This is a genomic window from Parabacteroides sp. MSK.9.14 (genome assembly GCF_019041495.1).
In the GTDB taxonomy this organism is placed as follows: Bacteria; Bacteroidota; Bacteroidia; order Bacteroidales; family Tannerellaceae; genus Parabacteroides; species Parabacteroides merdae.
Window position 1 is genome coordinate 1 of sequence record NZ_JAHPXO010000032.1, and the last position, 56913, is coordinate 56913.

53 protein-coding genes and 2 pseudogenes are annotated in these 56913 nt (G+C 42.4%); 18 read left to right on the forward strand and 37 right to left on the reverse strand.

The genetic code is table 11. The annotated features are described in order from the left end of the window. A partial coding sequence (locus tag KTG12_RS15760) for a transposase (RefSeq protein ID WP_216945478.1) occupies positions 1–91 on the forward strand: 91 nt, incomplete at its 5' end. Positions 92–208: 117 nt separating this feature from the next. Here the strand turns inward: KTG12_RS15760 and KTG12_RS15765 are convergent. Continuing rightward, entirely contained in the window at positions 209–496 is a 288-nt protein-coding gene (locus KTG12_RS15765) for an HU family DNA-binding protein (RefSeq protein ID WP_075967698.1), read from the reverse strand. Positions 497–625: 129 nt separating this feature from the next. Here KTG12_RS15765 and KTG12_RS15770 point away from each other — a divergent pair, with 129 nt between their 5' ends. From KTG12_RS15770 to KTG12_RS15780, 3 genes are read left to right on the forward strand one after another with little or no spacing between them, the layout of a single operon-like run. After that, positions 626–1549: a DNA-protecting protein DprA gene (locus KTG12_RS15770; RefSeq protein ID WP_216945470.1), complete on the forward strand. Its 924-nt coding sequence runs from the start codon at positions 626–628 to the stop codon at positions 1547–1549. Next, positions 1531–2025 carry a hypothetical protein gene (locus KTG12_RS15775; protein ID WP_216945471.1) on the forward strand — a complete coding sequence of 165 codons (495 nt, stop codon included), beginning with the start codon at positions 1531–1533 and terminating at the stop codon, positions 2023–2025. Before KTG12_RS15770 ends, KTG12_RS15775 begins: the two co-directional genes overlap by 19 nt. Before the next feature lie 48 nt (positions 2026–2073). Further along, positions 2074–2355, forward strand: a complete 282-nt coding sequence (locus KTG12_RS15780; RefSeq protein WP_122334225.1) for a phosphoribosyltransferase — start codon at positions 2074–2076, stop codon at positions 2353–2355. A 58-nt stretch (positions 2356–2413) separates the two neighbouring features. On the opposite strand, the gene KTG12_RS15785 is transcribed toward KTG12_RS15780, so the two are convergent. The 3 genes and pseudogenes from KTG12_RS15785 to KTG12_RS15795 form a co-directional block, all read right to left on the reverse strand. Next, entirely contained in the window at positions 2414–3712 is a 1299-nt protein-coding gene (locus KTG12_RS15785) for a hypothetical protein (protein ID WP_139322632.1), read from the reverse strand. Positions 3713–3873: 161 nt separating this feature from the next. Continuing rightward, a complete protein-coding gene (locus KTG12_RS15790) occupies positions 3874–4140 on the reverse strand; it encodes an HU family DNA-binding protein (RefSeq protein WP_075967702.1) in 267 nt (88 codons plus the stop codon). A 147-nt stretch (positions 4141–4287) separates the two neighbouring features. Continuing rightward, positions 4288–4897: pseudogene (locus KTG12_RS15795) on the reverse strand (transposase); the annotation flags it as partial. A 205-nt stretch (positions 4898–5102) separates the two neighbouring features. Here KTG12_RS15795 and KTG12_RS15800 point away from each other — a divergent pair. Genes KTG12_RS15800 through KTG12_RS21810 form a run of 6 tightly spaced genes read left to right on the forward strand, consistent with a single transcriptional unit; the run spans position 5103 to position 13940 of the window. Beyond that, positions 5103–5255 carry a hypothetical protein gene (locus tag KTG12_RS15800; RefSeq protein WP_167369898.1) on the forward strand — a complete coding sequence of 51 codons (153 nt, stop codon included), beginning with the start codon at positions 5103–5105 and terminating at the stop codon, positions 5253–5255. A gap of 40 nt (positions 5256–5295) precedes the next feature. Beyond that, positions 5296–6459 carry a tail fiber domain-containing protein gene (locus KTG12_RS15805; protein ID WP_216945472.1) on the forward strand — a complete coding sequence of 388 codons (1164 nt, stop codon included), beginning with the start codon at positions 5296–5298 and terminating at the stop codon, positions 6457–6459. Positions 6460–6493: 34 nt separating this feature from the next. Further along, positions 6494–6874 carry a hypothetical protein gene (locus KTG12_RS15810; protein WP_075967703.1) on the forward strand — a complete coding sequence of 127 codons (381 nt, stop codon included), beginning with the start codon at positions 6494–6496 and terminating at the stop codon, positions 6872–6874. A 16-nt stretch (positions 6875–6890) separates the two neighbouring features. Continuing rightward, entirely contained in the window at positions 6891–12932 is a 6042-nt protein-coding gene (locus KTG12_RS15815) for an FG-GAP-like repeat-containing protein (protein WP_216945473.1), read from the forward strand. Between the two features lie 22 nt (positions 12933–12954). Beyond that, positions 12955–13644, forward strand: coding sequence for a hypothetical protein (locus tag KTG12_RS15820; protein WP_122298658.1), 690 nt, complete (start codon positions 12955–12957; stop codon positions 13642–13644). A 17-nt stretch (positions 13645–13661) separates the two neighbouring features. Continuing rightward, positions 13662–13940, forward strand: coding sequence for a hypothetical protein (locus KTG12_RS21810; protein WP_087880710.1), 279 nt, complete (start codon positions 13662–13664; stop codon positions 13938–13940). A 136-nt stretch (positions 13941–14076) separates the two neighbouring features. Here the strand turns inward: KTG12_RS21810 and KTG12_RS15830 are convergent, their stop codons facing one another. The 13 genes from KTG12_RS15830 to KTG12_RS15885 form a co-directional block, all read right to left on the reverse strand. Beyond that, positions 14077–15519, reverse strand: a complete 1443-nt coding sequence (locus tag KTG12_RS15830) for an IS1182 family transposase (RefSeq protein WP_075967705.1) — start codon at positions 15517–15519, stop codon at positions 14077–14079. 256 nt (positions 15520–15775) lie between these two features. Next, entirely contained in the window at positions 15776–16009 is a 234-nt protein-coding gene (locus tag KTG12_RS15835; RefSeq protein ID WP_075967719.1) for a hypothetical protein, read from the reverse strand. 130 nt (positions 16010–16139) lie between these two features. Further along, on the reverse strand, positions 16140–16394 hold the full coding sequence (locus tag KTG12_RS15840) for a hypothetical protein (protein ID WP_075967720.1): 255 nt from the start codon (positions 16392–16394) through the stop codon (positions 16140–16142). After that, positions 16378–17442, reverse strand: a complete 1065-nt coding sequence (locus KTG12_RS15845; protein WP_075967721.1) for a hypothetical protein — start codon at positions 17440–17442, stop codon at positions 16378–16380. The genes KTG12_RS15840 and KTG12_RS15845 overlap by 17 nt, the downstream gene beginning before the upstream one ends. A 259-nt stretch (positions 17443–17701) precedes the next feature. Next, the gene (locus tag KTG12_RS21815; protein WP_253048617.1) at positions 17702–17983 is read right to left on the reverse strand and encodes a DNA adenine methylase; all 282 of its coding nucleotides are present in this window, start codon (positions 17981–17983) and stop codon (positions 17702–17704) included. Then, positions 17922–18539 carry a Dam family site-specific DNA-(adenine-N6)-methyltransferase gene (locus KTG12_RS15850; protein WP_253048620.1) on the reverse strand — a complete coding sequence of 206 codons (618 nt, stop codon included), beginning with the start codon at positions 18537–18539 and terminating at the stop codon, positions 17922–17924. Before KTG12_RS15850 ends, KTG12_RS21815 begins: the two co-directional genes overlap by 62 nt. Positions 18540–18675: 136 nt before the next feature. After that, positions 18676–19758: a hypothetical protein gene (locus KTG12_RS15855; RefSeq protein ID WP_167369899.1), complete on the reverse strand. Its 1083-nt coding sequence runs from the start codon at positions 19756–19758 to the stop codon at positions 18676–18678. An 11-nt stretch (positions 19759–19769) separates the two neighbouring features. Then, complete coding sequence (locus tag KTG12_RS15860) at positions 19770–20960, reverse strand: clostripain-related cysteine peptidase (protein ID WP_075967723.1); 1191 nt, start codon at positions 20958–20960, stop codon at positions 19770–19772. Positions 20961–20995: 35 nt separating this feature from the next. Continuing rightward, complete coding sequence (locus KTG12_RS15865; protein WP_122298660.1) at positions 20996–21601, reverse strand: hypothetical protein; 606 nt, start codon at positions 21599–21601, stop codon at positions 20996–20998. A gap of 111 nt (positions 21602–21712) precedes the next feature. Further along, positions 21713–22111: a hypothetical protein gene (locus tag KTG12_RS15870; RefSeq protein ID WP_122298662.1), complete on the reverse strand. Its 399-nt coding sequence runs from the start codon at positions 22109–22111 to the stop codon at positions 21713–21715. 123 nt (positions 22112–22234) lie between these two features. After that, positions 22235–22474 carry a hypothetical protein gene (locus KTG12_RS15875; protein ID WP_075967726.1) on the reverse strand — a complete coding sequence of 80 codons (240 nt, stop codon included), beginning with the start codon at positions 22472–22474 and terminating at the stop codon, positions 22235–22237. Next, positions 22471–24309, reverse strand: a complete 1839-nt coding sequence (locus tag KTG12_RS15880; RefSeq protein WP_216945474.1) for an Eco57I restriction-modification methylase domain-containing protein — start codon at positions 24307–24309, stop codon at positions 22471–22473. The genes KTG12_RS15875 and KTG12_RS15880 overlap by 4 nt, the downstream gene beginning before the upstream one ends. After that, positions 24299–26071: a hypothetical protein gene (locus KTG12_RS15885; RefSeq protein WP_075967728.1), complete on the reverse strand. Its 1773-nt coding sequence runs from the start codon at positions 26069–26071 to the stop codon at positions 24299–24301. The genes KTG12_RS15880 and KTG12_RS15885 overlap by 11 nt, the downstream gene beginning before the upstream one ends. Before the next feature lie 910 nt (positions 26072–26981). Between KTG12_RS15885 and KTG12_RS15890 the strand changes: the two genes are divergently transcribed. Beyond that, positions 26982–27656, forward strand: a complete 675-nt coding sequence (locus KTG12_RS15890) for a porin family protein (protein WP_075967818.1) — start codon at positions 26982–26984, stop codon at positions 27654–27656. 61 nt (positions 27657–27717) lie between these two features. On the opposite strand, the gene KTG12_RS15895 is transcribed toward KTG12_RS15890, so the two are convergent. From KTG12_RS15895 to KTG12_RS15920, 6 genes and pseudogenes are all read right to left on the reverse strand, one after another. Continuing rightward, on the reverse strand, positions 27718–27867 hold the full coding sequence (locus KTG12_RS15895) for a zinc ribbon domain-containing protein (protein ID WP_216945475.1): 150 nt from the start codon (positions 27865–27867) through the stop codon (positions 27718–27720). Between the two features lie 285 nt (positions 27868–28152). Continuing rightward, positions 28153–29475, reverse strand: coding sequence for a sigma-54 dependent transcriptional regulator (locus tag KTG12_RS15900; RefSeq protein WP_005775887.1), 1323 nt, complete (start codon positions 29473–29475; stop codon positions 28153–28155). Next, a pseudogene (locus KTG12_RS15905) lies at positions 29468–30829 on the reverse strand (hybrid sensor histidine kinase/response regulator); the annotation flags it as partial. The pseudogene KTG12_RS15905 and the gene KTG12_RS15900, both read right to left, overlap by 8 nt. Beyond that, on the reverse strand, positions 30830–31705 hold the full coding sequence (locus KTG12_RS15910; RefSeq protein ID WP_004329298.1) for a radical SAM mobile pair protein B: 876 nt from the start codon (positions 31703–31705) through the stop codon (positions 30830–30832). Beyond that, positions 31702–32370 (reverse strand): radical SAM mobile pair protein A, encoded by a 669-nt coding sequence (locus tag KTG12_RS15915; protein WP_004329299.1) that lies wholly within the window; start codon positions 32368–32370, stop codon positions 31702–31704. The genes KTG12_RS15910 and KTG12_RS15915 overlap by 4 nt, the downstream gene beginning before the upstream one ends. Then, positions 32367–33143: an MBL fold metallo-hydrolase gene (locus KTG12_RS15920; RefSeq protein WP_004329300.1), complete on the reverse strand. Its 777-nt coding sequence runs from the start codon at positions 33141–33143 to the stop codon at positions 32367–32369. The genes KTG12_RS15915 and KTG12_RS15920 overlap by 4 nt, the downstream gene beginning before the upstream one ends. 130 nt (positions 33144–33273) lie before the next feature. On the opposite strand from KTG12_RS15920, the gene KTG12_RS15925 reads away from it, so the two are divergent. Then, a complete protein-coding gene (locus tag KTG12_RS15925) occupies positions 33274–34173 on the forward strand; it encodes an AraC family transcriptional regulator (protein ID WP_004329302.1) in 900 nt (299 codons plus the stop codon). 47 nt (positions 34174–34220) lie between these two features. Here KTG12_RS15925 and KTG12_RS15930 read toward each other — a convergent pair whose 3' ends face one another. Next, a complete protein-coding gene (locus KTG12_RS15930; protein ID WP_004329303.1) occupies positions 34221–34370 on the reverse strand; it encodes a hypothetical protein in 150 nt (49 codons plus the stop codon). Positions 34371–34432: 62 nt separating this feature from the next. Here KTG12_RS15930 and KTG12_RS15935 point away from each other — a divergent pair, with 62 nt between their 5' ends. Continuing rightward, the gene (locus KTG12_RS15935; protein WP_216945477.1) at positions 34433–35092 is read left to right on the forward strand and encodes an AraC family transcriptional regulator; all 660 of its coding nucleotides are present in this window, start codon (positions 34433–34435) and stop codon (positions 35090–35092) included. Between the two features lie 21 nt (positions 35093–35113). On the opposite strand, the gene KTG12_RS15940 is transcribed toward KTG12_RS15935, so the two are convergent. From KTG12_RS15940 to KTG12_RS15965, 6 genes are all read right to left on the reverse strand, one after another. Further along, the gene (locus KTG12_RS15940; protein WP_004329305.1) at positions 35114–36061 is read right to left on the reverse strand and encodes a relaxase/mobilization nuclease domain-containing protein; all 948 of its coding nucleotides are present in this window, start codon (positions 36059–36061) and stop codon (positions 35114–35116) included. After that, entirely contained in the window at positions 36058–36423 is a 366-nt protein-coding gene (locus tag KTG12_RS15945) for a MobC family plasmid mobilization relaxosome protein (protein WP_004329306.1), read from the reverse strand. Before KTG12_RS15945 ends, KTG12_RS15940 begins: the two co-directional genes overlap by 4 nt. 176 nt (positions 36424–36599) lie before the next feature. Further along, positions 36600–37538 carry a toprim domain-containing protein gene (locus KTG12_RS15950; protein WP_005775883.1) on the reverse strand — a complete coding sequence of 313 codons (939 nt, stop codon included), beginning with the start codon at positions 37536–37538 and terminating at the stop codon, positions 36600–36602. A gap of 257 nt (positions 37539–37795) precedes the next feature. Then, positions 37796–39001: a primase-helicase family protein gene (locus tag KTG12_RS15955; protein ID WP_004328112.1), complete on the reverse strand. Its 1206-nt coding sequence runs from the start codon at positions 38999–39001 to the stop codon at positions 37796–37798. Positions 39002–39423: 422 nt separating this feature from the next. Further along, positions 39424–39813: a hypothetical protein gene (locus KTG12_RS15960; protein ID WP_004328110.1), complete on the reverse strand. Its 390-nt coding sequence runs from the start codon at positions 39811–39813 to the stop codon at positions 39424–39426. Further along, positions 39810–41033, reverse strand: coding sequence for a site-specific integrase (locus KTG12_RS15965; protein ID WP_005775881.1), 1224 nt, complete (start codon positions 41031–41033; stop codon positions 39810–39812). Before KTG12_RS15965 ends, KTG12_RS15960 begins: the two co-directional genes overlap by 4 nt. A 463-nt stretch (positions 41034–41496) precedes the next feature. Between KTG12_RS15965 and KTG12_RS15970 the strand changes: the two genes are divergently transcribed. From KTG12_RS15970 to KTG12_RS15985, 4 genes are read left to right on the forward strand one after another with little or no spacing between them, the layout of a single operon-like run. Beyond that, the gene (locus tag KTG12_RS15970; RefSeq protein WP_100788631.1) at positions 41497–42795 is read left to right on the forward strand and encodes an ATP/GTP-binding protein; all 1299 of its coding nucleotides are present in this window, start codon (positions 41497–41499) and stop codon (positions 42793–42795) included. A gap of 4 nt (positions 42796–42799) precedes the next feature. Next, positions 42800–43408: an RloB family protein gene (locus KTG12_RS15975; protein WP_195353206.1), complete on the forward strand. Its 609-nt coding sequence runs from the start codon at positions 42800–42802 to the stop codon at positions 43406–43408. A 7-nt stretch (positions 43409–43415) separates the two neighbouring features. Beyond that, entirely contained in the window at positions 43416–45338 is a 1923-nt protein-coding gene (locus KTG12_RS15980) for an ATP-dependent endonuclease (protein WP_100788630.1), read from the forward strand. A 2-nt stretch (positions 45339–45340) separates the two neighbouring features. Continuing rightward, a complete protein-coding gene (locus KTG12_RS15985) occupies positions 45341–47158 on the forward strand; it encodes a UvrD-helicase domain-containing protein (protein WP_195353205.1) in 1818 nt (605 codons plus the stop codon). A 93-nt stretch (positions 47159–47251) separates the two neighbouring features. On the opposite strand, the gene KTG12_RS15990 is transcribed toward KTG12_RS15985, so the two are convergent. The 6 genes from KTG12_RS15990 to mobC all read right to left on the reverse strand — a co-directional run bounded on the left by KTG12_RS15990 (position 47252) and on the right by mobC (position 55943). Then, complete coding sequence (locus tag KTG12_RS15990; protein ID WP_100788628.1) at positions 47252–51256, reverse strand: Eco57I restriction-modification methylase domain-containing protein; 4005 nt, start codon at positions 51254–51256, stop codon at positions 47252–47254. Positions 51257–51262: 6 nt separating this feature from the next. After that, entirely contained in the window at positions 51263–52291 is a 1029-nt protein-coding gene (locus KTG12_RS15995) for a restriction endonuclease subunit M (protein ID WP_100788635.1), read from the reverse strand. A gap of 244 nt (positions 52292–52535) precedes the next feature. After that, complete coding sequence (locus tag KTG12_RS16000; RefSeq protein ID WP_100788627.1) at positions 52536–53738, reverse strand: site-specific integrase; 1203 nt, start codon at positions 53736–53738, stop codon at positions 52536–52538. A 4-nt stretch (positions 53739–53742) separates the two neighbouring features. Beyond that, the gene (locus tag KTG12_RS16005) at positions 53743–54576 is read right to left on the reverse strand and encodes a hypothetical protein (RefSeq protein ID WP_100788626.1); all 834 of its coding nucleotides are present in this window, start codon (positions 54574–54576) and stop codon (positions 53743–53745) included. 48 nt (positions 54577–54624) lie between these two features. Continuing rightward, the gene (locus KTG12_RS16010) at positions 54625–55572 is read right to left on the reverse strand and encodes a relaxase/mobilization nuclease domain-containing protein (RefSeq protein ID WP_100788625.1); all 948 of its coding nucleotides are present in this window, start codon (positions 55570–55572) and stop codon (positions 54625–54627) included. Beyond that, the gene (gene mobC, locus KTG12_RS16015; protein ID WP_178264762.1) at positions 55569–55943 is read right to left on the reverse strand and encodes a plasmid mobilization relaxosome protein MobC; all 375 of its coding nucleotides are present in this window, start codon (positions 55941–55943) and stop codon (positions 55569–55571) included. Before mobC ends, KTG12_RS16010 begins: the two co-directional genes overlap by 4 nt. Positions 55944–55976: 33 nt before the next feature. On the opposite strand from mobC, the gene KTG12_RS16020 reads away from it, so the two are divergent. Then, a complete protein-coding gene (locus tag KTG12_RS16020) occupies positions 55977–56165 on the forward strand; it encodes a hypothetical protein (RefSeq protein WP_133122768.1) in 189 nt (62 codons plus the stop codon). Between the two features lie 44 nt (positions 56166–56209). On the opposite strand, the gene KTG12_RS16025 is transcribed toward KTG12_RS16020, so the two are convergent. Continuing rightward, positions 56210–56674: a DUF3408 domain-containing protein gene (locus KTG12_RS16025; protein WP_100788623.1), complete on the reverse strand. Its 465-nt coding sequence runs from the start codon at positions 56672–56674 to the stop codon at positions 56210–56212. Positions 56675–56913 lie beyond the last annotated feature (239 nt).

Here is a 56913-nt window from a genome sequence, read left to right on the forward strand (position 1 = left end):
AAACACATTTTGGACAGATGGTTACTTTGTGTCATCAGTCCAAAATGTCAGTCAGAAAACTATCAAGAAGTACATTGAAAACCAAGGATAGCTGCGCTATACCGCATTTTTCATCCCCTAAACTGAAGATTTAGGAGTTTTAAAATGCGAAGTTCTATAAGGGAAGAATGAATCCCCCTTTCTTATTTGTAACCTTAATGTTGTAGTCTTAGTCGAGTTCGAGTTTCGAAATAGTCTTGACAAATTCCTTGGCCGGTTTGAAAGCCGGTATTTTGTGTGCGGGAATGATAATGGTTGTGTTCTTGGATATATTGCGTGCTGTTTTGGTTTTTCTCTCCTTACAGATGAATGAACCGAAGCCGCGCAGATAAACATTTTCATCCTTTGCTAGTGATTCTTTGACGATTTCCATGAATGATTCAACCACGGCCATTGAGGCTTGTTTGTCAACTCCAGTGCTTTCGCTGATAGACTTTACAATTTCTGCTTTTGTCATATAAAATATAATTTATCGTTATTCTATAACAAAGTTACGTTCAATGTGTTAAATGAGCAAATTATCTTTTGGATAATTCTTGTTTTTAGATTTATTTTGCATGAGAGAATAAAACCAAAGGACATAGCTATGAAAATGAATATCAAACAGCAATATTTATTGAGGTTGTTGGGTTTGGAGAAAAAAGGCGCCTTGACAGACTTTGAGGCATTTGCCTTGAAGGGGAATCTTGATTTCAGGAAAGCTTCAGCCGTGGCAGATATGCTTGTCTGGTATAGCAAGGAAGCCGGAATCCCCAAGCTGGCGAAAGTGACCCGGAAGAGAGTGATGGATGCTGCGGAAGATGTCAAGACTGCATTTGATATGCTGGATATGTTGGAGTGCGGTTGTGTGAGTCCTTTTGACAAGGTGTATCCAAATGGTTTCTTTTCGCTTTTGGATATCAAGCATCATGTTATCCATCCCCCGTATCTGTTTTGTAAGGGTAATGTGGATTTGCTGCTAAAGATCCGCCTCTCTATGGTAGTCTCTCAGGCATTCTCTGAAAATGACGAAAGTCTGACAGAAGGTATTATACAGGGGCTGAAAGATATCGGAGCGTTACCTCTGATACCTGTAACTAACTTTATGTGCAGGAAGCTGGTACGGCATTGTATGAACTGTGGTATCATTCCTGTATTGTTGTTGCCAGGCGGTCTGGACGGATTTCTGCTGGATGCCGACAATCTCTATGCGGACATACTATGTGATGTCATGGAAGCGGACGGGTTGCTTGTGACAGTCAATCCTCCCGGTGTCAAGCAGTCCAAGCCAGTCGTGATTAAGACATTGCTTCATGTTGCCGGGTTTTCCCCGAATGTGATTACCTATTATACGTTGTCTGAAGGTCAGTCCGACACGATGTTTGAGTCCGCTATTGCCAACAAGATGCAGGTATTTGTGCCGGACAATTTGGTTAGCTCCGGAACATGTCTGAGTCAAAATCCTGTAAGTAAGAGGAAAGATGTCGTTTATTTAAAGCAAGGGTTTAAGATATGTGGATTGTTGCGATAACAGGATTCTGCTTCGGAATTGCGTTCGCCGGAGTTGTGTACCGTTTGCGGATGTGGAATAATGCGGGCAAGGAACTTCGTGCCCGGAAGGCTCTTGAGAAGGCTGTGCGTTGGATTTTTGAGCGTCGAACGCTCAAAAATGAGTCGCTTGACGCCTTGTTGCTGGAGTCGGTCGCTTGTGGTTGTCATTTGGATGACCTTCTTGAGCGTCGTATTGCGTTGTTCACTACCGAGTGCTGTTATCCTCCGGGAAAACCCTTTCATCTGTTTGGCATTACGATGGCTTATTTGTATCCCTATCTGCCCAAGGATCGTCAGCTGTTGGAGGAAGATCGAATGATAGGAGAGAAGCTGTATAATTTTAAAAGAGGTGAGTATGTGCCCGGTTTGGAAAATGAAATTTGTGCGTTGTTTGAGCGGCTCGGCCTTGAAAAGGGTGGTTACACGCTGTTGTGTATGCCGGCGAGTAATTGGTAACGGACAGAGATCCGTTACCGGCGATTGAGCAGTGATTTGAGCACACGTATGAACTGGACCGATGGGTTTGGTACGTTGATCCCAGTCTCGCGGGAACCCGTTCATCTCACCGGCAGACGCCGTCCCATGGGAACGGAAGACTTTATGCTTGACAAACGTATGCTGAAGGGGAAAAAGATTGTCCTGTTGGATGACCTGCTTACTACCGGAATGACCGTTCTGAGTGTTGCCTCCCTGCTTCGTGATGCCGGCCTGACACCGGTAGCCGCCGTCTTTGTCGGAAGGACAATTGAAAAGGCCGTCAGATGGCAAGATCTGGCGGCCCGGTGAACAAAAGAAAGATTTTAGAATGAAATATGTCTGCTGATTTCCAAACAGATAGAATCTGTTATTTAACGTATGGCTTTAGCTGCTTTTCCGCATAGTTCTTGAGCCATTGTGTGTAGGTGTTGTCCTCCATGGGGAGCCATTCACCTTCGATTCTATGCAGTGTCCCGTCCGGGGCAAAGGAATCCTTTCCTGAATACACCACCTTGTGTAAGGTCATGTTGTCCGGATTGTAAATGGCGTAAACCCGTTCGACGCAATCCCGGCATTCAGCACCGTAAGAGAAATTCCGGTAGCAGAGGATGATATACGTTGTCTCTCCGATTCGTTGTTTGTCCACGACGTCTATGGAATGCGAACGCAGATTAGTGTTGCCGTCGCAGGTAAATGTCAGGTATTTCATCGCGTTGATGTCCTTCAGGTGCATCAGTACCATAAATGTGCCGTTTGCGTCCACCTGTTGATCGTCATTCATACAGTTCGCCACGCAGATAATTTGGTCGTTTCCCCTTGCTGAATTCGAGAAAGGGAAAACCTCCAGTATCTTCTTGCCAGGTAGCTGTGCACTTGCAATCTGTTTGGCTTGTGATACTGTGAATACGGGTAGGTTGAACTGCTCGATCCGCACCTTCGCATCCGGAACATATTTGGAGTTCGGGTATTTCTTCACATACTCCTGCAGCTGGACGATGTTTTCGCCAATTGATTCATATGCCAGCCTGTCGCGGATGTCCTTTACCTCATTGGTGTATTTCCCGGTCGGGTACCGTTCGAGGAACTTCTCACAGTTATACACGTCTAGCTCGTCCTGCAGGGCAGTGTATGCGGCTTCGCGTCGTAGGGTCTCTGCTTTCTGCCGGAGGTTGTCATTCTTTATTTCCCGGATAAAGCTGTCAAGAGACTGCAGGGTGTTCTCTTTGGCAGCATCATCATACATGCAGTGCTCGATACGTTCCAGTATTTTGCTGATAGACAATCCAAAATCAAACAGATAAGCATCGGCTTCTGTCAGTCTTTCTCCTCTGGAGGTAATCTTCAGAAGGTTACGGTATGCAGTGGTAGGGCTGTATTCACCGGTTGATGTTTGTGTACGCAGATAGCAGTCGGCAAGTTCATACACTGGATATAATTCCCAGTGATCCTTTTGGCTTATTTCCTTCATTAGGTTTTTTGCCTTAAGGAAATCTCCATCTTCCACCGCTTTGTATACCTTGTTTATCTTACCTTTGAACGGAGTAGAATCATGCACTTTATCGGCTATGTCTATCATTCCCATATGAGCGTTTGAAATATTGCTGTGGGCGAATAAGGAATCGGATAGCAAAAGTGCCATGCTAAGGATTTGGTATTTCTTTTTCATACATGTCCATTTTAAAAAACCATATAGCCACTATGAATGCAGCTATATGGTTACAAAATTAAAAATCTACTATTATGAAATGGATGGGTTTCCACAGTCGGTTTCAGCTTAAGCTGATGAACATTGAAAGTCATCCTTCCGGAAAAAGGCGAAGCCAGTTCTTAGAACCAAGCGTCTTTGCTTGCTTTGAACTTAACAACTTTGCATTCCGGGATTTCAACCTTTTCTTTTGTTGCAAGATTAATACCTGTACGGGCTTTACGCACGCTCGGAGCGAATGTTCCGAATCCATGCAATGTGATTCTGTCTTCTTGCTCCACTACAGATTGTTTGATAAGATCAAGTGTTGCTTCCAAGGCATTTTGTGCCTGTTCGTTTGTAATACCAGCTTTTTGGGCGATGCCCTTAATTAAATCCGCTTTTTTCATATTTTATATTTGGTTAATGATTATGTACTTGCAAAAATAGGTTATTATTTTTAAAATCAAAACATAACAGTCTAAAATCTACTGGATTAGAACGTACTTTAACATTCGTGATAACAAATGGTTGCCATATAGTAACAGGTTCAATTATTTCAGGTAATGAATGTCATGCACACTTGCCTTGGTAAGGTCAAAGGAATGGATGACTCCACTTAATCCGCGGACCGCGTGGAGTTTATATCCGTAATAATATACTCCTTGTGATGCGCAGTATCCGATTGACGGTGCTTTCTCAAAATTCTTCTTCCCCATACTACAATGCTTGGAACGGGAAAAACGGCATACTTCTATCGGCTTAGAGTCAATGCAGAAACAATCTTCGTCTCCGTCGATTTCTTTGGCCATTCTTTCACGGATTGTATTGCATAGGGATGAAGTGATTTTACGCCTGTCATTGTATAGTCTGCGGGATATAAGATTGGGAATCTCAAACTTATGTTCCTGCAACTTTGCAAACAACAATGACTCACTGTCAATGCCAACAGCTTCCGATGTCATATTCAATGCCACCATTTCAGGTCTGAGAATCTTGGAACCACCCCTCTTCTTGGCACATTACCTAATTCATTGACTAAATTACCGGCTACTTGCTTGCATATGTTTAGAAATTTTGCGAATATTGCGTATAATATTTGTCTATTAAAAGTTTGGTAACCTTTAATTTTCTAAATACCAGAAGTATGCACAACTTTTTATACATGAATATTTTATCAATTTAATTCCGCCAACGGGTTAGTGTTAGCATTCCGATAGCGGATATGAGTATTGTTCGGTTCATAATAATTGTTGTTCTTAGTTCGACAAAGCCATAAAAAATACGTGTATTATGAAAAATATGATGTTTTTATTATGTTGCTGTTCTTACTTTAAGTTGTCATTTGCATAAATTTTAATACTAAAAAGAGATGAGTAAATTAAAAAAGTTATCTAAATCAGAGATGAATGTCATAATTGGTGGCGAAAGTAATCACAGTAGAAGCGGTGGTAAATGGGTGTATGATTCAAATACAGGTAAATGGTATTGGGGCGAGGTTTGTGATTCGATTGAATCTAAATGATATAATGACAAAGAGAGTGTTAATATTAATTAGGAAAGTTATGAAGGCAATAAAAATTTTTTCGTGTTTGATTTTAGCAAGTTTATTTACCAATGTTAATGCCCAGTTACGGGTTCTGTCGGATGGACGTGTGCAGGCGGGGACATTTATGCCGAATCAAGATTATGACAATATTATGACTTTTCAAGTGTTGGGAAAATATGGGGATATGCATGCTGGTGCAAAAATGCCTTTTGGTGATTTCGGAAGATATCAGAATCAGTCTTTAAATGTTTTTCTTGGCGAGTATGGAACGACAGATAGCGATCAGCTTTGGTTACATGGGAAATTAGGTGTTTTTCTGACAGCTACCGGTTATGCCAATAAGGTGATAGCTTATTACAATCCTGCTTCAAATAGTAATTTCGTTTTTAATACAAACCTTGTGGTGAACGGTGTCAACATCACTTCGGATGTCCGGTTAAAGGATAATATTCAATCGATAGAAGATCCATTGGGAACACTTTCTCAAATAGATGGGGTATCTTATACTTATCGTTTGTCTGAAATTCAGGAAGCCCGTGAACCCGAAGAGGCTGTATTTTCAGGAACGTCAAACTCTGAGATATCAATATCTGGTGCTACTTCTTCAACTGATAATACTGCTGTGACAGCAAAGGATGTAGAATATCAGCGTCTCCAACAAGAAATAGATCAACGGGAAGCTGCGGAAGCCAACCGTAGGCGGATCGGTTTTCTTGCTCAGGATATCCAAAAGGTTTTACCTGAACTGGTTCAAACAAACGAAAAAGGAATCATGTCGATTGACTATACCGGCTTTATTCCCCTGATAGTGGAAAGCTTAAAGCAAATGCAACAAACTATTCAAGATCAGCAGAAAGAGATCGAAACACTGCAAAGTCTTTTACCGGCTGAAACAAAATCCATGTTTCGGTCCACATCCAATGAAGAGGTGAGCGTGGTCGAGGGAGCGAAACTATTTAACAGGGCAGGTGCTTCCGTTTCTTATGCATTGCCGTCAACTTATAATACCGCCGATCTGAAAATCTTTGATATTTCTGGGAAATTGTTGAAAAAAGTCGTCTTGACTGGCAACAACAGCATTGTTGAAATCAATCCGTCGGAGATAGGGCTTGGGACATTCGTCTATACGCTTTTTGTTGACAATAAGAAAGCTGATATATTGAAAAAGTTTATTAATTAGAACGATTGACTTTGAATAATAATGTAAGATCGGTATGAAGAAAAATATATTTATCAATGCCTGTTTTTTATTGTTTTTACTGTTTTGTTTTTCAAATTCGATAGAGGCAGTGGAACCGGAAGATACCACACGAGTTTATTCTGCTCGTTCATGCGTGAGTGTGTTTGAAAATCAAACAGTCTCATCTTCGCGTACCATAGCAGGTTGTGATTCTCTTATCGTGCGTGGTGTGACGGTTTCTGATGTGGGAAATTTAACGCTTACGGCTCCAGACTATGTGGTTCTTTATGGAGCGTTTGAAGTGGTTCAAGGGGGAATTCTTAGTATTAATGAGAAAGAAGAACCTTTGATCTTTAAATTTTCTTATGATGCGGCAGGAAATAGAATTTTGAGGCAGACACAGGCTGTTCAATAAAAGATTGATATAAATTATGAATAAACATATAATATGCATACTGTTATTTTGGGTCGTTTCTGTATGTGGGATGTCTCAGAATACATCGAATATCTCCGGTTCTTTCGATATTGGTCCTGTCGGCAATGCTACCTACAATATTCCGGTTGATTTACCTTCTGGTACGGCAGGAGTTAAACCTGATGTATCTATTGTCTATAATAGTTTTTCCGGAGATGGAGTTATGGGAAAGGGTTTTTCTCTTTCGGCTATCTCTTCCATCACAAGGGTTAATTCGACTGTATTTCATAGTGGATATATTAGCGATATAGAGTTTGATGATACGGACAAATATATGCTCGATGGAAATCGTTTGATATATGACGGGATGACACAGCAATACAGGACAGAGATAAATCCTTATTCACAAATAAAGATATTTTCACCGAATACATCTTCTGCTCATTTTGAAGTGCGGACAAAAGATGGTTTGATTATGGAATATGGGAATACTACGGATTCCCGATTATGTGCACAATCTCCTCACACGGATCAGGTTGCGTTCTGGATGTTAAGCAAGGTGAGGGATCGTGTCGGTAATTACTACACATATACTTACGATAAAGATGAAACGAATGGAGAAATTCGTTTGAAACAGATTGATTATACCGGAAATGCAGGCAGTATGCCTTATTGTACAGTTAAATTTGTTTATACAAGCCGGAACTATGATGTTAATTTGAATTATATTCAGGGTAGCAAATTTAAAGAAAGCAAACTGTTAAGTGAAATCGGTGTTTATTATGGTGCATCGTTATATCGTAAATACTCCATGACTTATAATTATGATGGAAATGATTTCACCTATCTTTTATCTAAAATAACAGTGACTGGCCTTAATAATGAAGTCCTGAAACCGATTGTGTTCGATTGGTATAAGAATACGGATTATACACATGAAGAGGTTATTCATGATCAATCGACTAATGCTCAGAACTATATAAACAAAGCTTATATCTCTTTAGGGGATTACAATGGCGATGGGAGGACAGATCTTTTGGCTACGCCTATGGAGGATGCCGATTGGACTGGTTGGAAATTGTTTTGTGCAGATACGGATGGAAATAAATTATCTTATTTCGGAAGCGGGACTCTTCCGGAAAGATATAAAGAACCGGTAGCAGGTGATTTTAATGGAGATGGAATTACTGATTTTTTGGCTTGCCGGGAGACCGTTTCTAAAAGTTTTGCTGATGAAGAAGAAATACCTGCTGTTTCAGGAGATTCATTATCGAGTGACTCTGAAGTAAGTCTTGCTTCTGTCACTTACTATAATTATTTTATTTATTATGGAACGGGAAGTGGTTTTAAGGCAGGTCCTGCCATTACTACCGAATCTCGTCCTCATAGTGTCCGGGTTGCAGATTTTAATGGTGACGGAGCAATGGACTTGTTCATCTATTATACAAGTAAAAACGGATCTGAAGATTATAAAATATATATGTCAGGCTATTCTTCCGGAACTATGACTGCATTTAAAACAACTTCGACCGGGCGAATCCTGTCGGAGATGAATTGGGATCAAGTCGAGGTTTGGGATTTTGATGGTGACGGACTGGCCGAGATTATGAATTTGCGGGATGATGGCTATGATTACTTGGATAATAGCGGGAATGGTTCTATGTATCGAACCCGTACCGGAAGCTTGCCAACGAAAAAACACAAGATCTGCTTCGGAGATTTCAATGGTGACCGGAAAATCGATTTGTTGTTGACTGGTTGGAATAATACGGAATGGAGTGAATGGTTGACTCTGTTGTCGACCGGGGCTGAATTTGAGAGATATTATTTCCCTAAAAAATTCGCGGCATATTCTAAGGATATATATGTGTGTGATCTGAATGGCGATGGTTGCGATGATTTTTTTGCGGTTGATAAAACATCAAATCAATTAAGCGCTCTCAAATGCTTTATCGGATATGATAATGGCCGTAACTTTAAGGAATATGCGAGTGTTACCACGTATGGATCCGACAAATGGAATTTTTATCCTATAGACACGAGAGGAGATGGCAAATTGGGATTTTTAGTCGTTTCAGCACCTTTTACCTGGAAAGGATACCAATTGTATATGCCGAAGGCCGATTTATCCAATTTGTTGAAAACTGTAACGGATTCACATGGTAATGTGACTACTGTCTCTTATAAAAAAATGGCCGATTCTTCCGTCTATGCGAAAACATTGCCAGTTGGAGGCTCGGCCGATGTTTCTGATTATGACTGTATGTCTTTTACTGCACCATTTAAGCTGGTTTCAAGTGTAAGTGTCAGTAACGGTATCGGAGGAATGAACACGATTTCATACAATTATGAAAATGCAAAAGTCTTTAAACGAGGACGTGGCTTTTTAGGCTTTACGAAGACGATCATGAACGATCAAAGTACTTCGGTAAAAACAACTATTACACAAGAATTTTCTGATACCTATTGTCAGGCTGCTATAAAAAATGTGGAAAAGGTGCATGTCCCGACAAATCGGAAATTGATGCAATCTGATTATACGAATACATTGGTGAAATTGGAGGATGTATTTGGAACTTTTGCTTATCAGGCCACATCATCCAAAGAGCAAATCTATGAGCCGACCGCAAACAAACTGATTCAGTCGGTTTCAATGGATTATGCCTATGATAAATATGGTAATGTATTGATGCAGACGGCTACTTATGGGAATGGAGATGTGCAGAAAGTTACGAATACTTATAGTAATAATACGACGGACTGGATGATTGGTTTGTTGACCAGAAGTGTGAGTGCTAGCACGGTGGGAGGAAATTCGTTAACAAATACAGTCGATTATGTGTATAATAATACAAACGGGTTGTTGCAAACGCAAACAGTCGAACCGAATCAGGCTGCTTATAAATCGGTAACTACTTATGCTTATGATACATTTGGGAATGTATTAACTAAAACTGTGACAGTAGGAAATGTATCTCGATCTGAATCTTATACGTATGAAAACGGACGGTTCGTAAAAACGCACAAGGATGTGTTAGGGCAGGTTACGACTTCTGTTTATGATCCTGTCTCGGGGTTACTGTCTTCCAAGACAGATATAAACGGGGATGTAACCTCTTATACCTATGACGGGTTTGGAAAAATAAAAACGATGTCTCAAAGTTCGGCTTCCGATAATTCCATATCTACCGGTTGGACTTGGAGCAATGGCAGCCCTGCAAACTCGATGGTTTTGCGTACTGAAACAACGGGAGACGGTCAGGTTGTGAAGACTTGGTATGACGCTATGGGACGGGAAATCCAAACGAGTCATAAAAACTTTTCCGGTAAAGAGGTGTACACGACAACATCGTATGATGCGCAAGGGCGTGCCATCAAAGTGTCTGAACCGTATTTTTCCGGTGGAGCATCATCTTCTGTCCAATACCACACAAGCCAATATGACGACTATGGCCGGATCAGCAAACAGATAACACCATTAGGTACGATCTCATATAATTATTCAGGAAACCAGACGACTATTGTTGATGGAACAAAAGGATATACGACTGTTCGGGAAACGGATGCCGGTGGTAAATTGAAGACTGTAACCGATCCGGGTGGTAAAATAACCTATACTTATGGACCTACGGGTGATGTCGCCAAGGTCGTTTGCGGCTCGGCCGTTTATTCAATGGAATATGATTTGTTAGGCAGGCGTACGAAGTTGGTAGACCCCAATGCCGGAACTATCTTGTATGAATATGACGGTTGGGGGAATCTGAAGAAGCAAACGGATGCTCGCGGAGAGGTTGAAGAGTATACTTATGAAAATAGTGGTCGGCTCCAGTCGTATAAAAGAGGGACGGAAACTTTTTCTTATGCATATGACCCTACTTATAAGGGACAGGTCGGTTCGATCACTTATGGTGGTGCCAAAACAGAGTTCCGCTATGGTACTTACGGACGGTTAACTTCTAAAATAGAGACTGTCGATAATCGTTCTTTCCAGTTTTCATACGTTTACAATAGTAAAGGACAATTGGAAACAACGACCTACCCGAATTCGAAGTCGATAAAATACGAATATGTCAATGGCGATTTGTATAAAATAATCTGGCAGCCGAGCCAAACAACGGTTTGGCAAAAAAATGACGAAAATGCCAAAGGTCAGGTTCTGACAACTGCCCTGGGAAATGGTATGCAAGGGATTTATGCTTATAATACGATAGGGGTTCCTACATCAATAAAGGCTACAAAGGAGACGACATCTTTATTGAATATCGGCTATCAAAATATAGATGCTCGTGGTAATATAATGAATCGCAACGAGCAAAGCTCTTCCCAAAGCGAGAATTTTACTTACGACAGTATGAACCGTTTAACAACAGGGGTTGAGTATGATGAGAATGGCAATATCCTGTTCAAGGCAGATGCCGGAACCTATCAGTATGAGGCTTCCCATCCGCATGCGATCAGCAGCCTTTCTCCCACTTCCAATGAAGTGTTACCGAAATTGGATTTATCCGTGACTTATAACAGTGTCCGCTTGCCGGTACGACTTTCCGAAGGGGATAAGACTTATACGCTGACCTATAATGGTGAGAATAGTCGTGTGAAAAGCCAATTTGTACAGAATGGTTCGACCGTATTTACCAAATATTACTGTGGACCCTATGAAGAAATCCAAAAAGGCGGGACGACCCGTAAAAATTACTATATTTACGGCGATGGACAGATTGTGGCTGTTTATACGGAAGGAACGTCCGATGCCGGAATGTATTATTTCCATAACGACCACCTGGGATCTCCCTGGTTGATAACCAATGCTTCCGGAAACGAAGTGCAGCGACTGAATTTTAATGCTTGGGGGCTTAGGCGCGATGCTACGAATTGGGATAATTATTCCGATTTACCGGAGATGAAGTTCGATCGTGGTTTCACAGGACATGAACATCTGGAAATGTTCGGCTTGATCAACATGAATGCGCGTTTGTATGATCCTGTGTTAGGACGTTTTCTAAGTCCGGATCCAGTTATCCAGATTCCGGAGTTTACACAGTCTTATAATGGATATTCGTATGCGTTGAATAATCCGTTGTCGTATAAAGATCCTAATGGGGAAAGCTTTATACTTGTAGCAGCTATTATTGGTGGTTGGATCGGTATGGGTACAGCAATGGTTTCCAGTGACAAGGGTGGCTGGGGATTGGCTGGTGATATGTTGAAGGGACTGTTTGTCGGTGCTGCATCGGGTGCTGCTGGTGCTTGGGCCGGAGGTGCTGTGGCCGGATCGATAACAGCTGGAGGTTTTATCAATGGTAGCCTTTCTGGTTTGGCTGGTGGTTTCAGTGGAGGTTTTGTCGGTTGTTCTGGAAATGCCTGGTTGTCTGGTGCTGGTTTTGGTGCAGGCTTGAAGGCGGGACTGATAGGAGGAGGTCTTGCTGCTGCTTTTGGTGGTGTTTCTGGAGGGTTGATCCGTGGTTTTTCGGATATGGCGAAAGGATATAGTTTTTGGGATGGGCGTAATACCTCTGGATTTGTTATTGGCACATCGGCAGATGGAAATGTTATGAAGCAAGCGGAAAATTATAATTCAAGTATCTCTGCTGATGTAAATGATGATATATTAAAAAGTCGATATTTGGAGGAATTTAATATAAAGGAAGGAGATCTTGGTATAAAAGAGATTACAACGAAAGCGGGGAGAAATATAGGCATGTCTCAGAATGGAGAATTTGTAGATGTAAGGGGGGTGAAAATGTCTGGTTATATAGATCGATATACAACAGGGAAGAGTACTATCCATATCTCTCATAAATATGTGATGGGAGATATTGTTGACTTTAGAGCTGTTGCTGGACATGAATTAACTCATTCTTATCATGCTCATTTTTTTAAGAGTAAGTATGTTAAATCTTTTTCAGAAAGTGTCGCTTATAGATATACGGCACAAGTTTATATGAATGCAGGTCGATATCAAATGGCGAATAGTGTGATGAATATAGCAAAACAATATGGATATTATCCCCAGTCATATAGTTTGCAAGGAAAAATTAAATCAATGTGGTTTTATTAAATTGAATTTTAAGTTTTGAAGAATGGATCGTTATCTTGTTAGTCAATTTGAATTAGAAAATCCTTTTCCGAAAATCGACATATCTTGTTATTTGGAGATATTTGATAAGAAAAATGAATATTATATTACAATTGTTGAAAATGGGGATTGTGATAGGTATATCTTGTTTTTGTCTTTTGGAGTCATTGAATTTGAGGAAGACAAGATCATATTTAAAGATATTCGGACTGGATGTGATTTGGTGATGACTAAAGTGGGCAAGGAACTTTTTGTTAATAAAGGATATTACTTTATGAAGAATAAATGTTTTATTGACCGGGGAAAGTCTAACTATTCTGAAAATTATTCAATGTTGGATATGAAAAAAGAATGTCAGAGAAAAATAAGGAAAAATAATTCTTATTTGAATGCCCTGAATTTAAATCAAATACCATTGCAGTTGGGAGATTATAAGAATGGATGTGTTCATATTGATTTGGATATAGCTTTTTCTTATCGGATTTATTATTTGGTTGGTAAAACTAAGATTTATTTGTCTTTAGGGAAATGGGCAAAACAAGGAAATAAGTTGTTATTACAAGATTTGTCTTTAGATTGTAATTTCGTATATTTAATCAAGAATAATTATTTGTATTCTATTTATTCTCCCAATGAAATAAATGATACGGATCGTTATTCATTGGATCGACTGTTCCCTTTTATTATGCGATAGTGTATTGAGCGGATGACATGAGCCTGTATGGAATGGAACTGGTTGTGGCATTGGTAAAACAGAAGACGGTGAAGGATGGCGGAAATGCTTTGGCGTTAACGGATCACCGGAAGCCGTCATTACTTGGTAGCAGTTGCCATCATATCGCCGGCGATATGCTTTGGATCGGTGACACAGCAAATAGGGAAACGGGGACGGTTGCTTATTTGTCTGCTCCAGTCGGTGATAAAATACCACCGGTGTGGTTGAGGGCACTGAAAAAGTCATCACTATTCAGTCCCCGACAGAGTACCTAAAAAATAGAGTTCGCCAATTCCTTATCCGAGGTTTTGACGAACTCTAATTTTTATTGATTGGTCGGTCGGTTATATGGTCCTGTATTGACTCTAAACAACTGTGACAGTCTTATTTTGGGATAATAAAGGGCTGTCCTCAACTCAATCGGAGGATTCTTTTTATATTTGCGGCAAAAATCACCATTGCCCCTTGCATACGCATACAATCAAGTCCATACGGGTCTGCGCGGTCGTATCCAAATACATTCTTCAATTCTGCGTTTTTTGCCTCTATCTTGTATCTGACTTTTGCCTTTGCTTTAAACTCCTCCGTCTTTTCAAAGTCAGCTTGCCGCTGATGCTCCTCTGATTTAATCTGCACGGCATAAGACTTGCTTTTGGCACCTTCTTTATAACACCCGTTTCGCTTGGAACAGGTTCTGCATTTCTCAATATCAAAAAAGAAAACCAGAGCCTGGTTCTTTCCCTGCCGGGCTTTTCTTATTGCCATATGCCCTACCGGACATACGAACATTCCGGCATCCTTGTTATAGTCAAACCGGCCTTCTTCCTTACGTGTGCCATTGCTGATTGTCGGATTTAACTTGGCAACCAGATCAAAACCATTTTCTTTGTCATTTGAAAGTATGATGTTGTCTTTGCCCGAATATGCAGTATCGCCGACTATGGTGTCAACGGCCATGCCGTTAGCGTGGCTTTGTTCTACAAGTTCCTGAAGCTGCGGACCGTCTCCTTTCTCCCCGGAGGTGACTGTTGCTGCCGTTATAATACGTTCATCGCTCATTGCGATATGGGTCTTGTATCTGAAGAATGAGGATTCCTTGCTTTTATGGCCGACTCTGGCATCCTTATCTTTGGACGTTACATAATGATCCTCAATATCCGAAAGTACTTCCTTAAGCATGTTGAGACGCTCTTTGATTTTAGGAACTTCTGCAAGCATCTGATTGGAAGATACGACATTCAGCAAATCTTTGGTGTAGTCTAATTCGTGTTCCAAATCATCATCGGGGTTCTTTTCAGGGAGTGTATTCTTGATTGCCTCGTCCGATTCATACAGGCATTTGCGCAATTGCTTCGAGCGAAGCCGCAATATATCAACCGGGGAATAAGGATTGCTTCTCGAACCTGTATGGGTGGCGTCAACGATTATAGTACGGGATTTGATTATTCCTTTCTCAATCGCAATTTCAACAGTTTTGCCAATCAGCAGATTCAGCAGATTCTTGTCTTTTAGTCTAAGTTTACGGAACTTGCACAGTGAACTGGGATTTATCAAATCCGTGTTTTCAGGACTCATCCCAAGAAAATACTTGAATGACATATCATAACGGGATCTCTCTACAACGTCAACATCGGATATATCATAAATAGTCTTCAACAGGAGATATTTGAACATCATTACAGGACTTTCAGCCATACGGCCATTGTCATGGCTGTATTTATCCATAAGTTCTTTTTGAATGAAAGAGAAGTCCACAAGGTCATTAATCCTGCGCAGAATATTTTCGTGAGGGACTATCAAATCATATAAATCACTGTAATTGCTGAACTGTATCGTCTGTTGAGTTGGTAGCATATGTATGTGTTTTATACTGAAAAAGGTACAAAAAATCGGCATATAACCAAAATATTTGTTGGGTATATGCCGATTATATTAGTCTGTTATCCTTTGAAAGGACTTTTTCAGTGCCCTCCGTATTTTAGGGGGCTTTTTTAAGGTTGACTGCCTCTGCTTTCTGAGAACATAAATAACGAATAAAGACTCCACCATCCTTAGCAAGATAATTAAAATGGCCGATAAGGATATCTTTACCGGCCATTTTAATTATACTTTAATACTCATTATCAGGACTGTCATTTTCCTCTAATACCTTTTTGAGCCTATACAGGCTACGAATATCAGGTTCAAATGTAGGGTTACTCCAATTCCTTTTAACTGAATTTACCTGTACTTCAATAAATTTACGCAAGTCAAATATATATTCGTAATTGCTTAATCTTATTTCGTTAAATCTTAATTCATATGCCTGAAACCAGGCTTTTAGTTGTTTAATTTCTTCAGGCATATTTTAATCTCCTTCCTAGGGACAAAGATAAGGAGAAATGGTTCACATATTTCACAAAATGAACCTAACCGACTACAAATCAGGCGAAAGATTTAGAAGTATTAACTACTGTTGCATGAAACAGCTTGATTCAATCCATGAACAGTTCAGGATTCTTGCGTTTGAAGAATCTCCGTCGGTAGTACAATCGACGTACAGCAGACCGGTTGTAGGAACGGTATCTGCCCTCGTTGTAGGGATCCCTTTCGGCTTTGCTGCCTTTAACAGTTGGAAGTATCATGTCCAGGAACAGGATAATCCATGTGATAGCCAACCAGCACAACAGTAATACCCTGAACGGGAAATACAGTATTTCCAGAATGATAGTTTTAGTTTTTGGGCTCATAAGTCAATTTCTTTTGGAAAGGCAATGTCCTTCCGTATTTGGTTAATTTCTTGTTTATGTATGACAAAATACGTGCCTTTGTTTCCGCATCCGCATCCTGATACCAGCAGATAGGGTATAGGGTGAACCCGTTGCCGCTCAGAACGACCTGCACATCCGCATAAGGGGGAGCAAGGTACTTGCAAATGAGTTTGCTGTTATCCATTTTCAGGGACATTTTCACTGCATTGCATTTGAACCGCTCTATCAATTGGTCGGCTTGTTTGGTGGCCTTGTACTCTGTCAGTCCTTCAAAACAGCGGGAACATCCATTGTCGAACTGTTGGCTGACCATGTTTGTCTCACAGAACCGGTATACGCTGGAATGCGTTCGGTATTCCACCAGGTCCACAGTCCCGACACCGGCAGACTTGACCACGTTGCAAAACCGGTTGTCCGGCAGAAGCCGTGTATGGTGCTGTACGGTCGCTCCGATATAGTCCCTTATTTCCGGAACAGGCATATAGAACCAGTCAGACCGATAGATTCCCACCTTGTCCCTTTTCTGGGAGATATAGAATCCCGCATTCCCTTTCTTCTTGTGTCCTGACTCAATGTTGATCTGTACTTCAAAAGGGAAAAAACAACGCAAGTACGCAGCAACGGCCTCCATTATCGCCTTGCGTACGAACGGGTGGCTCGCAAGATATTGTAGGGAATTATGCTCGTAGCGTACGCTGTCGAAATAGACATCATTCATGAACTGTCCGGCAAGCGGTTGTATGTATTCGTTCAGTCTGCTGATAGACTGGATATACCCGTCAGATTGTCTTTCTGTCAACGGGCATTCGAAAGCGTTGGAAAGGAATAGCTCTGTGTCCGATTCAGCCACCTTTTCAATAAAACCGTTCGGGATGCAAACCACGTCCGTAAATAGGCAATGAAAAGACTCTGCAACAGCATCCTGCTTGAATATGGCATTAATGGCCTGTCCAAAAGGACTCCCTTTTGTTAGGACGATATCTGGCCGTTCGTTTAGGAATTGGCTGTTTGGTTTGAGCCTGGACATAATTTCTATAATTTTACTCTTTTTGCAAAATTATAAATTCCTGATAAATATTCCAATCATTTCTTGGTATTTACGCAAAAGTATATCCTTTTTGCAGGCAAAAGAGACCTTGTTGCCAAAATCTCACAGCCAGACTACATGTGCGGTGTGTTTGGAGAAATATAACCAGCTGTGGGGATTTTGCCCAAACTCCTTATTCGCACAGAATGAATCAGATGCCTTTCATTGAAAGGACAGGCTATTCCTATACAAGCCTGCCTCAGACAGTGTAGTTGCATATCAGCAGTTCGTCTATACCGCTACGACCGGAGCCTTTACTGTTGATGGATCGTGTCGCTTTGACCACATGGACGGTGAAATCCTGATAAATTTCCTTGATAAACTGTGCCGAAGAGTTGGACATCAGAAAACGGATACCTCTTTTATCCAAAGACCTGCAAGCGTCCCTAAGACGAAGCTGGTCTTCCTCGTTCCATCCTTTAGGGGTATAGGAGGTGAACGATGAACTTGCCGTGATGGGATGGAGGATCCAGATAGACAAACGCATCTGAAGGCAGCTGCTTCAGGACGATGGAATAATCTCCGCAGACAATCTTCACGTTTGCAGTGTTGAGATATTCGCTGACAGCCATTATCACCGGCTTGTTGGCGATAACCGGATGTTTGTACTGTCCGAACGGTGTGTTGAAATATCCCTGACTGTTTACTCTGTACAAACCGTTGAAACAGGTTCGGTTCAGGTAGATGATGCGTGCCGCCCGTTGGATGTCGGTAAGCGCATGAAGTCCCGGTTGCTGGTCCAGTGAGCGAATTGAGTAAAAGAACTCCGGGGTGTTTTCGTATGTCTCTAACTCCTTAACCAGCTTTTCCGGACTCTGTTTCACCATCTGGAAACAGTTGATCAACTCACAGTTGCAGTCATTGATAATGGCCCTTTTCGGTTGCAGATCCAACAATACCGCACCGCCGCCGATAAATGGCTCACAGTACAAGCAGTCCTTTATGTCTTCCGGCAATCTCTTGCGGATTTCAGGAAGAAGCCGGCGTTTCCCGCCAGCCCATTTTAAAAATGGTTTGATATAACTTTCGTCGTTCATAGGATATGGTTTTGGTTTCATATATTTATTCCATTAACGCACGTCATTTACCTGTCCGGTTAAATGTTCTGGAGTGGTCGTACCCTCCAGCCAAGGCGTGTGCGCCCACCCGTATTCATTTGCTACACTGTATCTGTCAGACTTCCGTGACCTTCAATCCGTTTATGGAAGCCTTGTATTTTATCAGCCGGGTCAGTTCTCCGGGAGACCAATACCGGTACTGAGCCGTTATCTCTTCACTGTCTGTATCATCTTTGGACGCTTCACCCTTTGTCTTGGTCAGTACGATAGTGCCGTATCCCTTACGAATGCAGTTACCCACCAGTGCTGCGCTGTACTTGTGCAGCTTGTCCTGCACATAATTGCTTTCTTTCTCGTTGAACCGGTCGATAGCCTGTAGCTTTTGTCCCCGTCCGTGGCCGCCCCGTGAGAATCGGGAGTCCATCTGGAGCCTTCGCAGCTTCTCGCTCAGCTGCTGTCTCCGGTACTCAAACTCTTCCGCATTGCCAATTCCTATATTCTCATTGCCAAAGGTGGCCATGATAGGGATGTCCGGATTCAGTTCTGCATAACATATCAAGTCGGGATCAACTGTCGGTCTTGCCTCCTGAACAGGGATAGGCAGCAGCAGGAACCATTTCCGGTTATGCTTATTGAAGTACAACGAGGCGTTGCAGTGGGATATATTACCTTCGATAATCTTGTCCAGTCTGTAACTGTAACCGGCCTTGTCTTTGCCTAAGATGCAGATGAACCTATGCTTGAAAAGTCGGAACTTATAGATTCTCCGGCTTCCTTTCTCCGCATAGAATGAGATGCTTTGCTTGGAGAACGGGATGGGAGTGTTGTTCTTGTAGTAGGGGATACGCATCTGGCCCTTGAATATCTCCTTTTTGTTCTTGTTGAAGAACGTTACCGTCCGGGTGTTGATGTTTGCGATGATGTCCGACGGGAGATCGTGCTTGGCCATAATCCTGTATGTCGCATTCTGGCGTGATGTGTTGAATATGGAGTTCTCCCCTTGGTTGCCGAGCTTGACTTTTGTCCCTTCGGTCAGGTAGAACATATTAGCGATGTTCTCCTGTGTCAGCAGGTGCATCATGATCAGGTTGCTCATAGACATGCATGCTTGTCTCCATCCGTCAAGAACTTGATAGACGGAATCCCTGGTCTCTTTGTCTCCTTCGGGCGCAATTTGTATCGTTAGTGTGATATCCATGTTCCAGAATCTTAGTGAGACCATTTATACCAAGCCAAGTTCTGATAGTATTCGTCCAGCCCGGAAACAATGCTGGGTCCTGGAACATAGACAGACAGGCCGCATGCCCCTCTCAAATTGATGCTCATAAATCTGTCTGTATGTCTGGTGTAGACCTTGCAAGCGTTGTAAGCCTTCAGAAAGTTGTCATGCAGGTTTTCGGCTTTCTGTTCGTCATCAGCCGCAATCTTGTCGTGACACATCCGGGCGAACTGTTTGAGGTCGAAAAACAGGTGAACATTTTCGCGGTCATATGTCATTGCTGTGATGGAAGGCAAATGGGCGTCGCTATAGGATGCAGCCTTCAGCCGTCCGAATTCCTCTGCCAGCTTGTTTATGCCTGAGAGTTCAACTGCCGTCAATATGCCCGATTTGTATTGTTCGGAGAGTGAGTTATAGTATGCGTAATACAGGTCCACAATCTTGTGCATATCCGGATTGGGAGTACAGAGTGCCGGAATGATTGTGTGATAAGGGAAACTGGTGGTCAGTATCTCTGCAGGAGAAGCCACCAGAACATCCGCAATCCCGGCGAACTCTGCCGCCACTTCGACGCTGCCCATCAGACATGCGTCAAACATCAGGTTGTTTATGGACAGACCTTTCAAGGCCGCCGCCATCTCGGGGATGTTGATTTCGTCGGCATTGTCTTTGCCGAAGGAGCGACTGCCTTTGTTGTCCGGTGCCGGGAACCAGTTCGTTCCATGCGACCAGAATATGACGGAGTTTACAGAGTTCGTGCGTCTGCCGCTGTTGAATGCCTGTGTGCATACATGCCTGATAACGGAAGGGGAAACAGAGTTCTGTTCCTGATAGTTGCTGATTTGGGTAATCCCATATTCCGGGTCAAGCCAGTATAAGGCCGGCAGTTCGTCGTGATTGTCCAAGTAAACGAATATGTTCCCGTCCTTTTTATTTGGGGCATTGTAATAAGCCTTCTGTATCCGTTCGAAGCTGTCCTTGCCGTAGTCGGACAGGTTGTTGTCCGCTACAATATAAATCAAGGTGGAGTGATCGGCAAGTGCTCTGTTGTTAATTGCCCGGTCATCTTCATCAGAATCTCTGCAGCTGTTCAAGCAGAGAGTAAACATGATGGCAAAAGCTATTCTTGAGAGAATCCCCCATGCCCTTTTGCCTTTTCTGATAATGTTTTTGGTAGTCATAAACGTTTCGGTTTTGATTAAGTATATAGTTTTCGTTATGGTAGATCCGGTATTTCAGGGTCCCTAAGAAGTTCGCGCAATTCTTTCGATTCACGGTTTTCGCGCCTCAGACTGTCTATTGTCCTTTCCTTCTCCAGTCCTTTTTGTGCGATTCGGTCGAGATATTCGGTGACATCCTCGATTAGTCTCTGTTCATCGGCGTTCAATATGGAATCCTGTACCTCGTTGAACAGGGAGTCATTTTCCCATACAAGCGTATCCTGCTGTGCAATCTGGTCCTGTTGCCTGGAATAGTCCAACAGTACAGTGTCCCCATTGTTGTTCAGGTAGTATTGGTAGGAGCATATTGAGTCGTTGGCATATCTGACTTCTATCTGGTCAGGAATGGTGTCACCGTGAATGTCTATCCGGCAGACAAAGTACATGGTGTCAAGTGTTATCGTGTCAATGTACCGGATGAAGAACTTACTGTTTCCACCAGTATCCATGTTCTCAGAATCCTTTGGGAATTTAAGAGTGTGGGCCTGTTTATCTGTCCCTCCTTCTTTGGTTTGGACGGACCGGTAAATAACGCAGGCGAAAGCGACCACTGTCAGCACAAGTGACACTACCCAAAGTGATATCTGATGATTTTTTCTCATGAATGTTTTGGTTATAATATTTGCAAAAATAGGAATAATCTCTGTGAATACCAAATATTTGTATTTTTTGTAATTGTTGCAATTCTATGTTTTTTAGTAGGTAAATTTAGATTATGTGCATATATATTGGATTAAAATGAATGCGAATTGTGGAATAACATCAATTTTTTGTTTCCATTCACGTTTGGTATCATCCATGGTGTTCTCTCTTTCCTCCGTCAGAGGCAGGCGGGACACATTATTATATTCATCGGCGGCATACGAAGTACGGTCGGGTACTTGTGTCTCGCCGATGTGTGTGTTGACTGATTGCGAAGTTTTCGCGGTAAAAAGATAGATGATGAAGCGTATGAATAGAATACAGAATACCCTGCTGGCTTTTGCCTGTTGTGCCTGAGCCGTGTTGCAGCTGTGCGGCTGCACCAAGGACGTCGGAGCCGTATTCAGGCTGATGGGCGAGGAGTGTGCCATGGCTCCGGCATCGCGTGCGGCCTGTTTCGAGGCCGGCACCTGCTATGCGCTGTGGGCCATCTCCGATGACAAATGGGCCGATCCGGTGCTGAACTATGTCCTTACCCAGAGTGATCAATATCCGTTTGGTGAAGAACGGAGACTGTTCTATGTGTCAGTGAACTACCGCAAAACTAACGATTTAGCGGCTTCGGAGATACCAATACCTCCTCTCTTTTCCTGCTTCTTCCTGCCATTGCTTTTTAGGACACGAGGTCGATCATCCACCCATTTAGTATCAGGAGGGAACATTGTTCTCAGATATGATGCAAAGTTTTCTCTTACCCTTGCTTCAATAGCCCCACTATCAATGAGTGATTTTGCTTGGGCTATAAATTCTTTAGTTTGAGAGATGTAACTCATTGTCTTGCTTCTTTATAATGTTGAAGTTTTTGCTTTAATTCGGCTAAAAGCTGTCTTGCCCGTTCTTTGTCATCTATAAATGACATGAGCAAGCATAAGTTAATTTTATTAATTATTTCCGAACTCTCAGAAATCTTTGAACGACACAATTCTTCTCCATATCTATTTAGTTTTGTTAATGTCGGTTCTGCAAAATTCGGTATTTTTACCTTTCTCAATTGGACAGCTTCCAATTTTAAGGCACCTCCACCCATGACTGTTCCTAATTGCTCATATTGAATCTGACACCAAGTCGAATTCAAAATAGCGATAAGAACATTGTTTGTCCAAGATTCGATATTTGAATTATCAATTGTTGAGAAATTTGCATCTATTGCAGCATTATTTACCTCACTTTTGTAAGCACATACTGAATAACTATTAACGCGAGGAATAAATACCTTTGCCACATGCCGACTTCTCAGTTTAGGAATCATGTACCAGAATCTGTGCAAGCCTTTTGAGGGTTTGCTAACATTCGTTTTTACAGAAGATAGTTGCGGAACTAAAGTTCCTTTTATCTTTAGATAATTAGCTTCTGATATATAATCTTGTATATCCTGAGGAAGAAGATCATAGCCATTTCTATGTTCCTCTATTGTGTTATCAAAATCTTGTTGTGTCAAACAATTTTGAATATACAATAATACAGTCGGAGGTGTTCCTTTAACTGTATAACTATTCGTCAAATCTGATTGCCCTTGGATAACTGGTAAAAACATACCATCCATGTGACGAATAAATGCAGCTGAAATATCCGATTGGTAAACATCTCCACTTACGTGCTTCAAATAGAAAAAACCATTTGCACCTGTTCTTAAGCCTTGTGAAATCTTTAATCCAACATCTTCCAGTGTAGTCATAGATTCGTATTCTTCGTTTTCAGAAGAAACAGATTTCAGACACTCTTTGAATTTTTCTGTCTGCACACCAAAAATGGTGTTTGTAGAAAGTTGTTTGATTTCGCATACATTTGGTATTGAGTCACCTTTTGATATGAAGTTGGCGAAATTTGCATTGCTTGTGACATTACCAAATAATGATTCCTCATTCATTGCGCTTTCATATAAATCCACAATAATAGTATTTGTTTCGCTTGCAAATCGACGTGAGGCAATTATGATGGAAGTTCTCACCAAAGCATTCCCTTTGAACCATACTCCACTTACATCATTTAGGATATATTTGACTTCAAACAGTTCATCAATCAACCTTAATACTGGTTGCGAATATTCGCGTGAAAGCCATGAATTAGGCAGTACAATTGCAAACTGTCCTGTCTTATTAACTAGCATCATACATAGAAGCCATGATGGAATCGATAAATCTGCCAATCCAGATATTTCATCTATAGCTCTATGTACTCTTTCTTTTTCATTCGCAGTTAATGTGTTAAACTCATCTGCGAAGAAATGTAAGTTGCATGTTATGTCAGCAAGAGAAAATTTGGTCTCTTCCGCTTTGCCAATAAGTTCTTTACGGACATACGGAGGATTGGCTACAACTAAATCATAGCCTTCGTAATTTAAACATGAAAGGGTCTGCGCAGCAAAAGCATTGGCACATATACAGTTAATAGACGGAATTCTTTCGGAAATTGTGTCAAACAATTGTGTATCAATCTCAATTCCAGTAACACTATGGACGTTACAATATGGTTGTAGTAAATCGCCAATGCCACACATTGGGTCTATTACACTGTTAACACTTTGTGAAGGAACCAGTGTTTCAATCATATCGGCAATCTTACTTCCTGAGAAAAATTGACCAGGTAGTTTTTTCTTATCAACTTGCATATTCAAAGAAATATTTAGCATCAAGTGTAATAACAAAATTATGCTCTATACACATCATTATATACTTAGAGAATGTTTTGACAGCCACATCTTTGTTATATGGCATTGGAGCTTGTTCTACTAAATACTTAGCTAATTCCTTATCATCTTGAAATGACTCATTATATTGAACATTTTCGTTCTCTTTTTTGAGAAGAATCAAAGGGTCACCTTTAACCGTAACACTTGAATTCGTCTGCTTAAACGAAGGTTGCACTTTGTCTAAAATGCTAGCCTTGATAGAAGACAGCCCAGCCTCCTTATAGGCATCGACAAGTGCCCTCCAAATTACAGATTTTGCGGAATGAAAGACCAGCGTACAAGAAGCTGCCGGTTTCATGATTCTGCTAATCTGTCCAAACACAGCGGTCATTAAATTTGAATATTCTTCAATTGCTTTACCTTGAGCTGGATTGATTATTGCTTCCTCTGCATCGTCAGTAACAATGCCCATCCATGCTTCATTCAATTGGTTGATTTCAGAATATGGAATAAAGTCTCCAAAGGGAGGATCTGTAAATACGTAATCAACTGAGTTATCCTCCAAAAGAACATTTGTGCTACTACCATTGACAAATTGCACTTCACCTTTTGAAGATTCGATTTTTTCAAAGGCTTCAACAAAAGTCTTTAGTTTCCTTTGTAATCCAAACAAAATATTCTTCTCGACAGGAAGTCCACTGATATATAAAACCCCAGGTTGTGCACCAGTGATAACAAAGTCTGGATTGTTTTTCTTTGCCACAACTCGTGTCATTAATGTAGAATGAGCAGAATTATAGCTAAGAAGAAAAATCTTGAGTGCATCACGGATATCTTCTGGATATTGGGATATTTGACTCCATAGTGTGTTAAAAACAAACCAATTCCTAGATGTGTAAAAGTGATGCAGATGAGTTATGCCATAATGATAACCCTGTCGATACAGTTCACCCCATTTAATTGGGTAAATAGGCGAAGAAGTTATATCGCGGTTTGCCATTGTAGAGTTATAGCTCGTTTGGTCATTCTCTGTTGCATAACGAGACCATCTCTTTTTCCCTGTTATTCCATAAAGCTTATACAATCTGCGTTTTTTTACTGAAATCTCTCTATGCAGTAATGGATCATTAACAGTTTCTTTTACTCGCTCTGCATCTGCAAGATGAACACTTTCCCCACAATGAGGACATAGTGAATCTTCTTTGAATGTCAAAGGGTTATCTTGGACAGCTAATTGTGCATAAGGAATTTCCATACCACAATGTGGACAAACAACAATATCGCTCCATATTGCATGACGCAACAATCCGATGTTTCCTTCTGGATCTACAATTGAATAGACTTCATTGCATATGTCAGATGTTACTTTCAAAAGAGTTTCAGTATACTTTTTGAAAATAACAGATTTAGTCGAGCACATGGCTCTACCAAGCAAACATCCCACTGGACTAAGCTCATATACAACAGCCTTTCTTGGTCCCCAAATAGGTTCCAGTCCAAGTTCTTTTACTTTCTTAAGCATTGATTCTGTTGGACTATCGGTCAACATTGTTGCAATTCCTGTTGTTCCGCTTCCTCCGAATGGATCAAATATTGTATCACCAATATTTGAATGGCATGCAATAAAAATCGCTTCTGCCTCAGGAGAGATTTTTGTAGGATACGAAAAGGCATTAAACAATGCACCTGTTCTCGTTGAAGGGAACGGTGAACTATATAATATATCAATCGATTTGCTCATAACTATTGTAACTTAAGTGAATCTCTTTCGCTTCTATCAATTACAAGCTCCTTTATATCCACATGCAATCATTATGATAAAGAATAGGTGTCCCAACGAGAGTGGCTAAAAATAGTAGAGAGATGATCTTGTACAGCCCTATTTTCTATGCTGTCTTCACTGTTTGTATATAAATACGCCGTGAATCTTATAACGGCTCTTTCCAAACATGGTTAATCTTTACTATATGCCTGAATGTCAGGTTCAACATCAACTTTACAATTTGATATTCTATTGCAAGAACATATAATTTGCGAGAGGATGATGGTAACTATTAGGCGCAAATAATTTATGGTTATTCTTTTGGTGATTGTTCTGTAGAATCATTGTAATTCTTATTATTCTAAGAAAGGTTCTTTTTGTTGTTAGTTGAACACAATGGACTATGCTGAAAAACAGGACTGTTATTGCAATTATTTCAAGAATAAACAACATTCCTTGTATAATTTCATTCATTGGAAGTTCAGTAAATATATTCATAGTTATTCTTTTGGATATTTTTGAATAATAAAAATACTAAATCATTCACAATTAACCAAATATATCGTCCATAATAATTTCTGTTCCTCTAATTATTACCGAATTTAGTGGTTGTATTCACCAAATTCCACCGAAATTGGCGGTCGTCCACCAGAATCATGTTTCAAGCCGCGATATACCTTCATTATTCGGGGCAGAAACCTGTATGCCTCAATTTGGATTTGTGAATGTACGGGACCCCAATTTTATCAATGCACAAGCTACGATCGGCTGATCGCCCGTTTGGTTCGTTTTGTGGTATTTTGGGGCTAAAATCAGTATTCGTCCAGGGAGGACGTTTTTCATTTGTAAAGAATTATATATTTGCATAAAAAATTCGATGAAAATGAGAATGATAACAAGCATTTTAGTAGCACTGACCTTCATGTGGGTGGGTGTGAATGATACCTTGGCCCAAGGCCTTCATTTTGGAGTGAAGGGTGGTGTTTTAGGCAATAAGGCATCAGTTAGTGGGGTGCGTGACAACATTAGGGAAGAAAGCCTGACGGGATTCCAGGTGGGCCCCATGTTGCAGTACCAGACCGGTTTTTATGGTTTTGCCTTTGACTTTTCACTCTTGTATGCCCAGAGAGGTGTTAAGTTGACAAATACCAGCAACAGCCGGAGTACGGATATACGAACACAGAGTATAGACATACCGATTGAGGTGAAGTGGGAGATGTGTATATCTCCGATGTTTGATCTGTTTCTAGGGCTGGGCCCGTCTTTCTCGTTTTTAATAGACAAAGACAACTGGGGACGCGAACTTGCTCATATAGCAGTAGATGTACTGGACAAAGACTTGCCGTCTATGGGATGGAGATCCACTGAAGTCGGGTTGAATTTGGGCGGTGGTGTCAAACTGTTGAACCATCTTATTCTTAGCTGCTATTACAATATCGGTCTTACTGAATCATCACGTTACAGATTCGGGAACAAGCATGATGCTATTGACCAGATATTTGACGGGAATGTCTTCAAGTCCCGCAACAAGTATTGGCAATTGTCTTTAGCCTATGTATTTTGAACCCAGTTCATGTTCTGAACATTTGACATACTCCCGCTCCTAAAGAAGCGGGATTCGGTCGTCACCGACAACTGCTTGCCGTGGCAAGACTCACATTGTCTCTTACCGGAGTAGATGTCCCTACTCGCAAAATATTCTTCGCCGCATTTACATCACGGTCGTGGAGTGTACCACACTCAGGACACGTCCACTTCCGTATGTCCAGCGGCATTTCATGCGTAAAATTCCAATTTTTTCATAATTCTGGAAGATTTTTATAACCACTTTATTAGCAAGCAGTTCTGAGGATAAGGTAAAAATGAGGTAATGATTTGGCAACCCTGTCTATTTCTACGTTCTGCTGTGAGTTGCTGTCAATGTCTCTCGTCTTGGTACAAAAGTAGCAATAAAAATCGGATACACATCAAAATGTCCCATGATTTTTATCACAGGACGTTTTTTATCTTCGCTGAATAATCCGGTTTAACCGTTACTTCTATTTTCGGCAAGTTGCGGGCTATGATTGCTGAAATTTATACTTTAATCCATACTCTTCCAACTTGCTATACAGCGTTGTACGTCCGATTCCGAGCAATTCGGCGGCAACCTTGCGGTTTCCGTTTGCCTGCTTCAACGCGCGTAAGATGCGTTCCTTGTCCTCCGCATCGTTTCGCAAGGCGAAGCTGACAGGTGAGGTCGGTTTCGTTACGGCAAGTTCCAGATGCTCTTTCATGACAACTCCCGTCTGTGCCTGCAACACCGCGCCCATTATCTTCTGCCGAAGCTCACGGACATTACCCGGCCACGGATGGGTCAGCAATGTCTTACGGGCTTCCGCATCGAACCCAGTCACGCTACATTCCAATTCATTGTTGGCAATCTCACGGAAGAACTCCGCCAACGGCATGATGTCCTCCTGACAGTCACGCAAGGGCGGAACAGTTATCTCGAAGTCGTGCAAACGGTACAGCAAATCCTGTCGGAAACGTTTTTCAATGACCGCTTTCTCCAGATCCTCGTTGGTGGCGGCGATGATGCGGACATTGAAGCTCTTGTCCGTCTTGTCACCTATAGGGCGGTATCTCCGTTCCTGTATGGCACGGAGTAACATCTGCTGGGTTTCCAATGCGAGATTGCCTACCTCATCCAAGAACAATGTGCCACCCTCTGCCTCATTGAAGTATCCTTTCTTTGTGCTGTCCGCACCCGTAAACGCGCCTTTGACATGTCCGAAGAATGCCGAGGGCGCAAGGTCTTTGGAGAGTGAACCGCAGTCCACAGGCACAAACGGTTTCCCTGCCCTTTTGCTCTTATCATGCAGATGGTGGGCGATATGCTCCTTGCCCGTGCCGTTCTCTCCGAATATCAGCACGCTCATATCAGTAGGGGCAACTAATCTTATCTGTTGCATGATTTTCTGAAAGGCGGAACTGTCACGGGCAAAAACGGGCATACGATTTCGTCCGATACTCCGTTCTTTCAGGATGGTATGAAGCAGAGGCATAAGTTTATCCTCCACAAGCTGCTTGGGGATATAGTCCAGCGAGCCGAGTTTCATACTTTCGACTGCCGTATGCACTTCGGCATAGTTGGTCATGATGATTAACGGTTGTGTCATGCCTTCCTTGCGCATCCATCGTAATAGGTCGATGCCGTCACCGTCGGGTAGTCGTAGGTCAGAAACCACGATGTCCCCGTCTGAGGCTTGTTGCAGAAGTTTCTTCGCGGTCGAGAGGTGGTAAGCCTGCACGGTACGGAATCCTTCCCGTGCCAGCAGGTTGCAGACAAACTCGCAATACACGATATTGTCCTCCACCACGATGATTCTTGTTTTATCCATTTTCGTATTTTTCCTTTCTTCTTTTGCCTGCCGGATAATTTCAGCACCTTTATCCAGCACAGCCGGTCACCGCTTTGCATATCGCTTCGTCATCTGGAGTGGCACTTCCATGAAGTTGGGCGTAAAGTTCCCTCAATGGCTGGTCGGCACGGAGAATCTGCCATGAACTTCGCAGATGGTGTGTAAGTGTGTCCAGTTCTTGGAGGTCTTTACGCTGTTCTGCATCCTTGACCGCCTGCATTTCCTTTTCGGTTTCCGCTATCAGTTTGTCCAGCATGACGGATTCATTGCCATAAGATAGCAGAGTGGAAAAATCCGGCTTTTCATCCAATATGCTGCTTAATGCGCATTTATCCGTAATCTCCATCAGTTCGGATATGGAGAACGGCTTGAACAGGCATCCGGCAAATCCACGCCCTATAAGTTCCTCCTTGCTGCAACTGCCCGAAGCGGTTGTCACGACTATGGGAATACTCTTCGAGTTGCCTACATTGGATGAGCGCAACAGTTCCAGCAGTTCAAAACCGCTTATCTCAGGCATATTCAGATCCGTCAGAAGCAGGCTGTATTCCTTTTTTCGTATCAGCTCCATCAGTACCGAAACATTGGTACAGGTATCGCAGTGCATCCCTTCATGGGCATACATTTCTTTCAACATAAGGAGAAGTACCTCGTCATTGTCGATGGCAATCACATCATGGCAGATATGATTATGGCGCATTTGCGCTTGAATTGTCTGTTCCGGCAGTTCCTCGGCTGTCTGCATGGGAATTTCCACCGTGAAGCGGCTCCCTTTGCCTTTCTCGCTTTCCAAGTGTATAGTTCCACCGAGCATCGCCACAATACGCTGCACGATGGACAATCCTAATCCGAAGCCGTCTTTTGCGGCGGCATTTGAAAGACGTTCAAATGCACCGAATACTCGTTGTTGCTCATCTTCGGTCATGCCCGTACCGGTATCTTCAACGATAAGTTTCAGCAAACCGTTATCATAATCCGCTGCCAATGATACACTACCGTTATCCGTGAACTTGATGGCGTTTGACAACAAGTTGTTGCCGATTTGCAGGATACGTTCCTTGTCGGTCAAAACCACCGCATCGGTGTGGCTCTCCACTATCAAAGTCTGCCCCTTGTTCATGGCAATGGGCATGAACTCCGTTTCAAGAATATGCGTGATTGCGGAAATCCTGCAAGGGGAAAGGTTGGGTTGCTCCTTGCCGTTGTCCAGACGGAAGAAATCCAGCAGCGTGTTGAGCATCTCCCGCATACGCTCGGAAGATTGCCGGATATTATCCACATACATGGTGCTTTTATCCGCGCTACAACTTTTCTGCATCAGTCCGGCATAGCCTCATTTTGTCAATCGTATTTTTTCGTGGTAGAAGTAGTTTACGATGACAGGTTTGCCTTTTTCCGAGCGTCCGTATGGCAGATCGTTTATACGATACGGGAAGCCCTGCTCCTTGGCGTAATTTGAAATGTCCTGCTCCAATGCCTGCCAGTATTCAAGCCTTTTTTTATTGTAAATTTCCTCGTAAAGCGGTATGAGGTCAGGATACTTCTCACGGATATACGTCATTATCCCGCCTTTGAACTGCCCGCGTAAATTCAGGTTTTCAAGCCAGATTAAATCAGCATAATCTTTTACCTCCTCTATTATTGCCTTCACGTCTGTTATTCTGGGGAATATGGGCGAGACGAAGCATACGGTGCGGATACCTGCCTCGTATGTCTGACGCATCGCTTTCAGACGGCGTTCAATGCTTACGGCGTTGTCCATATCTGCGCAGAACTGCTCGTCGAGCGTATTGACAGACCATGACACAGTCACTTTGGGAAAACTCTTCAACAGGTCGAGATCGCGAAGGACAAGATCGGACTTTGTGCATATCATAATCTCGGCATCGCTTCCTCGCAGCTCTTCGAGCAGCCTTCGGGTACGGTGGAATTCTTCTTCATACGGATTGTAACCGTCCGTCACAGACCCTATTACAACACGTTCACCGTCGTATTTATGAGGATTCGTTATCGGCTTCCAGTTTTTTACATCTAAAAACGTACCCCACGGCTCGGTGTGCCCGGTGAACCGTTTCATGAACGATGCGTAGCAATACCTGCAGGCGTGGGGACACCCTACATAAGGGTTGACCGAATATCCTCCCACCGGCAGAGAGGATTTGGTCATTACACTCTTTACATCTATTTCCTTTATTGTATCCATATTCATTGTATTCGTCTGGTAAATTGTTCCGGCAATTCCTGAATCATTCTTTCGTCGCCCATAATCGGCAGCAAATCCTCTTTCATGAACACCGGTATGCCATGAGCCTTTGCCTGTTCTGCAATGCTAAGCACCCATTCGGGGCGCGAATATGACTTTCCTTTTCGGTTTCCGGTCTCTGTGCCTATGACAATCCAGTCAATTCCCTCGAAATCAATCTCGCCGATATCATCGAAGAGAGGTTCAAACGTGACATGGTAGTGTCGTGCTTTGATATTCTTTTTCAAATCATCAATCCTCCTTTTCTCGGAACTGCGCGTGACGGTCACGCCCATCCATACGTTCTCGTCGTCAGAGGAGAAACTGATTTTGTCAGGGCGCTTCGTCAGAAAGATATAGGCGTGCTGGGGATTGCTGCTGATCCGCTCGAAAATTTCTGCGTTCCATTCAGGCTTCCAATCGGAGAAATCGCTCATTCCTGTCATGAGCCACACATGAGGACGGGACGTATCGATGATGCGCAGTTTTCGTTCCATGTATTCAGGCACGGAAAAGTCGTCGGTAATGTGGAAACGGCGGCAGTTGTTACGGGCATAGCAGTAAGGGCATCCTATAGTGCACCCTACCACTATGTTCATGTTTTTTATCAGGGATTTAATGCAGACACTCATAACACAACTGTTTCTCCGTCCTCCGGGATAATCAGCCGGCTCATGTCGGCTTCGTGATGCGTTGCCTCATTGCGCAGAATTGCACGGGTGGTCTGGCAATGGTCGATGGCATCCATGTGTACGGCTATCAGCTTGATATGCGAAGGCAATTCGTCAAGTATCTGCATCACTTCGTTCTCGTCGGGGATGATAGGACCGTCCGTTTTGGAAAATTCGGGAAAGATTGCACCTCCGGAGTTTACCACGATATAGTCAGGATTGAACCGTTCCACGGTGTCTCGGATACATGCTTCCCATCGGCAGTCACCCATTATATAAACGGTCGGGAAGCCCTCGGCTTTTAGCACATAACCTGATACAGGTCCCATCATCTGCCCGATCTGCCCGAAACCATGATGTCCGGTCGTGCGGTAAATGGATATGCCGTCTATTGTTTTTATTTCTTCGATGGGTATCACATTTGTAAATCCGTCGTTTCTGATGGCGTCCGCGTCCTGGGGCTGAACGTAGAAAGGAATTTCTTTGGGCAAATGTGTGGGGACACTCGGCTCGTAATGGTCGATGTGATTGTGGGTCAGGAGCACCATGTCCACGCCTCCGATAATATCCTGAATAGGAATGGTGAGGTGTACCCTCGGTGTTTTATTCACACCGAGGGCCGATATCAAAGTGCCTTTGTCGGCTAAAACGGGGTCAATTAGCATGGTGTGTCCCGCATACCTGATTTTCAAGGTGGCATTGCGCACCAATTGTACTGTGGATGTCTTTTTCATGACTATATGTCTTGTTATTGATTACGGGTGCAAAGTTCGGAAGAATCCGGCGAAACATCTATGCCTGAAAAAACGGTAATTATGCCATTTTGATAAATGAAATTATTATCTTTGCAAAAACGACAAGGATATGGACGAGATAATCAACCCTGATCGACTGGTCAGCGTACCGTTCAACAAGACACGCTGCGGCGTGGATTTTTACATCAATACTGCCATAAACAAGGACATCGGACTTGTGCTGACAGAAAACAAGCGGTTTAAGACAGACTTCTTCAGCTTCTACTTTTTCCGTAAGGCAAACGGATATTTGCTACTGAACTTCCGCAAGATTGAACTGCGCGACGGCATGGTTCTCCTGCTTTCACCCCATCAGCAACAAGAGTGGCATGTAGATGAGACGGCGTTGGATTACACGTTCCTTATATTCCGCGAAGATTTCATGCGTACTTTTATCGCCGACAAGTTCTTCGTTTTTCGCCTTTTGTATTGTTACCAGACAGATACGCCGCCTTACATCAATGCCACACATGACGAAATGAAGGAATATATGCGGCTGCTCGGAAAGATTAAGTATGAGCTGATGAATCCAGTGTCCGATACGTACAATATCATTGTTTCCTTACTATATTATCTTTTGCTGATTATCAATCGTACATACGCTGCCGCCTATTGCTTGCCCGCTGAAATTGCTAAAAACAATTTCGCTTTTCGGTTCAAGGACTTGTTGGAACAGAATATCCGCACCCACCAGCGGGTGCAGGAATATGCAGACATGCTTCATGTCAGTCGCATCACACTCAATAACTCAGTAAAAGCCCAATTCGGAGTATCAGCTACCCATTTGATAAAACAACGTCTGCTTGAGGAACTGAAGAACGAATTGCTATTCTCCAACCGCACTGTCAGTGAAATGGCGGATGATTTCAATTTCTCTGATCCGAGCCATCTCATGCGCTTCTTCAAACAGCAAACAGGCAAAACATTTACTCAGTACATGACGGATTACAATAAAGGCATATACGAATAACTTCTTAATATAGTCGATAGCGGCTATCGAAATATGGTTGTTGATGTTCAGGCGTTTTTGTACTGCATGAACCATTTTACGATTTCTGGATCTTCGTGCGAGCCGAGTAAGAAAGGCTTGTCGGTATCCAGCGTCTTTATCCGTGCCATGTCGTCGGCCGACAGGGTGAAGTCTAATATGTCGAGATTCTGCTTCATGCGTTCCGGTTTCACAGACTTAGGAATAATTATGCACACTGATATTTATCGCGCCCGGACAGGTGTTCGGTGCGGAAGATGACGGCATGCAGTTCCAACCAGATGGCTACCAGCTTATGTTCCATCCCGACCTGCTGCGGAATACACCTCTCGGGCGGATAATGCGTGAATATTCGTTCTTTTCCTACGAGACAAACGAGGCATTGCACCTTAGTGTGGAAGAACGGCAAATCATCATGGATTGCTTCCACAAGATTCAATATGAATTGAACCATCCGATACACCGTCACAGCAAGAACCTCATCACAGACAGCATCAAGACGTTCCTTGATTACTGCACACGTTTCTATGACCGCCAGTTCATCACACGCGACAACCAAAACCGAGACATCCTCGCAAGATTTGAGCGGTTGCTTGACGAATACTTCCATGATGGGGCTGCTAAACGGATAGGCTTGCCCACTGTACAGTATTGTGCAGACAAGCTCTGCCTCTCGCCCAACTATTTCAGTGATTTATTGAAAAAAGAAACAGGTTCAACCGCCCTGCATTTCATTCATGACAAGTCTATTGAAATAGCCAAGACGGAACTTGCATCTACAGACGACACCGTTAATGAAATCGCCTATAATCTCGGTTTTCAGTACCCGCAACATTTTACCCGACTGTTCAAGAAAGAGGTAGGTTACACTCCGAATGAATATAGAGCGCAAGTGTCGTGAGAATTGGATTAGTACAGAATATTAGAACCCAACACCTCTCTTGCGCTTAACTTTCTTCCTTCTGCGAAGTATATCCACCATTTCCTGATTGGCTTCCGCATCAGCAGCGTTATAAGATGAGCCACTGCTTTTTAGCAATCCCCAAGAGCCGTTGAACAACTCGCTTTGTGCCGTGCCGGACGGTGCGCTTGGTGTAGCCGTTTCATATATTCCGGCTGTTATTCCCATACGTTCCCTGCATCTGTTGTGCTGCAAAGCCGCGTCAATCTTGGAATAACTGAAACGCCTGTCCACTTTGGAGCCGTTGAAATGGTAGCCATTCATGGAGAATACAACACCCTGCACCTCGCTGGTCTGCCCCTTATGCTTGAAATGTACTTCCACTCCCTGCCGTTTCAGGTTGGCGATAAGCACGTTCCAGTTGCCGCATCTGCCGACTTCCATTTTGATGATGTCGTAAAGCGCATATTTCGTCCTGTCTGGCTCTTTCAGGCGGTTGCGTTTGACATTGTCCTTTCCGCCAGCCATATGCAAGCCGTATTTCAAGGTCAATTCCTTGCAGATGCGGGTACTGCGCAGACGCTCGTGCCTGTCCGATATGGTATTGCCGTTGTTGTCTATGCGGTTGAAAGCAATATGCACGTGTGGATGCTCCTTGTCGAAATGCTGGGCGATGAAGAACTGCGTATTCTTGATTCCCATCCGTTCCATATATTCAAGCGCGATGCCTGCCATGATACGGTTCGTCAGCCGTAACTCATCCTCTTTGGAAAAACTCAACGCGATATGTCCGACAGGTTTTGTCACCTTATCGTTCATCCGTGACTGGGCATTGAAACTCATGGCGATAGTTTCCAGATTTTCCATAAACAAGCCTTCGCTTGCTACTATCTGCGTATCCTTCTTCTTGTCGATGATGTAATCCACCGCACCCTTGAAGTCGCTTCCTTTTACGATTTTCGCCATCATATCCCTATCTTGGTTATAAGTTCATGAATCCTTGCCACTGCCACCTTGCAGTCCCACCGTTCATCGTGGAAGCCTCCGGCGTTTGCCTTACGCGCAAGCTGGTTGAGATTGTTAGCCATGCCGCAGAGTTGGCGGATGTATCCGGCATGTTCCTCCGACAGCCGTTCTTTCACATGACCGTTACGGAAACATTCCCTCATGTACTCGCTTGGTGATACGCCCGCCTCATGCGATCGTGTCAGCAGGCGGAAGTAGTCGGCTGCCGTCATTTTCACTGCGATACGGTATTTCAGTTTCTCGGTTGCTTCCTTCTTGGGGCGACCTCCCTTGTTGCGTTCCTTGTGTTCCTTTGTCTGTTCCATATTTTATTCCTTTTAATTCGGTTACTGATTCAACTGTATAGACCGACGGGATGCCACCTCCTGCAATTTGGATGGTGGGTGGCAAGCGGTTTCGGTACACCCGAAACACAAACTTGCTACCTCCCAATCCTTAAGGAATGAGTTTCGGGCATCTCCCGTTTTTCTCATTCGGGATGTCATAATCCCAACCCTTTCTTCTTGGGTTTTACGATAGTTCTTGGCGGTGGACTAACGGCTAATTTCTGCCGGATTCCACGCAGGTAATCGTTCAGGTCTTTATGCCCTTTGTAGTTGTCGGAGAAGTCGCGGATGCGTCCGGCGAACTTCCTTTCCAATTCCCGATACGCCTTTCTTCCCGCCTCGTCATTGTCGAGCATGCAGTGGATACGTCCATACCCGTGCAGCACATCTATAGCTTTGGAAACATTGGCGGTCGAATTGAGGATGACGTAATCCTGCCTGTCAAGGTCGGGCAAGTTCGAGCAGTTCCTCTTCCGCAACGTGAGGAATGAAAGATAGTCCATCATGCCCTCGAATACAAGGCATTTCTCTCTCGCTTCTCCCTGTTGCCGAATATGGCTGATGTCTTTGGGTGCGACACAGCCTTTGAAAAAACGGTTACGCACTTCAAATCCTCCCGCCACATTCGGAAAACCGATGGCGAAATAGGGCTTGCCGTTATGGGTGAAGTGGAGCTCTTTACATTGCGCCTTTGCCAAAGCGATGTTTATGCCCCGTTCCTGCAAGTATCGGAGCAATGCCGGATGGGTGAGTTCGCCCACCTCCAAATGTTGGAAACTCGGTTCGGATGCCTGCTGGCGAAAAGAGAAAGATATGGGACGGATGTGTGGTGCCTGTTCCGCTATCTTGCCAAGCAGATAAGGCACATGGTCGGATGCGTACAGTACCCCTGCAAGTGCGATGATGTTACCACCTCTTCCCAGTCCATAATCGAACCACAGGTTGCGGTCGGTGTTCACCTTGAACGAGGCTTCCGTTTCCTGACGGAACGGGGATTTATACCACAGGCAGTTTCCCTGTTGCTTTACGGGCGAATAACCCAAACTTTGCAGATAGTCCGCAATTTTGATTTGTTTTGCTTCTTGGATGTTCATGATATAATTTCTATGGATTTGATGATGACTGTAAAAACGTTGATTTGATGAATGAGATATGTATTGTCCTATACGTTAATGCTTTATATTCTCAACATCTTCTCAACAAACCACTCACAAATAGAGAATCCAACAAACTGATGCTGTTTCCCTCTCAACTTTTCTTTTCGATTGTTGAGAATTTGTTGAGAGTGTATGCTGTTTATTATCAGTATGGTTATATCATTATTCATCAATTCAACAAAAAAAGAATAGTATTACAGGGATTCAAGTTGTTCCCTTGTGACGGTGTAGAAACGACCGACTCTTTTTATCGGCTCATATCGGCACTCCCGATTGTAATTGAATTGGTAAGTGGTATATGTAAGCCCGTTAGAGGCAGGAGTAAGTTTCCAACATTCCTGCAATACCTTTCTGACTTGGTGCTTCTCCACCTTTACCTGCGAATGTACCAGCAAAAGAAGAATGTCGTTGTGGCAGAACGAGAATGTGTCCGTGCCGACACTTTCCATAATGTCAAGGATAAGTTCGCACATCTCTATCTCCAATCGGTTGCGGTTGCTGCGGATAATCTTCTGCAAGGCTTCGGTATGCAGCAAAGAGGGCGCAAACCACATACGGCTTTCCTTTTCGGTGGAAAGTTGTCTGTATTGCAGGTAATACAGAAAGGCAGGTATCTCAGCTTTCAGCTTTTGCAGGAAGTCTGTGTCATCGGATTGCAGACGGTCTATCTTGCGCACCCAATAGCGTGTTTCACCTGCATCAATGATAACAGGCAGATACTCGTTGTTGGAGCATAGCACGAACTTGGCAAAGAACGCTATCTCGTCACGGTCTTTGCCTTTGGCTTCCACCTTGTAGGAAAGTGTGGTGCTGAGGTTCTTCAACCGCTCGCTGTCCTCCCTGCGGTTGAGCAATACCTCGTCCACCACGATGAGCAGTTTTCCTGCCCAGTCGGAATTGAACTGGCTGCGGAAGTCCTCGTTGGTATTGAAAGTGACATTGTTTTGAAACACAGCTTTCAGGAAGTTCAGGAATGTACTCTTGCCCGTGTTGCGTTCTTCTGATACCAACAGCAGGATAGGCAGTTTCTGCACGGGTTGCAGGTAGAGCAATTGAAGATAGTCCATGCCCAATTCATACTGTTCACCGAAGATATGGCGCACCAATGACCGGATACAGGGAAACTCGCCTTGTTGCGGACGGTGTCCTATCGGCTCGTAGAGGTTCAGGAACTTGTCCACCACGGGACGGTAGTCCACATGGTCGGGGACGGTGCAGAAGCCGTCGTACTTCGGCACGGTGGCGAGATAGTCCTTGCCGTAGTCCTGCCGCAGTGTTTCGTTGTTCCACACGATGCGCTTCTTCACATAGCCTCCGTTCAGACGGGGCTGGTTCACTAACTTGTAGAGGGTAGTACCCACACGGATAAACTCCTCATTTTCAAAGTTGCCTTGTTTCATTAGCACTTCATTTTTTTGTTTAATCAGTGCAAAACTCGGCAATTAGCGCAGAACGGATTAACAACTCACGCATACCTCACGTAAGATTTTCTTGGATTTGGCTTTATGACATACAACAAAAGGAGGGTGTGTCAAAACAGAAATGACAACTTCTAAAAGTTACAGATTGTAACGTATAACACTTAAAAGGGTCGTATCAAGCTCTGTATGGAGTAATGATACGACCCTTTTGGGGATCTTTTAGGATGCTCAAATTTCAAATTATAAGTTCATCTTTTTAATAATTGAGTTTTGACACACCCTCTTTGTCGTAATCGTACGTATGAATGGCAATACACCTATTCACATACTCGTATAAATACATTGTTGGCAATGGGAATACGCATAGGTCTCACTACTTCATGTCGTCATATCATTAGAACTTATGCCTGATAATTAGACATATCCCAACCATTTATACCCAGCGAAAAGAAGATATTTGTTTTCTCTTTTCGCAAGTACAGCCTTTTAAATATGGCATTGCGCACCTGTTCCGCACCGAAGCTGTCAATGCGGAAAGCAAGTGCGACTATCATCGGAAAGCTGAACACATCGGCATGATACCCGTTCTCCTGCCGAACATACTTCTGTACCTCGTATTCTTTTAATGCTCCACTGTTATAGATGTTTCTGATGGCAGAACGAAGTGTCGGAGCAATTACTCCGAACAGTTCCACCAATTCCGGCTCGCTCATCCAAATGTTTGAGACATTCTCCGGCATGATGATATTGCCGGATTCATTCACTGTTATGCTGTTTCTTCTCATACTCATGACATCGTTATTCCGTTAAACGTCTTACTCAGTTTGTCGCCGAACATGGTCAGGTCGTTGTCGAGCTTCTGCGTGGTTATCTTTGCGTAGAGTTGGGTCGTGACTATATTCGTATGTCCCAACACACGGCTTACGCTTTCAATGGGCATCCCCTTGCTCAAAGCTAATGTTGCGAAGCCATGACGACTGCAATGAAATGATATTGACTTGGTTATGCCACATTCCCTTATCATCCGTTTCAACGGTTTGCAGATAGACCAATAGTTCAAGCCGGGGAATATACGATTGTCTTTCTGCATCGGTCGGTAGCGTTCGACTATCTGCAAGGGTATATCCAGCAGCTTCACTTGGAAGGCGACTTTTGTCTTGTGGCGTTTGGACAATATCCACTTCTCGCCGTTCACCTCCACGATGTTGTCATTCGTCAGTTCCTGAATGTCCACGAATGACAAGGCGGTGAAACTGGCAAAGATGAAAATGTCACGGATGTATGCGAGCTTGCTGTCTGCAAACTCATGTGTCATGACCGCTTTCAGTTCATCCTCCGTCAGATATTCCCGTTCTTTCACATTGGGGCTGATATGAAACTGGATGAAAGGATTGCGCGGTATCAACCCGTTATAATGCGCTTTCATGACCACGCCTTTCAGCCACATACAGTTTGCCCATATCGAACCGTTCCGCAATCCGGCTTCAGTCGAGAGGTATGCGGCGAACTCCTTGATGAAATCGGGAGTAAGTTCCAACATGGACATATCGCTGCGTCTGTAAAACGACTTGATAAAGGCGGCTACATGGTTTCTTGCCCGTACACGTGCCCGATAGGTAGCCATTACCCTGTCTTTGCCTACCCGTTTCTTGAACACTTCGTTCTCACGGTCGAATGCTTTTAGCAGCGTCTCATACTCGCTGCCGATTCCCTGATAGGCGTTGCGCACCATCTCAGCCGTAACAAATGCCTCGCGGTCTGAAATGCGCTGGTAATGTTTGATGATTTGCGCCTTGATGTTGTCAAGGGCAAGGTTGATGTCTCGTGCCTCGCGGCTCTTGCCTTTCGCCTTGTTTCCTTTCACGTCCCAAAGCGTTTTCGGGATGTTCTGCTTACAACTGAACTGCGCCACAGTCCCGTTGATTGTCACTCGTCCCATGATGGGGACAATACCGTTTTTCTCCTTGCTGCCGTTCACGTAGAACAGAACCTTGAATGTGCTTCTTGCCATACTCGTTTTTTGTTTGCAAAGTTATTACTCAACGAGTTAGACCTTGATATGCCAACCTGTGCCACAAGCTGCCAAATACAACACGGTGTGTTAAAAATCACCATTCGGCGGGTAATGATTTGGAGACAATTCTTTTGCTTAGTAGTATATCCCTATTTTTCAGTAATTTACAAATCTACTTTATGGCAATAGGTAATGGATTTGTAACGTGCTATCTTCTTCATCTTGCTTCAAATTGAAGTGGAATGATTAGCTGATGACAAAGATACAATTATTTTCCGAATGTTCAATGCCGTATCTAAATTAATCATCATATTTGGTGGTATTTTCACGAATCATAAAAATAGAAATTCTGCTTTTAATTGCAGATTTTGTAGTTTAATTACAATATATTTGGTTATAATTTTATCATACGATATTTTATGTATATCTTTGCACTCAAAACAAGATAAACGCAACGGTTATGATAGCAGAGTTCAGTATTGAGAATTATTTCTCCGTTAAGTCGGTTCAAAAAATCAGTTTTGAACCTTCATCAGACACATTCATGTCCGATGAGTATTCGTATGAAGTGAAGGATGGCGTTAGGTTGCTAAAGTTGGGAGTCATTTATGGTGCAAATGCCTCGGGAAAAACCAATATATTGAACGCTATTGGTTTTTTCAGGATGCTTGTTCTGAGAATGCCTAAAGACCGTAATGCAAAAACAGGAGTTGTTCCCTTCATGCTGGACGATACATCAAGGAATGAAAAGACAAAGATGTCAATGGTGTTCTATATCAACCAATCCAAATATATCCTTAGTTTTGAATTGGATGAGAGATACATCTATTCCGAGACATTGGTCGTTTATGAGTCTATTCGTCCTACCAAATTGTATAGCCGTAGTTATGATGCCGATACAGACTCGACAACCATAGAATTTGGTGCGAATTTGAAAATGACAAAAAAAAGCCAAGACGTCATTTCTGGCAATACCATAAATAATTGTAGTGTGCTTGCTGCATTTGGCAAAAGCAATGTGGAGCGAACCAAACTGAATGATGTGTACGACTACTTTGCCACACAGATAAAGGATGTATTGGCTCCGGGAATGTTGCTGTCGGGATATGTAAAATCACGTTTGGATAAGGACGAAACTGGGGATTTGAAGAGGTTTGTATTGGACTTCCTGAAGGCCTCCGATTTTAATATAGAGGATGTTATCTTGCGCGAGGAAGAAGAACTGATTTCTCCAGAATTAGAGCAGTTGATTCAAAACGCCCCTATTGAAGATGATGCAAAAGCAGAGATGCTCCGAAAGGGTAAAATCACAAATACAGAACTGACTTTCAAGCACAAGGCTGGAGACAGTTTATATGACTTGTCCGAGGAATACGAGTCCAATGGTACTATAAGATTCTTGGGAATGGCAGTAATCCTGAATTTCCTGTTAAAAACCAATCGTTTTGTACCCATCGATGAAGTGGAAACAAGTATTCATTACGAGTTGCTGGCTTATTTCATAAAGGTATTCTTGGCAAACAGCGACGGAACATCTCAAATGCTCCTGACGACACATGATATAAATCTTCTCAACGAGGATTTTATCCGTCGTGATACGATATGGTTCACCGATAAAGACGAGCTGGGAGAAACTAAAATAGTGCGCCTCTCATCCTTGGGATTGCATAAGAACCTGTCTCCGTACAATGCCTACAAGCAAGGGAAACTGGTGAAATTACCATTCCTTGGCAGTCAATACATTAACCTAAATGACTAATGTTATGAGGCGGACAGTAACAAAAAGTATCGCCATCATAGGCGAGGGAGAAACAGAATGGTTCTATTTCGACTCTTTGAGGGTAGCGTGTCGTTATCCTTTCAAGGTTGCGCCAGACTTTCCACAGCATAGTGACATCAATCATATGCTAAAACTGGTTGAATCCTACTTGAACAAGCAGTATGATTTCATTGTATGCCTGTTTGATATGGATAGGCTGTATCAATATCCTTCCGAAATGCAGTTGTATCAGCGAGCAAAGAATGAGTATAGCAAAAAGAAATATGCAGGAAAGGTGATGTTTGTAGAAACGAATCCTTGCACGGAATTTTGGTTTCTGCTCCACTTCTTGCCTAATGTGGTTTGTCGGCGATACGAGAGTTATGAGCAACTGTTGCCTGAATTGCAGAAGTATATGGCGGGATATGAAAAGACCAAACGCTATTTCATACGCACCAACCTCTATAAGTACTTGACAGAGAATGGTGATTTGGAACGGGCGATGGCAAATTCAGAAAAGCTATGCCAATTATGTCAAGAGTCTCCTGAGGATTTGAAGGCATATTCGGAAATACACAAAGTGGTAAAATTATTAAATAATTTAGCGATATAATAGACTTATGTATCTAAGTAAGATTTATATAAAGAACTTTCGAGGTATCAAAGAACTATTGGTGAAATTTGATAAAAAACTGAATGTTATTATCGGATCTAACGGACAGCTTAAAACATCTTTGGTGGATGCTATCAGATTGTTTTATTCGTGGGGAGAACCGAACCGAGATATAGAGATAACAAAAGAGGATTTTCATGTTGAATTTACACAAAACCCCGATGGGACAACAACGGCAACCACCTCGACAAGAATAGATATATGTTACCTATTTGAAGGATTATCAGCACAGCAAGAAGGGGCATTTTATCAATATCTGGACAAAAAAGACGATGGCTCTATGGTTGCTAGGGTTCACCTGAGTTTCGAGATGAAGGAGAAGGGAAGAATTTATTCCTCATACATAACAGGTAAAGAGGAGAATGGTATTCGTGCAGATTGGAATACGTTTCATTATTTTCATCCTTATTATTTGGGAGCATTGCGCGATAGTACGCGTGATTTGATGAGCACACGTAATAACCTATTAGGACGGGTGATTAAAAGAAAGATTAATAGAGCAGGTTCGGAGGATGATGTGAAAAGCATAGTTGATAACGCAAATGTTCAGCTTTTGCAGAGACAAGAAGTAATGGAAACGCAAACTGGCATAAACGACAACCTGACCCAGATAAATAGGTCAGACCTTAAAGATGTAGAGTTGCATATAGAGCAGAATAGGATTGAGTATATTGTTAATATCATTAAACCATTCTTGCCATATTCACAAAATGACAAGAAAGGATTTGTGTTGACTCAAAATAGCCTTGGGTATAACAATCTGATATACATAGCTTCGGTATTGAGTGACATTAAAGATTGTCATGTGGATGACAATGTGAGTATATATGCATTGCTGATAGAAGAACCTGAAGCCCATCTACACCCACAACTACAGGTTAATCTATATAACTTCCTTAAAGATGCTGATGCAAGTGAAAATAGCCAGACATTTATCACAACCCATTCGCCGACTTTAACATCAAGAATACCACTGGAAAATATAATTCTGCTGAAAGATAATGACGCTTATCATGTGGGTAATTGTTTTAAAGAACGGCATTCAGAAAATATTATTCGGGATGTTGCTAAGAACAATAGACCCTTAAAGGTCGAAGAAGTTGTATCCTATAGAAAGATGATATCTAGATATTTTGACGTTACTCGTTCACAGTTGTTATTCTCGTCTGGTTGTATGTTTATTGAGGGTATCTCAGAGTGCCAATTAGTTGAGACATTCTCTAAACTGATTGACAAATCACTGATTGACAATCAAGTTGAGATTGTTGATACGGATGGAACTGCTTTCTATCAGTTCTTGATGTTATTTAATTCTTCTCATAAGGCGAAGCGTTTGCCAATGAAAGCGGCATTTGTAACGGATGAGGACCAATTTACTGACTCTAAGTATAAGGAATATAATCTAGATGAGTTGGTAAAAGATAATTATACAAAACTGCATACCCTTAGAGATGGGATTAATAATGGTAAAATGAATGGCCGCATTGATAATTTGAAAGCTATGGCTAATCATCAAGACGGTATTAAGGTATGTTCTGGAAAGAAAACACTTGAATATCAAATATGTAAAGCAAATGTTTTCGCGAATAAAGAGACAACGAGAGAGACTTGGCTTTACGAATTGATTAAACAAGAGAATATAGAAGGTATAAACAAGGTGGATTCCTACATGACAGGACTTGGAGAGGGAGAAATGAGCGAAGTGGAACAGCAGAATGTTGCATTGCTAATGTGGAAATGTCTGCCAAGTAAGGCTGAGTTTGCTCAAACATTAAATTCATTCTTACTAGATAAAAAAGGAATAGGAGGTGACATTAAGTTCACTTTGCCTCCATATATTCAAGATGCAATAACTCATTTAGTACCATGAGTATGGATTACGATATAACACCGCAACGACAAGTATATCTTGATGCACGTGGTTATACAATACTAACAGCGTGTCCTGGTAGTGGCAAGACTACGAGCATAGTGAAGAAACTTTTAACAGTGTCACATCATTGTGAAGAGCATTATGGCACGCATACAGGGTTTGCCTGCCTGTCATTCACCAATAAGGCTTGTGCTGAGTTAAAACAAAAATATAAGGAGATGCATAATGAAAGGTTGACATACCCCAATGAAGTGTTGACTATTGATAGTTTTATTATGCAGTATGTAGTGCTTCCGTTTTGGTATCTATGTGATGAATGTAAAAAGCGACCAATAGTAGTGAACGAAACAGAAATACTAGATCGGATTTATTATAACAATATTCAGATAAACGGTAAATGGCAGCAATACCCAGTGATGGCACTCCGAACTTACGCAAGTCTGATGCGCCGTAAGAATCCATCATTAGTATCAAGAGACAAGACGGCCTTTAAATGGAAGCACAAACCAGTGATTGATGCAAATGAAATTGCCTATTGCAATGCAGCTTTTACATATCGTTTAGAAAAAGGTTTTATTTCAAGCAGCGATGCACTATGGATGGCATGTGATATATTGGAGCATCATCAAGGTATAGCCAAAGCACTTGTAATGCGTTTCCCTTATGTCATCGTTGATGAGGCACAGGATAATTCTGAACTGCATTTTGAGTTTTTCAAGCTGTTAAAGAGAGCCGGTTTGCAAAATCTTGAATTTGTGGGAGATATTTGTCAGTCTATCTATGGATTTAACAATGCGAGACCAGAGTTGCTACAAAGCATGATGAAAGAAGGTGGATGGAACGTTTTGCCACTATCTGAATGCAGACGTTCTAACCAACGTATAATAGATTTGTATAGTAAACTGAAATCAAGCGATGTGCCGGCTATTACTTCACATGGTGTGGAGGATAAAGAAATTCCCATCGTAGTATATAAGTATGATGACGGGAATGTTAGGGATATTATTCGGAATTTCCACCAAGTTTGTGAAAATAATGATTTGCCAAGTAGAATTATATTAGCACGTGGAGTAAATAAGTGTAAGAAATTAGCCGGTGTTAAGGATGTCGATTTCAAGTACTGGAAAGCAGAACAACATCTGCCTTATTTGATAATAGATGCCGCCTTCGCATTCGATTCGGGAGATATGGACTATGCTTTTAGGAAAATAAGACTTGTATTAGCTGAACTTTTGGCTGGTAATAACCCTGAAGCAAGGCGTAAGTTCGTGCAAGAAATTGAACGTAATGTGGACTGGAATACAAGGATATTTAGTTTTCTAAAACAAATACCTGCATTTTCATTGAGTTTCAAAGACTGGTCAGAACAGACCTGTACATTATTAAAGGATTATTGGGAACTTGAAGAGAGACCTGTTTTTGTTCCATATCAAAGGCAAACGGGATATAAGATGAAGGAGATGGCAGATGCGCCTGTAGAGCAATATCACCAATCAAATAATAAGGGCAGTGAATACCATAAAAGTATAGATACGATACATGCTGCAAAGGGAGCAACTTTGGATGCAGTACTTCTGTTCCTGTCGTCTGATAGCAGGGGACAAAGTGTTTCGCTGAATGATTTTCCACGCAGTGCAGTTAAAGTCATGACTGAAAGTCAGCGAATGATATATGTAGCTTGTTCGAGGGCTAGGCAATTTCTGGCATTGGCAGTCCCCAAGTCTATAGCAGATGAAAATATTAGGAGAGCCTTGGCTGGGGTGGACATAGATATTCGTAATATCAACCTGCAAGGTGAATTGACTTTTATAGATTAGTACATCAAAAACCTTGGGCGGAAACAAGTTTATAAGTTTCCGCCCATTTAACTAAGGGGGGTATAGAATGAGTCAAGACGCAATACTCCCCAATTAAAGTGGTTTTGAGGCAAGTACTTCTTTTATATATTGTTGATTCCGATTATCAATGCCGAACTCCTTATAAAGTTGGGCATTCACATCGCCACAATAATCAATAATGCCATTGGCATCGGAATAGTCCAATAAATCTGGCACTTTCTTTGCCAAAGAGGTCAAGGATTCGTCTGTAAGCAAAAAGGCGAAGCGAATAATTTCACTTGTAGCATATTTGAAGAAGTTCTTGGCTTCTTGTTCTGTGGCGAAAGTTTTCAATGCCACGCGAGATCGCCCAAATGCACTATGGTTATCTACGATGGCGATTTGATTGCTACGCTTTTGTCCCCCGGCATTGGCACTTGAAACTATCACTTTCCATCTGTTCAAATATTCAAGTCCCGTTGTAATAACACCTTTGTTTGCGATATACCATTTAGCTCTACCGCTTTTACCTGCTTTATCATTGGTAAATAACTTTATTTCTGATTCATAATTGAAATAGTCTCCTTCACTGTACTCTCTTACAAGTGTGGGGTGTCGTTCTACGAAGTCGCTTTCTATAGAAAATAGTTTCTGAGACAAGACTGACTCGTGTAAACTTTTGTATTTACTAATAATGGCATCTAAACAAGAAACGATTTCATTATCAAGAGGATTTAATGGAAATAAATCTTCTTTAGGATTATCAGCATCAACTGCTATTTCTTTCCCATTTTTAGAATAGATATATTTAAAGCCACTACTTTCTTTATATATATCTTTCATAACAATAGACAAGCCATCTGCAATACCTACTTCTTTGAACACATCCGTTGAATCTGGAAAGAATTTCAAAAAGTACAAATGAGGATCGTTGATTTGCGAAAGGCCAAATTGTTCAAGCCCTTTCCCTGAGCGATGAATCCATCTTGCACCAGGATAGATTAGTGAAGTATATCTACCCAATCGGTCGCTTATTGTTTGAAAATGTTGGAATATACTTGAACTACGTTTTTGTCCGTTGGTTGTTTCCTTTTGGGCAACAACCTCTTGATACGGAGGATTCCCTACTATTGCATTGAATTTCATATTCTTTATCCCTGTTCTTTCTGAAACGAATTTATCAATCTGCTTGATAAAGTGTTCAGGCTTGTTTTTGATTTGATTGATTAAGTCCTCAAAGTATCTGGTGTTTGCCTTTGCTTTACGAAAACCGATGAGGGTTCGCTTGGTGATACTCTTTGCCATCGGAGTTTTGCAGATGACAAAGATGTTTTCTGCGACTATCTTGTCCCATATCCGCTGTTCGTCTTCAATGCTTGACACCGAAAACAGCGAGTTTTTGACACGTGTGCGGTAGATGCTGTATGCCATATAGAGAGGATATAACCCCGACTTTGAGTTGATTTCAAGAATACGAGAATCTTCGGCAAATACATTGGCGGTCACTTCGCCCTTGTCGATGAAACGAGGTTCGTGCAGTGTAGTTTCATACCCCTTTTCAAAGAAGTTGTATCCACCCAAGCAGTCGCCAAGGTGCATGTTTACCACACGCCAAGGAGTAAGCACCGTTTCCTTGTCCGGATTACGGAATGTGCTAAAAATATCCGTTATGCGCTCAATGCGTTCCTCCACACTGAGTTTGTCGGCAGCACGAGCCATAGCACGGATACGCTTTCCGGCGGCACAGAATATCTCCGGATCGTAGTATTTTTTGATGCTGTTGAATTTCTGCTTGGTAACACCCTTAGGCATAAACTCTTCCCACGATTGAGGGTCGATGAGTGAAGCGAAGTTGTCAATGGTGATTTCTTGAGATTCGTCTTTCAGCTCCGCTCCATAAATCAGCAAAGGCATACGGATAGAGATACCCCGAAGAATGGAAATGGCAGCTTCCCGATTGTTCTTTTTCTTTTTCAGTTCTTCAAGACGTTGCTTCTCTTCCTCTGTCAAAGGCTGTTTGTCCTTGCCTTTCTTCTTGGATTTCTTTTCAAGACTTTCAAGTTCCTCGTATTGCTCATCAGTCAGCCCCTGATTGTTAATGTCCACTTGATTCGTCTTGGGCATGGCTTTAGTCTGACCGATAATCTTTTTGAGGTCATCGAACTCCTGCAATTCCAAATCATTAAGTTTCATCAACTCGTCATTATACAGACTTCTGTCTTCAAAACCATTACGTACAACCCGTTCCACATAAACCTTTTTGAGCTGTTCTAGCATCTTCGGCACATCAAACTGGTTCATCTTGGAACCCTCGATGGATATTATCGGGCAGAAGTTCAGGAACTCGCCCATAATCTTACGGTCATTGCCGCTGGTCTTTCCTGCCTTGGATGAAATCTTGGCTGTTTCGGCTATCACCTTCAATGTCCTGTCTGGAGCAAAATCAAAGACATAGCATTGCTCTTTTACTCTTCCGTTGATAGTGGCAGGAGTCTGTACACGGAAAATGGTCTGCATATAACTGGAGGCAGCTGTGTTATATGAACCAGACAACATAAACACTGCAGTCCAAGCCTTAACACTGACACCCGTTGTCAGTCTGCCACAAGACAAGGTTATGGTACGAGTGGCGTCAGGGTCTTTGCCAATGGCTTCTTCTACCGCCACAAGTGCATCCTTGCTTTCTTCATCCTCGTCTCCATTGCCGGCAACATTCACCACCTTGAAATGTTGGAATACTGGATGTGTCTGCAACATGGCACTCATTGCCCGTGCCTCCTTCACTCCCGGCAGCATCCACAGGGTATGACGGAAGATGTTGCGGTATTCCTCATTCGCAAACGGATAGCAACTCTCCTTGTCCTCTTTGGTTATAAGATTCAAGAAAGCACTTACATCCTTGTCATGAACGAAAGTTCCACTATTATTTACACGGAAGAACTCACGGAAGTTGAATGCCACATCTTCATCAACAAACTCATTGAGCAATCGTCCGAGGTCATAGGTGTAAATGTTCATGGTAGGCAGTGAGGCGTATGGATTAGGGTCTCCAAAATGCAGTTCATCCCAAGACGCTTTGGCTCGCTGCTCCATCACATAGTCCCAAGTGTATATCTCATCCTCCTTGAAATCGTCCAACAAATTGAAAGGAGTGCCGGAAAGACGCAGAATCTTGGTTTGATCCTTCGTAAGTTCCTGCATTACAGCCTTGCCCAATTCCGTCTGTGTACCTTCGTGCGCCTCGTCCACAATGATACAGTCCCAAGCGGTGGCAAACACTTCATTGTTCTTATCAAAGTTGCCGCCTACAAGTTCAGAACCACGCAAGTCTTGCATGGAAGCAAAGTAAACATATTTGCATTGTCCTTGTTTAGCTCTTGTTTCCAGCGAAATATGGCTGTCACCGTTATTCTTTGAGCCGTATGCAAAATCCCGCCTATCATAGAATATCTTGCCAAAGTCCTCAAACCAACCGCTATCAACTACTGGGCGGTGGGTAAGAATCAAGGTTCGGCTGAAAATCATATCTTTCACTACCTGTAATGCAGACAGCGTTTTACCGAAACGCATCTTGGCGTTCCACAGCATTTGGTTTCCTTTCTTAAACTGCTTTTTAGTCTTTTCTATGGCTTCACGCTGTTCCGGTCGGAATACAATAGGACTTTTGTCGTGTGAAACCTCAGCAGAAGATAATGATTCACGCCCCTCTTTTACGGCTATTATCGCCCGTTTAATTGTTTCAAGGTCGGTAATAAACCACTCGTTGGCTTTGTTCTCGGTATCAAATATCTTTTTCCTAATACCTGAACGCTCCAGCACGCTATGCACTTCCTTGTCATTGAAAGAACACAAACCATACTTGCTGTTGTATATCGTAAGTTCCGTATATAAGAGGTCGTATGCGATACCTGCCGTTTGCGTATATTGGTTGATACGTTTCTTGGCAGACTCGTTGAGGGCTTTGCTGTTGGGAGCAAGACCGAAAACATTGTCATTATCACAAGTGGCTTCTCCCACTTTCAGACATCCACTGTGCGCAGCATCGTTGATGCGGAACACATATATCAGTTTTAACTTTAGTGAAGATGTGAATTTCATACCGCACTATTTTATTAGGTCTATAAATCGGATTCGTTTTCCCTTTTTGCCTGTTGCCTTGTCGGTGGCATGCCAGTCCTTGATTTGGCAATAGACCCCATTGTGCCTGCGGATGTCATCTTTCAGACATCCTTCACATTGGGTGACCACTTCGTTAGTCCCGAACAGGTCGGCTACAACTTCCCTACGTTCTCCGCAACTATTTGGAATGACACCTTTTAATCCGTCCATCTGCCATACGTTCCACGAAATGATGTAAGCGATGTAGTTAACGGATTTCAATAGAGGGTTTTTCCCGAACTTGTTGCGGTAATACTCAATAAAAGAGAAAAGAAGGGATTCACGGGCAAGCAGAAGATTGTCACCTTGCCATTCGTAGGCATAGATACTCTTGTAGGCATCCTGTACGGCTTTCAGCCACTCACCAGAAGTAGTAGCGTTCTCGCTGATAATACGCAGCTTACGGTCAAGCAATCCAATACGCCTCTCCACCGGAATAAACTCCCCTGTAGTGGTATCGTAACGACTCACGAGGTAGGGAGCCTCGCCACAAGTGATTTCCATACGGTTCTCACGCACATAGTCCTTCCAAGTCTTGCCCTCAGGAAAAGTAATTTTTTCCTCATTGACCTGCCAAGTGTTTGTACCATCGGCTACGGTTATCTCCTTGTTGAATACATCCTTTCTGCCAAACCAAGCCTCGTCTATCAGATTGTTTTGTGCATTGCATATCCACGAAGGGGTAAACACTTCGGCCATTTCATGGGAACGCATGGTCTGTGTTACCTTATGCTTCAATACACGAGGCATGACCACATTGCCGTTATTCCCTGTTATCAGTTCAGGCAAAATAGGTGATTGATACTCGTAACCGATACCCAAATGCTCATAATCCGAGGTTGCCCAAAATATATTGTGCTGAATACCGTTTTGGCTCGTTGTATGGTCTTTGAGCAATGTATTCAGCAAATCGGGCGAAAGTGCAATTAGATTGGTTTCCTGTATGTCTATGTTATCGGTTGTTTTCTCAATCATCTTCAATTACATAAAGGGAATGAGAAAGTCCCGATGTCTTTCTTGGAAAGAGGGAGGACTAAATCTAAAAGGCTGATTTATAGAAGTATTCTATCTTATTGAGATAAACAACGATATAGTTTTTAATATTCCAATAAATTTATAGATAGTACAATGCGCTGAATTTTCAATAAAATGCGTAAATTTGCATCAGAGTAAGTCCCTCTTTCCAAGAAAGATACATTTTTGCTAAACATTTTTGCTCTTACAGACTTTTCAATATCTGTGCATTGGCATTGTCCACCAGAGTGTTATCCAATGATGCCAGATAAATTTGGGTGGTACTTTCAGAATCATGTCCCATCCCCTCACTGATAACAGAAAGCGGTATATTCTTGTACTTGGCTGCGCTTGCCCAAGAATGCCGGGCGCAATACATGCTTAATGGCGTAGATATATTTACCAGTTTTGCAATCTCTTTCAAATGGCGGTTTATGCCGGACAAGATATTCCTGTAGCACTTATGACTATCGAGGTACGGATATTTCAGAATGGGCAAAAGATAGGAACTGCTACTGTCTGTGGAATACTTATTTATGATTTCCTGCATACACCTTTCCCATTTGATAACCAACAATTGCCCTGTTTTACGTCGACGATATGACAAACTGCCGTTTTGGAGATCACTCTTTTTCAGATATGCCATATCTACAAATGCCATTCCTCGTGTATAGAAACTGAACAGGAACATGTCCCTTGCAAATTCCAGATTGGGCTGTAAGGATAGATTCATGTTCTTTATACGCTTGATGGCAGATAAGGGAACTGCACGCTTGACAGTCTTGTCCACTCCCGTATAGACATGCCTGAAAGGATTACACTGATTAATCAATCCTTTTTCCAATGCTCGGTTATATACGGCCCGGAAAATTCGCATATAAAACGAACTGCTATTACGTACCGCCCCTTTGCCATGGAGATAGGCTTCATAAAGCTGCATTAAATCAGAATCTATTTCCGATAAGGCCACATCCTTGCACTGTCTGAATTGCATAAAACTTTTTAAGGCATAGGAATAGTTCTCAGCCGTGCGTATCTTTCCCATCTGCTTGAGGTGGGCTATCGTGCCTTGCATAAAGTTGAATAATGACTGTTCGTTTACCGCCTTATTGAAAGTTGAAATTATATCATCAGCTGTATATATAACATGCATATTTTCAAATCTGCCTATGATTGATTGTAGTCGCTTAACGTCCCAGTTTATTCGCTCCTGAATCGACTGCAGAAAATCGTATCGATTATCAGAACCGATTATGATAGAATTGTTTTTATTGTTCCACTCGTGCGTAAAAAGTCGGAAATCCGTCTTTAATTGACGGATTACTCGATTCTGAATAATTTGATAATAGATTGTACCCTCCTTACCTGCGGTAGTGGATGGTCTGAATTTTACTTTGATACTTGCCATACGCTCACTTTTTAAGTTTGTCCGATTGAATGGGCTTGCCCTTGATGGACGTTGCCTTGTTTTCCTGCTCTTTTGCCGCCTGTTCTTTTAGTCGGGCTTGTTCGGCAAGGGCAGCTCGCTTGCGTACTGCTTCTTCGTAGGCTTTCACATCTTTACGCATTTGGCGAATCTTGTTGTTATCCCTGTTAAGTTCAAAGATGTTTTCCAAGTTTTCAATCAGTTTTGGTGAGGCTTCGCCTTTCATTTTGATGTAGCGATACTTCAAATCATTGTCGATACGCTCATAGTTCGGTTGTCGAACAAAATAGAGTGCGACAGCCAAAACGACAATCGCTGCAAACATTCCGCTAAAACCCCAGAATATGAAAGGCGATTCAATACTGAAACTGTGGTGGCTCTCATTGTAAATTCCTCCTTTGATATTTTCATCTGTAGCTCTTAGCAAGGATTTCAGCTCTTCCGTTTCCTGCGTTTGTATTGCTTTAATATCCGACATCATCTCCATTATTTTATCGGAAGAATCGGTCTGCTGTTTCCGGTTTTGCCGATATTCGTTCCTTAATGCGGACAAGGTTTCCACAAACTTATCCGGAGTAGAAGCTCGATTTAAGAGATTTGCAGTATCGCACTTAATAGAGGCAAGTCCTTCTGAAGTGCGTTTAAACTCTGTTTTAACGGCGTTCAAATCTTGTTTTAACTCCTGTAATGAAAATTCATTTACACTATTATTTACTTCGGAATTTCCATTCTCCGATTGGGATATGGATAATCCGTTTACCTTATTCTCGATTCTATCCAAGCACCCATAGATGCTTTCAATAAGTTCTTCTTGTTTCATACTATTGATTTTTAATGTTATACCTTTGATTAATAATTATGTGTCGAATTATAACCCGAAACTATTCTTGCGTTTCTTTTTCTTCCGTCTGCGGAGTAACTCGTCATACGGAATCTGTTCGTCTTGTTGGCTATTGCCTGATGGCATAAACAATCCCAGTCCGCCTTCAATCAAACCGTTGTCTTGTGAATATTGCAGTTGTTCCTGCGATATTATTGACTCTTGTTTCGGTTTTTTAGGCTCTTGTTCTGTTTCCGGCTTATTCCAACTTAGACGGGCATTTAATTTGGCAAAACTGAAATCCCTGCTGATTTGCGAAGCCTTGAATGTCAGTCCGTCTTTGGTAAAGCGTATGCCTTGAATATCATTCAAAGACTTTATCTCACGGCTTCTTTTCACAAACTCCAGCTTGACACCATGTCCGACTAAATTGTCATTGAACTCATTCCATGTTTTGGAATATTTTAGAGCCTGTTTGACCGCATTGTGAATCTCATATTTCACACGCTCTACAGGACGAAGTTTCTTCACATTGGTCTTACCTTTATCCTCTGCGTAGGTCAATCCGTACTTGTCTTTAAGTCTCTTTGTAGCAATTTCATTACGCTTAAAGTCGTTCTGTGAAGAGATTACTTTTCCGTCATATCCGATACGGTTATAGACCAGATGGCAATGCGGATTGTCCGTATTGTTATGCCTTACCAATATGAATTGAGTGTCTTTTATTCCCATCAAATCCATGTATTCCATAGCAATTTTAGCCATAAACTCATTTGAGAGTCTTGGCTTGTCTTCGGGTTTGAAACTCAAAGCGATGTGACCGACAGGCTGTTTTATTTTCGGATTAAGCATACGCTGGTAGTTGAAACTATCCGTTAATTCACGGTTACTGCCCAACAATACACCATCGGAAGCGATGATTTCAGCATTGTCTTTGCCCATCACGTAGCGGACGCATCCGCCAAAGGATTTTCCTTTCTTTATCTTGCCAATCATAACTGCCTCCTTTCCGATGATTTATACTCGTTCATTACCGCTTTCAGTTTTTCAAGCAATTCCATCAGTATATTCTTGGTACGGTTGAATCCTGCCTGATGCGACAGCTTTGTAAGCTGGTTCAGATTGTTCGCCATTCCAACAAGATTGCGCATGGTGGCCGCTTCTTCCGGAGAGTGCTTAGCCATAATCTGTGCATTGAATGTGGAATCCCTGATATACTCCGCAAGCGTCCTGTTCGCCTGCCTGCTGCGAAGACACAGCCTGTCGTAATCAGGCTTGGAGAATTTCACCGTCACGGATTTTGTCAACTTGCGAAGGCTGCTTGCTTTCGGTCTCCCTCTCGGTTTGATTTTGTCTTTGTTACTCATATTACTTGGTTTATTGTGATAAGTCATTTTACCATGTTGGTATCTTTTACAATCTGCGACCGTTGGGAGCGGATTGCCTCCACTTGTGAAAGTGGAGCGAGGTTTTCGGGTGCAATGGCGGCTTGTCCGACATTTTTCGGCATCCCGAAAGATAACCTCGCTCCCTCCCCGAAACAGACGTTTCACTCCTCACTCCGATTGGAGGGATTCAAGGATGCCTGACGGCACTAATGCAGCGTGCAGATACATTTTTCATCGGTTATATGTTATAATTTACGCCACTGTTCAAACTCTTCCGAGTAGATTTCAAGATGTTGTCGGGCGATGTTTTCAAGAAGTCCCGAAACACTCATTCTGCGGCTTCCGAGTTTGCGGACAAACTCGTCAAGCCTGTCACGCACCTCGCAACTGACAAATACGGGTTTGCGGTCTTCGATTTTCGGAACTTGCAGGAAAGCGGTACGGTATTCTTCCAATGACATCCTTCGCTGTCGGCTGCTAACCCGACAACGGGGTGTCGAAAATGTCCTATCTTTCCCCATCGGCATTTGAAGATTGCCGGATGGGATTTCGGATTGTTCCGTGACGGTTAATGGAGTTTCGATACCGACATCGCCAGTAAACGATTCTTCTGTACTTTCAAGATTTTCACCATCTGGAAGAAACTGTGACATTTCCGTACCAGTCATAGCTTCCCATTGCTCTTTGCTAAAACTTTTCTTTGTTGCCATAATCTTTGAATTTTAATCGGTTTATACAGTGGTCTCAGTGCGCACATTGACCTGTTATCGGCAACAAAGGAAGTAGGTATACTGCATGGAATCAAGCAAATGGAGATAGCGTAGCAATTATGATGGCTTTTGCGTTTTAGCCACTGAATCAACAGTGCAAACTGCAATGATTTGCCATACTCGAACGATTATAGATATTGGATAATGATTCGTTAGAACAGAGTTTTTGTTGAATCCGG

Excerpts from the sequence above, each read along its gene's own strand:
- KTG12_RS15765 (WP_075967698.1), bottom strand. The coding sequence starts at position 496 with ATGACAAAAGCAGAAATTGTAAAGTCTATCAGCGAAAGCACTGGAGTT.
- KTG12_RS15770 (WP_216945470.1), top strand. The coding sequence starts at position 626 with ATGAAAATGAATATCAAACAGCAATATTTATTGAGGTTGTTGGGTTTG.
- KTG12_RS15775 (WP_216945471.1), top strand. The coding sequence starts at position 1,531 with ATGTGGATTGTTGCGATAACAGGATTCTGCTTCGGAATTGCGTTCGCC.
- KTG12_RS15780 (WP_122334225.1), top strand. The coding sequence starts at position 2,074 with ATGAACTGGACCGATGGGTTTGGTACGTTGATCCCAGTCTCGCGGGAA.
- KTG12_RS15785 (WP_139322632.1), bottom strand. The coding sequence starts at position 3,712 with ATGAAAAAGAAATACCAAATCCTTAGCATGGCACTTTTGCTATCCGAT.
- KTG12_RS15790 (WP_075967702.1), bottom strand. The coding sequence starts at position 4,140 with ATGAAAAAAGCGGATTTAATTAAGGGCATCGCCCAAAAAGCTGGTATT.
- KTG12_RS15800 (WP_167369898.1), top strand. The coding sequence starts at position 5,103 with ATGAGTAAATTAAAAAAGTTATCTAAATCAGAGATGAATGTCATAATT.
- KTG12_RS15805 (WP_216945472.1), top strand. The coding sequence starts at position 5,296 with ATGAAGGCAATAAAAATTTTTTCGTGTTTGATTTTAGCAAGTTTATTT.
- KTG12_RS15810 (WP_075967703.1), top strand. The coding sequence starts at position 6,494 with ATGAAGAAAAATATATTTATCAATGCCTGTTTTTTATTGTTTTTACTG.
- KTG12_RS15815 (WP_216945473.1), top strand. The coding sequence starts at position 6,891 with ATGAATAAACATATAATATGCATACTGTTATTTTGGGTCGTTTCTGTA.
- KTG12_RS15820 (WP_122298658.1), top strand. The coding sequence starts at position 12,955 with ATGGATCGTTATCTTGTTAGTCAATTTGAATTAGAAAATCCTTTTCCG.
- KTG12_RS21810 (WP_087880710.1), top strand. The coding sequence starts at position 13,662 with ATGAGCCTGTATGGAATGGAACTGGTTGTGGCATTGGTAAAACAGAAG.
- KTG12_RS15830 (WP_075967705.1), bottom strand. The coding sequence starts at position 15,519 with ATGCTACCAACTCAACAGACGATACAGTTCAGCAATTACAGTGATTTA.
- KTG12_RS15835 (WP_075967719.1), bottom strand. The coding sequence starts at position 16,009 with ATGCCTGAAGAAATTAAACAACTAAAAGCCTGGTTTCAGGCATATGAA.
- KTG12_RS15840 (WP_075967720.1), bottom strand. The coding sequence starts at position 16,394 with ATGAGCCCAAAAACTAAAACTATCATTCTGGAAATACTGTATTTCCCG.
- KTG12_RS15845 (WP_075967721.1), bottom strand. The coding sequence starts at position 17,442 with ATGTCCAGGCTCAAACCAAACAGCCAATTCCTAAACGAACGGCCAGAT.
- KTG12_RS15850 (WP_253048620.1), bottom strand. The coding sequence starts at position 18,539 with ATGAACGACGAAAGTTATATCAAACCATTTTTAAAATGGGCTGGCGGG.
- KTG12_RS15855 (WP_167369899.1), bottom strand. The coding sequence starts at position 19,758 with ATGGATATCACACTAACGATACAAATTGCGCCCGAAGGAGACAAAGAG.
- KTG12_RS15860 (WP_075967723.1), bottom strand. The coding sequence starts at position 20,960 with ATGACTACCAAAAACATTATCAGAAAAGGCAAAAGGGCATGGGGGATT.
- KTG12_RS15865 (WP_122298660.1), bottom strand. The coding sequence starts at position 21,601 with ATGAGAAAAAATCATCAGATATCACTTTGGGTAGTGTCACTTGTGCTG.
- KTG12_RS15875 (WP_075967726.1), bottom strand. The coding sequence starts at position 22,474 with ATGAGTTACATCTCTCAAACTAAAGAATTTATAGCCCAAGCAAAATCA.
- KTG12_RS15880 (WP_216945474.1), bottom strand. The coding sequence starts at position 24,309 with ATGCAAGTTGATAAGAAAAAACTACCTGGTCAATTTTTCTCAGGAAGT.
- KTG12_RS15885 (WP_075967728.1), bottom strand. The coding sequence starts at position 26,071 with ATGAGCAAATCGATTGATATATTATATAGTTCACCGTTCCCTTCAACG.
- KTG12_RS15890 (WP_075967818.1), top strand. The coding sequence starts at position 26,982 with ATGATAACAAGCATTTTAGTAGCACTGACCTTCATGTGGGTGGGTGTG.
- KTG12_RS15895 (WP_216945475.1), bottom strand. The coding sequence starts at position 27,867 with ATGCCGCTGGACATACGGAAGTGGACGTGTCCTGAGTGTGGTACACTC.
- KTG12_RS15900 (WP_005775887.1), bottom strand. The coding sequence starts at position 29,475 with ATGGATAAAACAAGAATCATCGTGGTGGAGGACAATATCGTGTATTGC.
- KTG12_RS15910 (WP_004329298.1), bottom strand. The coding sequence starts at position 31,705 with ATGAATATGGATACAATAAAGGAAATAGATGTAAAGAGTGTAATGACC.
- KTG12_RS15915 (WP_004329299.1), bottom strand. The coding sequence starts at position 32,370 with ATGAGTGTCTGCATTAAATCCCTGATAAAAAACATGAACATAGTGGTA.
- KTG12_RS15920 (WP_004329300.1), bottom strand. The coding sequence starts at position 33,143 with ATGAAAAAGACATCCACAGTACAATTGGTGCGCAATGCCACCTTGAAA.
- KTG12_RS15925 (WP_004329302.1), top strand. The coding sequence starts at position 33,274 with ATGGACGAGATAATCAACCCTGATCGACTGGTCAGCGTACCGTTCAAC.
- KTG12_RS15930 (WP_004329303.1), bottom strand. The coding sequence starts at position 34,370 with ATGAAGCAGAATCTCGACATATTAGACTTCACCCTGTCGGCCGACGAC.
- KTG12_RS15940 (WP_004329305.1), bottom strand. The coding sequence starts at position 36,061 with ATGATGGCGAAAATCGTAAAAGGAAGCGACTTCAAGGGTGCGGTGGAT.
- KTG12_RS15945 (WP_004329306.1), bottom strand. The coding sequence starts at position 36,423 with ATGGAACAGACAAAGGAACACAAGGAACGCAACAAGGGAGGTCGCCCC.
- KTG12_RS15950 (WP_005775883.1), bottom strand. The coding sequence starts at position 37,538 with ATGAACATCCAAGAAGCAAAACAAATCAAAATTGCGGACTATCTGCAA.
- KTG12_RS15955 (WP_004328112.1), bottom strand. The coding sequence starts at position 39,001 with ATGAAACAAGGCAACTTTGAAAATGAGGAGTTTATCCGTGTGGGTACT.
- KTG12_RS15960 (WP_004328110.1), bottom strand. The coding sequence starts at position 39,813 with ATGAGTATGAGAAGAAACAGCATAACAGTGAATGAATCCGGCAATATC.
- KTG12_RS15965 (WP_005775881.1), bottom strand. The coding sequence starts at position 41,033 with ATGGCAAGAAGCACATTCAAGGTTCTGTTCTACGTGAACGGCAGCAAG.
- KTG12_RS15970 (WP_100788631.1), top strand. The coding sequence starts at position 41,497 with ATGATAGCAGAGTTCAGTATTGAGAATTATTTCTCCGTTAAGTCGGTT.
- KTG12_RS15975 (WP_195353206.1), top strand. The coding sequence starts at position 42,800 with ATGAGGCGGACAGTAACAAAAAGTATCGCCATCATAGGCGAGGGAGAA.
- KTG12_RS15980 (WP_100788630.1), top strand. The coding sequence starts at position 43,416 with ATGTATCTAAGTAAGATTTATATAAAGAACTTTCGAGGTATCAAAGAA.
- KTG12_RS15985 (WP_195353205.1), top strand. The coding sequence starts at position 45,341 with ATGGATTACGATATAACACCGCAACGACAAGTATATCTTGATGCACGT.
- KTG12_RS15990 (WP_100788628.1), bottom strand. The coding sequence starts at position 51,256 with ATGAAATTCACATCTTCACTAAAGTTAAAACTGATATATGTGTTCCGC.
- KTG12_RS15995 (WP_100788635.1), bottom strand. The coding sequence starts at position 52,291 with ATGATTGAGAAAACAACCGATAACATAGACATACAGGAAACCAATCTA.
- KTG12_RS16000 (WP_100788627.1), bottom strand. The coding sequence starts at position 53,738 with ATGGCAAGTATCAAAGTAAAATTCAGACCATCCACTACCGCAGGTAAG.
- KTG12_RS16005 (WP_100788626.1), bottom strand. The coding sequence starts at position 54,576 with ATGAAACAAGAAGAACTTATTGAAAGCATCTATGGGTGCTTGGATAGA.
- KTG12_RS16010 (WP_100788625.1), bottom strand. The coding sequence starts at position 55,572 with ATGATTGGCAAGATAAAGAAAGGAAAATCCTTTGGCGGATGCGTCCGC.
- mobC (WP_178264762.1), bottom strand. The coding sequence starts at position 55,943 with ATGAGTAACAAAGACAAAATCAAACCGAGAGGGAGACCGAAAGCAAGC.
- KTG12_RS16020 (WP_133122768.1), top strand. The coding sequence starts at position 55,977 with ATGTTGGTATCTTTTACAATCTGCGACCGTTGGGAGCGGATTGCCTCC.
- KTG12_RS16025 (WP_100788623.1), bottom strand. The coding sequence starts at position 56,674 with ATGGCAACAAAGAAAAGTTTTAGCAAAGAGCAATGGGAAGCTATGACT.